This is a genomic window from Porphyromonas uenonis 60-3 (genome assembly GCF_000174775.1).
Classification (GTDB): Bacteria; Bacteroidota; Bacteroidia; order Bacteroidales; family Porphyromonadaceae; genus Porphyromonas; species Porphyromonas uenonis_A.
Map to the genome: position 1 here is coordinate 1 of NZ_ACLR01000176.1, position 54,816 is coordinate 54,816.

General features: G+C 52.4%; 61 protein-coding genes and 1 tRNA gene. 54 read left to right on the forward strand and 8 right to left on the reverse strand.

All coding sequences use genetic code 11. The features are described from left to right. On the forward strand, positions 1 to 454 hold a 454-nt coding region (locus PORUE0001_RS05985; RefSeq protein ID WP_007365573.1), incomplete at its 5' end, for a glycogen/starch synthase. Positions 455 to 522: 68 nt separating this feature from the next. Here the strand turns inward: PORUE0001_RS05985 and PORUE0001_RS05990 are convergent. Then, positions 523 to 1,866, reverse strand: a complete 1,344-nt coding sequence (locus PORUE0001_RS05990) for a DUF2851 family protein (RefSeq protein ID WP_007365574.1) — start codon at positions 1,864 to 1,866, stop codon at positions 523 to 525. A 16-nt stretch (positions 1,867 to 1,882) separates the two neighbouring features. Then, a complete protein-coding gene (locus PORUE0001_RS05995; RefSeq protein WP_007365591.1) occupies positions 1,883 to 2,971 on the reverse strand; it encodes a mannose-1-phosphate guanylyltransferase in 1,089 nt (362 codons plus the stop codon). A gap of 740 nt (positions 2,972 to 3,711) precedes the next feature. On the opposite strand from PORUE0001_RS05995, the gene PORUE0001_RS06000 reads away from it, so the two are divergent. The 11 genes from PORUE0001_RS06000 to PORUE0001_RS06050 all read left to right on the forward strand — a co-directional run bounded on the left by PORUE0001_RS06000 (position 3,712) and on the right by PORUE0001_RS06050 (position 18,778). Further along, the gene (locus PORUE0001_RS06000) at positions 3,712 to 4,938 is read left to right on the forward strand and encodes a DUF2027 domain-containing protein (protein WP_007365592.1); all 1,227 of its coding nucleotides are present in this window, start codon (positions 3,712 to 3,714) and stop codon (positions 4,936 to 4,938) included. Positions 4,939 to 4,949: 11 nt separating this feature from the next. Next, on the forward strand, positions 4,950 to 5,423 hold the full coding sequence (locus PORUE0001_RS06005) for a CYTH domain-containing protein (protein WP_007365582.1): 474 nt from the start codon (positions 4,950 to 4,952) through the stop codon (positions 5,421 to 5,423). Positions 5,424 to 5,639: 216 nt separating this feature from the next. Further along, on the forward strand, positions 5,640 to 7,802 hold the full coding sequence (locus PORUE0001_RS06010) for a S46 family peptidase (protein ID WP_007365560.1): 2,163 nt from the start codon (positions 5,640 to 5,642) through the stop codon (positions 7,800 to 7,802). 7 nt (positions 7,803 to 7,809) lie between these two features. Further along, complete coding sequence (locus tag PORUE0001_RS06015) at positions 7,810 to 8,124, forward strand: iron-sulfur cluster assembly protein (protein ID WP_007365604.1); 315 nt, start codon at positions 7,810 to 7,812, stop codon at positions 8,122 to 8,124. A 27-nt stretch (positions 8,125 to 8,151) separates the two neighbouring features. Then, the gene (locus PORUE0001_RS06020) at positions 8,152 to 8,931 is read left to right on the forward strand and encodes a UDP-2,3-diacylglucosamine diphosphatase (protein ID WP_007365554.1); all 780 of its coding nucleotides are present in this window, start codon (positions 8,152 to 8,154) and stop codon (positions 8,929 to 8,931) included. Between the two features lie 352 nt (positions 8,932 to 9,283). Continuing rightward, the gene (locus PORUE0001_RS06025; protein WP_007365552.1) at positions 9,284 to 10,639 is read left to right on the forward strand and encodes a hypothetical protein; all 1,356 of its coding nucleotides are present in this window, start codon (positions 9,284 to 9,286) and stop codon (positions 10,637 to 10,639) included. A gap of 255 nt (positions 10,640 to 10,894) precedes the next feature. Then, the gene (locus PORUE0001_RS06030; protein WP_039865726.1) at positions 10,895 to 12,016 is read left to right on the forward strand and encodes a hypothetical protein; all 1,122 of its coding nucleotides are present in this window, start codon (positions 10,895 to 10,897) and stop codon (positions 12,014 to 12,016) included. Positions 12,017 to 12,282: 266 nt separating this feature from the next. After that, a complete protein-coding gene (locus tag PORUE0001_RS06035; protein WP_007365600.1) occupies positions 12,283 to 13,188 on the forward strand; it encodes a FimB/Mfa2 family fimbrial subunit in 906 nt (301 codons plus the stop codon). A 202-nt stretch (positions 13,189 to 13,390) separates the two neighbouring features. Next, positions 13,391 to 17,035 (forward strand): hypothetical protein, encoded by a 3,645-nt coding sequence (locus PORUE0001_RS06040; RefSeq protein WP_007365598.1) that lies wholly within the window; start codon positions 13,391 to 13,393, stop codon positions 17,033 to 17,035. Positions 17,036 to 17,476: 441 nt separating this feature from the next. Continuing rightward, positions 17,477 to 18,064: a four helix bundle protein gene (locus PORUE0001_RS10605; RefSeq protein ID WP_007365595.1), complete on the forward strand. Its 588-nt coding sequence runs from the start codon at positions 17,477 to 17,479 to the stop codon at positions 18,062 to 18,064. A gap of 216 nt (positions 18,065 to 18,280) precedes the next feature. After that, positions 18,281 to 18,778 (forward strand): transposase, encoded by a 498-nt coding sequence (locus PORUE0001_RS06050; protein ID WP_007365601.1) that lies wholly within the window; start codon positions 18,281 to 18,283, stop codon positions 18,776 to 18,778. A gap of 289 nt (positions 18,779 to 19,067) precedes the next feature. Here the strand turns inward: PORUE0001_RS06050 and PORUE0001_RS06055 are convergent, their stop codons facing one another. Next, positions 19,068 to 19,334: a DUF4248 domain-containing protein gene (locus PORUE0001_RS06055; protein WP_039865727.1), complete on the reverse strand. Its 267-nt coding sequence runs from the start codon at positions 19,332 to 19,334 to the stop codon at positions 19,068 to 19,070. Positions 19,335 to 19,801: 467 nt separating this feature from the next. Between PORUE0001_RS06055 and rpsL the strand changes: the two genes are divergently transcribed. The 33 genes from rpsL (at position 19,802) to rplQ (ending at position 38,945) form a co-directional block, all read left to right on the forward strand. Continuing rightward, positions 19,802 to 20,179, forward strand: a complete 378-nt coding sequence (gene rpsL / locus PORUE0001_RS06060) for a 30S ribosomal protein S12 (protein WP_004331537.1) — start codon at positions 19,802 to 19,804, stop codon at positions 20,177 to 20,179. 372 nt (positions 20,180 to 20,551) lie between these two features. Next, the gene (gene rpsG, locus PORUE0001_RS06065; RefSeq protein WP_004331548.1) at positions 20,552 to 21,028 is read left to right on the forward strand and encodes a 30S ribosomal protein S7; all 477 of its coding nucleotides are present in this window, start codon (positions 20,552 to 20,554) and stop codon (positions 21,026 to 21,028) included. Positions 21,029 to 21,049: 21 nt separating this feature from the next. Continuing rightward, the gene (gene fusA / locus PORUE0001_RS06070; RefSeq protein ID WP_007365589.1) at positions 21,050 to 23,173 is read left to right on the forward strand and encodes an elongation factor G; all 2,124 of its coding nucleotides are present in this window, start codon (positions 21,050 to 21,052) and stop codon (positions 23,171 to 23,173) included. Positions 23,174 to 23,191: 18 nt separating this feature from the next. Beyond that, positions 23,192 to 23,497 (forward strand): 30S ribosomal protein S10, encoded by a 306-nt coding sequence (gene rpsJ / locus PORUE0001_RS06075; RefSeq protein WP_007365558.1) that lies wholly within the window; start codon positions 23,192 to 23,194, stop codon positions 23,495 to 23,497. A 21-nt stretch (positions 23,498 to 23,518) separates the two neighbouring features. Continuing rightward, positions 23,519 to 24,136 carry a 50S ribosomal protein L3 gene (rplC, locus tag PORUE0001_RS06080; RefSeq protein ID WP_007365559.1) on the forward strand — a complete coding sequence of 206 codons (618 nt, stop codon included), beginning with the start codon at positions 23,519 to 23,521 and terminating at the stop codon, positions 24,134 to 24,136. Beyond that, positions 24,136 to 24,759 (forward strand): 50S ribosomal protein L4, encoded by a 624-nt coding sequence (gene rplD, locus PORUE0001_RS06085; protein ID WP_007365605.1) that lies wholly within the window; start codon positions 24,136 to 24,138, stop codon positions 24,757 to 24,759. The genes rplC and rplD overlap by 1 nt, the downstream gene beginning before the upstream one ends. A 27-nt stretch (positions 24,760 to 24,786) precedes the next feature. Then, positions 24,787 to 25,080 (forward strand): 50S ribosomal protein L23, encoded by a 294-nt coding sequence (rplW, locus tag PORUE0001_RS06090; RefSeq protein WP_007365572.1) that lies wholly within the window; start codon positions 24,787 to 24,789, stop codon positions 25,078 to 25,080. Between the two features lie 3 nt (positions 25,081 to 25,083). Beyond that, the gene (gene rplB / locus PORUE0001_RS06095) at positions 25,084 to 25,914 is read left to right on the forward strand and encodes a 50S ribosomal protein L2 (RefSeq protein ID WP_007365597.1); all 831 of its coding nucleotides are present in this window, start codon (positions 25,084 to 25,086) and stop codon (positions 25,912 to 25,914) included. Positions 25,915 to 25,945: 31 nt separating this feature from the next. Further along, complete coding sequence (gene rpsS, locus PORUE0001_RS06100) at positions 25,946 to 26,209, forward strand: 30S ribosomal protein S19 (protein ID WP_004331550.1); 264 nt, start codon at positions 25,946 to 25,948, stop codon at positions 26,207 to 26,209. Positions 26,210 to 26,251: 42 nt separating this feature from the next. After that, a complete protein-coding gene (gene rplV, locus PORUE0001_RS06105) occupies positions 26,252 to 26,665 on the forward strand; it encodes a 50S ribosomal protein L22 (RefSeq protein ID WP_007365590.1) in 414 nt (137 codons plus the stop codon). Positions 26,666 to 26,670: 5 nt separating this feature from the next. After that, entirely contained in the window at positions 26,671 to 27,420 is a 750-nt protein-coding gene (gene rpsC, locus PORUE0001_RS06110) for a 30S ribosomal protein S3 (protein WP_007365584.1), read from the forward strand. A 15-nt stretch (positions 27,421 to 27,435) separates the two neighbouring features. Further along, on the forward strand, positions 27,436 to 27,870 hold the full coding sequence (rplP, locus tag PORUE0001_RS06115) for a 50S ribosomal protein L16 (protein ID WP_007365583.1): 435 nt from the start codon (positions 27,436 to 27,438) through the stop codon (positions 27,868 to 27,870). 21 nt (positions 27,871 to 27,891) lie between these two features. Beyond that, complete coding sequence (rpmC, locus tag PORUE0001_RS06120; RefSeq protein ID WP_007365594.1) at positions 27,892 to 28,086, forward strand: 50S ribosomal protein L29; 195 nt, start codon at positions 27,892 to 27,894, stop codon at positions 28,084 to 28,086. Positions 28,087 to 28,111: 25 nt separating this feature from the next. Next, the gene (rpsQ, locus tag PORUE0001_RS06125; protein ID WP_007365593.1) at positions 28,112 to 28,366 is read left to right on the forward strand and encodes a 30S ribosomal protein S17; all 255 of its coding nucleotides are present in this window, start codon (positions 28,112 to 28,114) and stop codon (positions 28,364 to 28,366) included. A 3-nt stretch (positions 28,367 to 28,369) separates the two neighbouring features. Beyond that, entirely contained in the window at positions 28,370 to 28,735 is a 366-nt protein-coding gene (gene rplN, locus PORUE0001_RS06130; protein WP_007365575.1) for a 50S ribosomal protein L14, read from the forward strand. A gap of 18 nt (positions 28,736 to 28,753) precedes the next feature. Continuing rightward, positions 28,754 to 29,074, forward strand: coding sequence for a 50S ribosomal protein L24 (gene rplX / locus PORUE0001_RS06135; protein ID WP_004331525.1), 321 nt, complete (start codon positions 28,754 to 28,756; stop codon positions 29,072 to 29,074). Between the two features lie 2 nt (positions 29,075 to 29,076). Further along, entirely contained in the window at positions 29,077 to 29,631 is a 555-nt protein-coding gene (rplE, locus tag PORUE0001_RS06140) for a 50S ribosomal protein L5 (protein WP_007365581.1), read from the forward strand. 15 nt (positions 29,632 to 29,646) lie between these two features. Continuing rightward, on the forward strand, positions 29,647 to 29,925 hold the full coding sequence (gene rpsN / locus PORUE0001_RS06145; protein ID WP_007365563.1) for a 30S ribosomal protein S14: 279 nt from the start codon (positions 29,647 to 29,649) through the stop codon (positions 29,923 to 29,925). A 479-nt stretch (positions 29,926 to 30,404) separates the two neighbouring features. Next, positions 30,405 to 30,800: a 30S ribosomal protein S8 gene (rpsH, locus tag PORUE0001_RS06150; protein ID WP_004331545.1), complete on the forward strand. Its 396-nt coding sequence runs from the start codon at positions 30,405 to 30,407 to the stop codon at positions 30,798 to 30,800. A gap of 21 nt (positions 30,801 to 30,821) precedes the next feature. Further along, positions 30,822 to 31,373 carry a 50S ribosomal protein L6 gene (gene rplF / locus PORUE0001_RS06155; RefSeq protein ID WP_007365567.1) on the forward strand — a complete coding sequence of 184 codons (552 nt, stop codon included), beginning with the start codon at positions 30,822 to 30,824 and terminating at the stop codon, positions 31,371 to 31,373. 30 nt (positions 31,374 to 31,403) lie between these two features. Then, positions 31,404 to 31,748 (forward strand): 50S ribosomal protein L18, encoded by a 345-nt coding sequence (gene rplR, locus PORUE0001_RS06160; protein ID WP_004331528.1) that lies wholly within the window; start codon positions 31,404 to 31,406, stop codon positions 31,746 to 31,748. A gap of 15 nt (positions 31,749 to 31,763) precedes the next feature. Continuing rightward, positions 31,764 to 32,282, forward strand: a complete 519-nt coding sequence (rpsE, locus tag PORUE0001_RS06165) for a 30S ribosomal protein S5 (protein WP_004331511.1) — start codon at positions 31,764 to 31,766, stop codon at positions 32,280 to 32,282. Between the two features lie 24 nt (positions 32,283 to 32,306). After that, positions 32,307 to 32,483 (forward strand): 50S ribosomal protein L30, encoded by a 177-nt coding sequence (gene rpmD, locus PORUE0001_RS06170; RefSeq protein WP_007365557.1) that lies wholly within the window; start codon positions 32,307 to 32,309, stop codon positions 32,481 to 32,483. 23 nt (positions 32,484 to 32,506) lie between these two features. Next, on the forward strand, positions 32,507 to 32,971 hold the full coding sequence (gene rplO / locus PORUE0001_RS06175; protein WP_007365568.1) for a 50S ribosomal protein L15: 465 nt from the start codon (positions 32,507 to 32,509) through the stop codon (positions 32,969 to 32,971). Positions 32,972 to 32,982: 11 nt separating this feature from the next. Beyond that, entirely contained in the window at positions 32,983 to 34,329 is a 1,347-nt protein-coding gene (secY, locus tag PORUE0001_RS06180) for a preprotein translocase subunit SecY (protein WP_007365553.1), read from the forward strand. A 44-nt stretch (positions 34,330 to 34,373) separates the two neighbouring features. Next, positions 34,374 to 35,165 (forward strand): type I methionyl aminopeptidase, encoded by a 792-nt coding sequence (map, locus tag PORUE0001_RS06185; protein WP_007365606.1) that lies wholly within the window; start codon positions 34,374 to 34,376, stop codon positions 35,163 to 35,165. A 1-nt stretch (position 35,166) separates the two neighbouring features. Then, positions 35,167 to 35,385, forward strand: coding sequence for a translation initiation factor IF-1 (gene infA / locus PORUE0001_RS06190; protein WP_004331513.1), 219 nt, complete (start codon positions 35,167 to 35,169; stop codon positions 35,383 to 35,385). Between the two features lie 35 nt (positions 35,386 to 35,420). Beyond that, a complete protein-coding gene (ykgO, locus tag PORUE0001_RS06195) occupies positions 35,421 to 35,537 on the forward strand; it encodes a type B 50S ribosomal protein L36 (RefSeq protein WP_004331524.1) in 117 nt (38 codons plus the stop codon). Positions 35,538 to 35,620: 83 nt separating this feature from the next. Continuing rightward, positions 35,621 to 36,001 carry a 30S ribosomal protein S13 gene (gene rpsM, locus PORUE0001_RS06200; protein ID WP_007365562.1) on the forward strand — a complete coding sequence of 127 codons (381 nt, stop codon included), beginning with the start codon at positions 35,621 to 35,623 and terminating at the stop codon, positions 35,999 to 36,001. A gap of 12 nt (positions 36,002 to 36,013) precedes the next feature. Continuing rightward, positions 36,014 to 36,400, forward strand: coding sequence for a 30S ribosomal protein S11 (rpsK, locus tag PORUE0001_RS06205; RefSeq protein WP_007365587.1), 387 nt, complete (start codon positions 36,014 to 36,016; stop codon positions 36,398 to 36,400). Positions 36,401 to 36,816: 416 nt separating this feature from the next. Beyond that, positions 36,817 to 37,422 (forward strand): 30S ribosomal protein S4, encoded by a 606-nt coding sequence (rpsD, locus tag PORUE0001_RS06210; protein WP_007365555.1) that lies wholly within the window; start codon positions 36,817 to 36,819, stop codon positions 37,420 to 37,422. A gap of 12 nt (positions 37,423 to 37,434) precedes the next feature. Then, positions 37,435 to 38,427 carry a DNA-directed RNA polymerase subunit alpha gene (locus tag PORUE0001_RS06215; protein WP_039865728.1) on the forward strand — a complete coding sequence of 331 codons (993 nt, stop codon included), beginning with the start codon at positions 37,435 to 37,437 and terminating at the stop codon, positions 38,425 to 38,427. A gap of 8 nt (positions 38,428 to 38,435) precedes the next feature. Beyond that, entirely contained in the window at positions 38,436 to 38,945 is a 510-nt protein-coding gene (rplQ, locus tag PORUE0001_RS06220; RefSeq protein WP_007365570.1) for a 50S ribosomal protein L17, read from the forward strand. 903 nt (positions 38,946 to 39,848) lie between these two features. Here rplQ and dnaX read toward each other — a convergent pair. From dnaX to PORUE0001_RS06235, 3 genes are all read right to left on the reverse strand, one after another. After that, positions 39,849 to 41,138: a DNA polymerase III subunit gamma/tau gene (dnaX, locus tag PORUE0001_RS06225; protein ID WP_007365585.1), complete on the reverse strand. Its 1,290-nt coding sequence runs from the start codon at positions 41,136 to 41,138 to the stop codon at positions 39,849 to 39,851. Then, positions 41,131 to 42,417 carry an AI-2E family transporter gene (locus tag PORUE0001_RS06230; RefSeq protein ID WP_100067379.1) on the reverse strand — a complete coding sequence of 429 codons (1,287 nt, stop codon included), beginning with the start codon at positions 42,415 to 42,417 and terminating at the stop codon, positions 41,131 to 41,133. The genes dnaX and PORUE0001_RS06230 overlap by 8 nt, the downstream gene beginning before the upstream one ends. A gap of 351 nt (positions 42,418 to 42,768) precedes the next feature. Next, a tRNA-Pro gene (locus PORUE0001_RS06235) sits at positions 42,769 to 42,843 on the reverse strand. A gap of 714 nt (positions 42,844 to 43,557) precedes the next feature. Here PORUE0001_RS06235 and recA point away from each other — a divergent pair. The 5 genes from recA to PORUE0001_RS06260 all read left to right on the forward strand — a co-directional run bounded on the left by recA (position 43,558) and on the right by PORUE0001_RS06260 (position 48,996). Further along, entirely contained in the window at positions 43,558 to 44,694 is a 1,137-nt protein-coding gene (gene recA, locus PORUE0001_RS06240) for a recombinase RecA (protein ID WP_039865729.1), read from the forward strand. Positions 44,695 to 44,828: 134 nt separating this feature from the next. After that, on the forward strand, positions 44,829 to 45,302 hold the full coding sequence (locus tag PORUE0001_RS06245; RefSeq protein ID WP_007365556.1) for a hypothetical protein: 474 nt from the start codon (positions 44,829 to 44,831) through the stop codon (positions 45,300 to 45,302). Between the two features lie 6 nt (positions 45,303 to 45,308). After that, positions 45,309 to 46,316, forward strand: coding sequence for a GNAT family N-acetyltransferase (locus PORUE0001_RS06250; protein ID WP_232501427.1), 1,008 nt, complete (start codon positions 45,309 to 45,311; stop codon positions 46,314 to 46,316). Positions 46,317 to 46,325: 9 nt separating this feature from the next. Further along, a complete protein-coding gene (locus PORUE0001_RS06255) occupies positions 46,326 to 47,717 on the forward strand; it encodes a polysaccharide deacetylase family protein (protein ID WP_007365577.1) in 1,392 nt (463 codons plus the stop codon). Positions 47,718 to 47,730: 13 nt separating this feature from the next. Continuing rightward, the gene (locus PORUE0001_RS06260; RefSeq protein WP_007365579.1) at positions 47,731 to 48,996 is read left to right on the forward strand and encodes a glycosyltransferase; all 1,266 of its coding nucleotides are present in this window, start codon (positions 47,731 to 47,733) and stop codon (positions 48,994 to 48,996) included. A 100-nt stretch (positions 48,997 to 49,096) separates the two neighbouring features. Here PORUE0001_RS06260 and rbr read toward each other — a convergent pair whose 3' ends face one another. Beyond that, positions 49,097 to 49,678: a rubrerythrin gene (gene rbr / locus PORUE0001_RS06265; protein WP_039865730.1), complete on the reverse strand. Its 582-nt coding sequence runs from the start codon at positions 49,676 to 49,678 to the stop codon at positions 49,097 to 49,099. Between the two features lie 162 nt (positions 49,679 to 49,840). Here rbr and PORUE0001_RS06270 point away from each other — a divergent pair, with 162 nt between their 5' ends. Next, positions 49,841 to 51,154, forward strand: coding sequence for a DUF2130 domain-containing protein (locus tag PORUE0001_RS06270; protein ID WP_007365580.1), 1,314 nt, complete (start codon positions 49,841 to 49,843; stop codon positions 51,152 to 51,154). 5 nt (positions 51,155 to 51,159) lie between these two features. Here PORUE0001_RS06270 and PORUE0001_RS06275 read toward each other — a convergent pair whose 3' ends face one another. Beyond that, positions 51,160 to 51,747 carry a phosphoribosylglycinamide formyltransferase gene (locus tag PORUE0001_RS06275; RefSeq protein ID WP_007365551.1) on the reverse strand — a complete coding sequence of 196 codons (588 nt, stop codon included), beginning with the start codon at positions 51,745 to 51,747 and terminating at the stop codon, positions 51,160 to 51,162. Positions 51,748 to 51,945: 198 nt separating this feature from the next. Between PORUE0001_RS06275 and PORUE0001_RS06280 the strand changes: the two genes are divergently transcribed. From PORUE0001_RS06280 to rnc, 3 genes are all read left to right on the forward strand, one after another. Next, positions 51,946 to 52,185, forward strand: a complete 240-nt coding sequence (locus tag PORUE0001_RS06280) for an acyl carrier protein (protein ID WP_004331282.1) — start codon at positions 51,946 to 51,948, stop codon at positions 52,183 to 52,185. A 239-nt stretch (positions 52,186 to 52,424) separates the two neighbouring features. Continuing rightward, positions 52,425 to 53,678, forward strand: a complete 1,254-nt coding sequence (gene fabF / locus PORUE0001_RS06285; RefSeq protein ID WP_007365550.1) for a beta-ketoacyl-ACP synthase II — start codon at positions 52,425 to 52,427, stop codon at positions 53,676 to 53,678. Positions 53,679 to 53,799: 121 nt separating this feature from the next. After that, the gene (rnc, locus tag PORUE0001_RS06290; RefSeq protein WP_050771564.1) at positions 53,800 to 54,609 is read left to right on the forward strand and encodes a ribonuclease III; all 810 of its coding nucleotides are present in this window, start codon (positions 53,800 to 53,802) and stop codon (positions 54,607 to 54,609) included. Positions 54,610 to 54,816 lie beyond the last annotated feature (207 nt).

Genomic DNA, 54,816 nt, shown 5'->3' on the forward strand with positions numbered 1-54,816 from the left:
CATCTTCTTCATCCGAGGCGTCCTGGAGGCGATCAAAAGCTTGCACTGGATCCCCGATGTGATTCATTGTCTGGGGTGGTTCTCCGCACTGGCACCCGTCTACCTGAAGACGGCTTACAAGAATGACCCTTACTTCGAGCGTGCTAAGGTGCTCTTTTCGGTCGATGGCAACGAGGAGGAGGGCGAGATTGGCGAAGACTTGATCAAGAAGCTTGAGTTTGACAAGATTACGGGAGACTTGCTCGACCCGCTACAAGGGGAGGTGACGCCAGACGCGCTACGTCGTATGGCGATCCACTACTCAGATGGTGTGATCCTGGGGCAGGAGTCGGTCTCTCCTGAGCTCATCGAGTACCTTCGCTCGGAGCCTGACCACAAAGTGCTAGAGTACCCTGGCCCAGCGGTAGATCATGCTGAGGCTTACGTAGACTTTTACCGCAGCTTTACGGAGTAAGAGCTCCCCTTTTCCGACATATACAGCGAAGCCCCTAGCGATCAATGTACGGTCACTAGGGGTTTTTCTTATAAGTCTTGCTGTTCGCCAATGGAGGGGGGCAGGCTCATCGCACCGTAGCTCTGCAGTAGCGTACGCCCTACGGGACATAGCCAGCAGCGACGAGGCTCGCAGTAGTTCCCGTAGAGTTGCAGGAGAGCTTGCGAGTCGTAGGCACTGTGGGGACGTAGCCCCTCGTTGACAAAGCGCTTCACGACACTGTTGCGCTCAGCGGGTAAGTCGTGCGCACTCATCAGCGAGTCATTCGCTAGGGATAGCCCGAGCAGGTCGCGTTCCTGTGTGAGGTAGTACTGAAGCGGTATGACCACATTGATCGCAATGCTCTCGACAGTCGCCCGTCCTATGGTGCCGAGCTGAGCATCCGTCTCGCTGCCCCAGTGGTAGTGTCGCTGCCAGTAGTCGGTCGGGGTGACGGTGAGCAGCTGCTCCAGATGAGCCAGAGACGATGTGCGGAGGAGCTCTCCTGGCAGATTGTCACTACGATAGTAGAGCGCTGCGAGATAGGCGAGCCGACGATGCGGGAAGGCGCTCGGACGGAGCCGCAGCATGCGTATTGTGCCAGGCGATAGGGGAGAGAGGTGGTACTTGTGCGATAGGAAGGTAAATTCCTCCTTTAGTCGCTCTCGGTACTGGTCTATCTCGGGAGATATTGGCGCACTCTCCAGTAGTCCGCCCACGCCGAGGAGCAACGCTTCGAGGGCTAGTGGCGAAGTCTTGTGCTTCAGTAGGATCGAAGGCGGGAGTTGGCGAGCTATCTGCTCGAAAGCATCATTATTCACTTTGCCCCCTAGGTAACGCATCAGGAAAAGGTGCGTCACCGCAGCCAGGTCGCCTTTGAAAAAGCTCATCGCCGTCTCAATCTGCTGACACTTCCTCTCCAGTCGCTCACGAGTCAGCTGTGCAAACCAATCGGCCTGCAGACGCTCTGGTAGCTGGCTACAAGCCTCCCCACAGCGAGGGATCTGCGGAGCCTCCGTGAGTTGCTGCGCTATGGCTAGCAGATCAGGATTGATCTGCATACGGCAGGTAATAGGTGGCGTGCCAGCTTGTAGAGAGATGGGGCCATCGTCCTGCAGCACGATATGTAGGAGCACATTATTGTAGGCAGGGTCCAGCTGGTGCCCATGGCGCAACCAGTCCGTCGCCTGGCAATGAATCTCTCCATTGCCCGCCCAGGTCAGAGGCCCTATGCGTAGCTTGAGATTGCTAAAGTCGGGTCCGCCATTCGTGTTGTACCGCCCTGGGTCAATGACGATCGGCGTGACCCCCTCAGGGATACAGGGGTGTGGCTCGAAGGTGAGCGACTCGTAGAGTCTATTGCCCCAGACCTGGTGTAGCCACATCTCCTGCATAGTTCGTGCGAATAGGTCAGATGTAGTCCTCTCCAGACTCTATCTCCACGTCGGTCACATAGTTCTTGATACTCTGCTCCGCCTCCCGCTTGCAGATAAGTAGCACGTTACCATGCTTAGCGATGATACAGTCATCAACCCCCTGCACGACTGCCAGCAAGTCGGGATCGTCGATGTAGAGGATATTATTCATCGACTCGTAGAATCGGGTCTTCTGGTGGTTCGTCACATTGCCCGTCTGATCTTTTGAGCTCTGGTCGTAGAGCGCCCCCCAGGTACCTAGGTCAGCCCAGCCGAAAGTGGCGGGCGTGACAAGCACGTTGTCCGCTTTTTCCAAAACCCCGTAGTCGATTGATATACTAGGGCAGTAAGGATAGATCTCCTCGATCGCCGCCCGCTCACGGTCGGTGCCGAAGTCACTGGCGCGCTCGGTAAAGAGTCTGCTCACCTCAGGCATATACTTGGCAAAAGCATCTAGGATCGTCTTGACACTCCAGACGAACATACCGCTATTCCAGAGAAACTCTCCACAAGAGACAAATATCTCGGCCATCTCACGGTTAGGCTTTTCGGTAAAGACCTTCACCTTGTGGTACTGTCCGTCGAGAGGGCTTTCGCTAGAGTCCACCTGTATGTAGCCATAGCCCGTCTCAGGAGCTGTAGGCTTGATGCCCAGCGTCAGGAGGTAGGGGTGGAGGGCTGCAAAGTGGAGCGACTGGCTGACCGTCTGGACGAAGTTGTCCTCGTTCATAATAATATGATCCGACGCCGCCACGACGATCGATGCCTTCGGATCTCGCTGCTGGATATGGTAGCAAGCGTAGGCGATACATGGAGCCGTGTTACGTCGCAGAGGCTCCGTGAGGATCTGGTCACGCGTGAGTCCTGGGAGCTGCTCGAGGGTCAGGTCAACATAGTCCGCATGTGTGACGATGTATATATGGTCCTCCGGGACGATACGCAGGAACCTCCTGTAGGTGTCCTGTAGCAGCGATCTGCCAGTCCCGAAGAAGTCTAGGAATTGCTTGGGTCGTGACTGCCGTGAGATAGGCCAGAAGCGACTTCCCACCCCGCCACTCATGATGACACAATAGTAATGCTCCATGTAAATCTGCGATGAGTTAGTTTGTTGCTACAAAGCTACTAATAAAATAGCTGTGGAGCAAAGGAGCAGCTCAAGTTTCACCAGAAGAATCTCTAGCTCTAGAAGTGAAAACAGGAGCTACGCCTACTGAGACGTAACTCCTGTTTTGGGGTAGATCGCCTCACCGCATAGATGAGCTTTGCTTCATTAGCATTGGGGATTGGCTGTAGCGAGGTTACATTGTACCACCGATAGTGTCGTCTAGATCTCGTTTTGCTGGGGGTGATTGCTACAACTTTAAGTTTTGTAGTATTGAGTACCACAAATGTAACTGTTCTTGTTGAAAAAAACAAGCCGAACCAGTTGACCCGTCCGTCCTAATATGAGTATCTCCGTGGAGAATCCTAGATTCCCAGGGAGCTATTTTTTATTCTTCACGGAGGGCCGAAATAAAAGTTCGGAAGAATGAAATGAAACTTCGGAAGAAGCAAATCAAAGTTCGGAAGAATTTTTTTATGCCTCCGTGGAGGATTCCCATTTTCTACCGAGGAAATTTCGATTTCCTCGGAGGTGTGGATATTAGAGGTTAGACTTTAGAGGTTAGAGGTTAGAGGTTGAAAGTCCGATCATTCCGATGGCTCTGATAGCTCCGATGCACTCCGATAGCTCTAACCTCTAAAGTCTAACCTCTAATTTCTAAAGTCTAATCTCTGGGCGATTGCACTATTTTTGGTATCTTCGCATAGAAATAGAAATCAGCAATGGCACAGAATATAAAAGTAGGAGACACCATCCGCTACCTCAACGCATCAGGCGGTGGTGTCGTCAAGCGCATAGAGCGTGGCGTGGCGTGGGTCGAGGGCCCCGACGGCTTTGAGCTACCCACACCGATACATGAGTGCGTGGTGGTGGACAGCCGAGACACTTTCGTACCAGCATACAAACCTCCCGTAGTGAAGCGACAAGAGCCAGCAACGCAACCGACGAAGAGCAATGCGCCCGCTACCCCTGAGGTAGTCGAGGATGCCGAGCAGGACTTGAGCTTCGTGGCACCTCTCTCCAAGGGTCCCTGGTTTGACCGCTCGGGAGGCGAGCAACTGCAGGTGCATGTCGCCTATTTGCCCGTATCGTACGAACACTTCGGACAGTCGCCCTACGAGACCTATCTAATCAACGAGAGCAACTATCATCTCCTCTTCACCTACAGCACGACAACCTCAGCGGGTGGCTACAAGCTCCGCTCGGCGGGTGTCCTAGAGCCGGATATGCGGGTGCTGGTCGAGGAGTTTGATGCGTCGGAGATCAACGATCACGCCGTCTCACACTTCCAGTTTATCGCCTACAAGCCTGAGCGTACCTATCGCTCCATGCCCCCCGTAGAGCGTCAGGTGCGGATGGATGTGGTCAAGCTGGCGAAGCGTCACGCATTTCGTGAGAACCCTTTCTTTGATGAGGATGCGCTGGTCATTCCTGTCTTGGAGGCATACGATGGCTCTCAGCAAGCTCCCGCAGAGGAGCCACAGCCAGCGCCCAGTCGTTCGGGAGCTTTGCCACAGCGTGCGATCGAGCAGAAGAAGGCTACAACGGCACCGCAAAAGGGGCCTCAGAAGGGGGCTCAGAAATCTTCCCAAAAGCAGCCTAAGCAGAGCGCTCCTCAGCCTCAGCCTGAGCGTAAGCAGCCCGAACCCCCCGCAGCTCCCGAGCAAACCATCGAAAAGGTGGGACTGGAGGCGGAGCGTATACTCCCAAATGCTACGGGGATGACACCGCACGAGGTGCTGCTCTATCAGCTGAAGAACTTTCGCCGTGAACTGGACAAGCGTCTGGAGCGTCGTGGCAGCAAGGTGATCTTCATCCATGGCGCTGGGCAGGGAGTCCTGCATCAGCTCATCATCAACCGTATCGAGCAGGACTACCCGATGGTACAGTATCGAGATGTCACGTTTGATGGCTTCCCGATGGGCGCTATTGAGGTGACGATATCGTAGCTTTTGCCCCAATGCTAGAGATCGAGCGTAAGTACCTTGTCTGTCGTGACGACTACCTCCGAGAGGCGTCTCACCACCGCCATATCCGCCAGGGTTATCTGGCGGTAGATGAGCGGGTGACCGTGCGGGTGCGCATCATCGACGAGGAGGCACGACTCACTATCAAGGGGAGCTCCACCGCCGACGGGCTGGTTCGCTCCGAGTGGGAGTACCCGATCCCTGTCGCAGATGCGGAGGAGATGCTGAGCCAGTGCGCTAGCCATTGCCTAGAGAAGGTGCGCTACTACGTACCTTACGAGGGCTTCGTATGGGAGGTGGATCGCTTCGGTGGAAGGTTAGAAGGCTTAGTCATGGCAGAGGTGGAGCTGACGAGCCCGACAGATTGCCCAGCATTGCCCTCTTGGCTGGGGCGTGAGGTGACGGGCGACATCCGCTACTACAACGCTATGCTAGCGCAAGAGCCAGCGCCACCACCCACTACTTGAGACTGTTGCAAAAGTCAACAGTCTCACAATCTTGCAAGCAAGATTGTCCAGACTTTGCAGAAAGGATGAAGCGCAAGGCGCTGAGGGTGAGGTCTGAAGGGAGCATACCTCCGTATGTGACCGAAGCCGAATCCCGAAAGCAACACAGCGATTCGCCTTTATGCAACAGTCTCTACCTAAGAGAATCAATAATACACTATATAAAGAGAACTACCTATGACAACTCACCTAAGAAGAGTACTCCTGCTCCTGTTGACCAGTCTCACCCTCTCGGCTGTCGCACTAGCCGATGGCGGTATGTGGCTCCTGGAGCAGATGGCAGACCACGCTGACGAGCTCCGAGCTAAGGGGCTACAGATCCCCGTGGAGGAGATATACAATCCTGATGGACCCTGCTTACAGCGGGCAGTCGTGATGTTTGACGGAGGCTGCTCAGGCGTCTTCGTCTCGAACCAAGGGTTGGTTCTAACCAACCACCACTGCGGCTACGACCAGATACAGAGCCACTCGGCCGTAGAGCATAACTATCTACGCGACGGCATCTGGACACAGTCTATGCGTGAGGAGCTGCCCTGTCCTGGACTAGAGGTGATCTCCATTGACAAGATCACCAACGTGACCGACCAAGTGAACAAATTGCTGAAGCAGTCTCCCTATAAGAAGGATCCGATGGCGGCTTTCTCCATTGCGACGCTCACCAAGATGATCCCCGCCATCGTAGGCGAGGCAGCGATGCGGCAACCTGGCATTCGTTACGAGCTAAAGCCTTTCTACGGGGGCAACCGCTACTACCTTTTTACCAAGAAGGTCTTCACCGACGTGCGTCTCGTAGCAGCTCCGCCCAGTGCTATCGGTAAGTATGGCTCCGACACGGACAACTGGATGTGGCCTCGCCACACGGGAGACTTCTCTATCTTCCGTGTCTATGTGGACAAGAACAATAACCCCGCCGACTACAGCGCCGACAACGTGCCTTACAAGCCAGAGCGCTTCGCAGCGGTCTCTACTTCAGGCGTACAGCGTGATGACTTTGCGCTGATCATGGGCTTCCCTGGTACGACCAATCACTTCTTCACCGAGGCGCAGGTGGACGAGTGGTCTGAGATAGACAACAACATACGTATCGAGATGCGTGGTCTGCGTCAGGAGGTGATGCTCCGTCGTATGCTCGCTGACGAGAAGGTCAATATCCAGTACGCGGCTAAGTACGCTTACTCGCAAAATGGCTACAAGCGCGCTCAAGGCGCTAACTGGGCGATCCGCACTCGCAACCTACAGGCGACCAAGCGTGCGCAGCAAGATGAACTGGCGCAATGGGCTAAGGCAAACAAACGCCCCGAGGTGACGAAGGCTATCCAAACGATTGCCGACTGTGTCGCTGCGCGTCGTGAGGCTCGTCGTGTGCAGTGGTACCTGATGGAGGGTGTCTTGACGCCGATCGAGTTTCTCCAGATACCGCTAGCCGACGGCAAGAAACTCCAGCAGTGGAGCGATCCGAAGGTGCGCGAGGAGATCATCAGCGACTTGCGTAGAGGCTACGCTGCCTTCTATAATAAGGACTACGATCCAGCGGTCGACAAGGAGGTAGCGACGGTACTCCTGCAGCGCTACACCGAGCGCATCGATGAGGCGCACTGGCCAGTAGCTCTTCGTGAGGGCGTGGCTCAGTATGGTTCCGTGCAGGCTTACGTGACTCATCTCTTTGACAGCTCAATCTTTGCCGATCCAGCACGCTTTGACGCTTTCCTCAAGACTCCGTCACGTGAGCAACTCATGAACGATCCGATGACGCAGTTTGCCGTCTCGACCATCAATCTCTTCGTCCAGATGCGTGAGCAACAGGCTGCCTACGACGATCCGATCAAGCTGGCTCACAGAGACTACGTACGTGGTATGATGGATATGCAGGGCGCCCGCAAGGTGTGGCCCGATGCCAACCTGACGCTCCGCTTTACCTACGGCAATGTGCGTGGCTACGCTCCTCGCGACAACGTCTACTACGGTCATCAGACGACCCTCACGGGTGTGATGGAAAAGGAAGACCCCAAGAGCTGGGAGTTTGCCCTGCCTGATCGAATCAAAGAGATCTACAAGCAAAAGGACTACGGCGTCTATGCACTACCGAATGGCGAGATGCCGGTCAACTTCTGCGCTACGACCCACACAACGGGAGGTAACTCAGGTAGCCCTGTCTTCGATGGCAAGGGACGCCTTATCGGGCTCAACTTCGACCGCAACTGGGAGGGTGTCGGTGGCGACATCGAGTACCTGCCCAACTACCAGCGAAGCATTATCCTAGACATCCGTTATCTCCTTATGCTCGTCGACAAGTACGGTCACTGCCAGCGTCTGCTCGACGAGATGAACCTTGTTAAGTAATCTGCCTATGGAGACACTACAACTAGAGGAGCAGATCGTCAAGATGCTCCGCACCGTCTACGACCCTGAGATCCCTGTCAATATCTACGACCTAGGACTCATCTACAACGTGGATATACAGGACGAAGGGGCTAAGGTGGTGATCACGATGACGCTCACGGCGCCCAATTGCCCGGCCGCAGACTTCATCCTGCAGGATGTACAGATCAAGGTCGAGAGCATCAAGGGCGTCAAGCGCTGTGACATCGAGCTCACCTTCGACCCACCCTGGGATAGCTCGATGATGTCCGAGGAGGCACAGCTGGAGCTGGGATTCCTCTAGGGCAGAGCCTAGCGCATACCCTAAACTATGGGAGCTATATACTTCCTATCCGATGCACACCTAGGGTCGCCCTACCACGACGACCCTAGGCGTGCTGAACTACGACTCGTCGCCTGGCTCCGCTCCATAGCGGACGATGCCGAGGCAGTCTACCTGCTAGGCGATATGCTCGACTACTGGTTTGACTACAAGTATGTCGTGCCGAGGGGGTCGGTGCGCTTCCTCGCCACTCTGGCAGACCTCGTGGAGCAAGGGGTCGAGGTGCACTACATCATGGGCAATCATGACCTCTGGCTCACCGATTACTTTACCCAAGAGCTCGGCGTCATCGTGCATCGCGACACCATCGTCTGCCAGCTCAAAGGACGCACCTTCCGCCTGTCACACGGACATCGGGAGTACGCTCTGCGCTATAAGAAAGAGCGCTGGCTCTTTGGCACTTTCGAGAGCCGACTCGCACGATGTCTCTACGCCGCCATCCATCCACGCTGGACCGTCGGCTTCGCTCAGCGGTGGGCTTACCGCAATCGCCTGCGACAAATGCGTGCTGCCAACGATCCCTCACGACCAGGCTACAACCCGCAGATGAATGTGGAGCGGGACGAATGGCTCGTGCAGTACACCAAAGAGCTAATCCCGCAGCACCCCGAGATAGACTATTATATATATGGTCACCGTCATCTGCTGCTCAACCTCTCGCTCCCCAACGACCGTCGCTGCATCATCCTCGGCGACTGGATCCACTACAACTCCTACGCCCGCTGGGACGGCGAGTCACTCACCATCGGGCTCTACGAAGAACCGTAAAAGGCGTCGCCCGTCGCAGGGCAATGCCCGCCCCTCCCCACGCCCGTGCGTCCGTTGTGTCAAAGGTTACAGCGTCGTGATTTTAACGGGGACGGACGCACGACCGTGCGTCCCTACAGCCGTTACTCGTCTCGTGCTTCACGACAACGATTCCCGGTCCGATGGCTCTGATAGCTCCGATCGCTCCGATTCCCTTCTAATCTCTAACCTCTAATCTCTAACCTCTACTCTCTCCCCTCTCTCCAATCAAAATACCGAAAATGCAAAAAGAAATACCGATTTGGACAAACACGCTATCACAAATACGTCGTACCTTTGCACCAAGAGATACTAAAAAGTAACACCAACTCCTATGCGATCACGCATTCAGAACATACTACTACTGCTCGCTAGCATGCTACTCACCGTAGTAGCGACCACTAGCTGTAACAACTCTCCCAAGGAGAGCGACCAGGAGCGCACCCTAATTATCAAGCTTTCCTCTTCGGGCTCTTTCCGTGCCGTCGAGGAGGGTGCTAAGGAGAACTCCTACACGGTAGACACCTACACCCCCATCACACTCTTCTTCTACGATGCTCAGGGCGAGCCCACCGAGCCGTACCGTGTCGAACTCAAGAGCAATGAGGATATACGGAAAGCGAGGAGTGCCGACGGCTACGAGATGGAGGTCCGTGAAGCTGTCAGCAAAGTCTCCGCCGTCGCTGGTGTCCCTGGCATCATCAAGCCCTCAGAGCTTGACGATCGAAAGATTTACAGCCTGCAAGGCCTCAGTGGTGCCGAAGCTCAGAAGGACGGCTTCCTATATAAGGTACCCTACGTAGCTCCCAAGACACCAGTTCAGCAAGACCCAGCCGACCAAAACAAGCTCACCGTCACCCTCCAGCCCGTCCCCAACGTGGCACGTCTAGAGATCTCGGGCAATATAGAGGTACCCTTCGAGTCGACGCAGCCAGCCGTTGATTACATCATCGAAAAGTTCATGAAGCGCTACTCTGATGATCAGACTAACTACTCTTGGCTCCCAACCCCGCAAGATGTCACGCTGCGCACCATCGGGGAGGTCACCATACGAGGTATATACGTCAATAATTATAAGGAGACACCCAACGTCGACAACGCTCATCGCACACGTCTGACTGATGAGGACTGGAAAAACGGTCAGTGGACTGGACACAATGCTGCAATGCACACCCTCTTTGAGGGAGCAAGTTATGCCACCGCTATGAACAAGAAACAGGTAGACGCTTATCAGATCTACCCGGGCGGTACTACAGCTGACAAGGCCGAGGCGCTAGACCACATCATCGTAAAGGTCGAGTACAAAGTGCACACCCAGGTAGGACACTTTAATTATAAGGTATACAACAAGGGCCAGCAGAAAGATGTCTACGCCTGCACCGGTGTAGAGGATCGAGGCGAGCAGACGCTGACGCGCTTCATCACCATACGTAAGTTCCTCGTCACCGAGGGCGGTACCGACAATTCGCTCGTCTCCTTTGACCCGGGCAAGATATACCGCATTGACCTGAGCTATCTCAGTTCGCTCTTCTCGACCAATGCCAAGCCTGGTATCAAGAATACGAACGAGATCACCGAGGTGACGCCACGTCCCGAGGGCACCGACGAGCGTCCCGAGGAGACGACCAATACGATCCCCGTATCCGTCGTCGACTGGATACACATCAACATCAACACCGAACTAGACTAAACGAAGAACGAAACTAAACGAAGAACGAAACGACTAACCCGCTGTAGGGACGCACGATCCCACGTGTAACCCTTTGTAGGGACGCTCGATCTGAGCGTCCGTTGTAGAACAGCAAAACAAATAGCCCTCGTAACTTTAACGGGGACGGACGCCCTCCGACTCGACACTATCGAGCGTCCCTACAGCGGGTTACTCGCTCTCCCAATCAGATAATAACCAAACAGAATAATCACTTTAATCAACTAATCAAACTTTATGAAGTACATGAAGATGGCCGCCATCGCCATGATGGCACTAGCTCTGTTCTCCTGCAACAAGAAGGACGAGCCAAAGAAAGCTGAGAACGCTGTTCTCCGCATCTGTATCAACGACTCTGAGCTACGCGCTCTAGGCGCTGGCTATGCAAACGGCGACAAGACTGAGTGCATGACAGACGTCGTCCTAACACTAGATAATGGTGTGACGATTAAGCTCGAGAATCAAGATCTAGCTGACGCAAAGAATCTACAAAAGGGCTATGAGAAGGAAGTTAACTTCGCTGTCAACACGGTCGCTCTGACTGCTAATGGCACCGTAGGTGATGGCACGAAGATCACTTCCCTCCAGGGCAAGAACCTCAAGACTGAGATCCCTCTAGAGGCTAAGGCTACTGCTGTAACGACTACTACAGCCAATGGTCAGACCGTATACTCTGTAACTCTAAAGCCAGTTCCTCACGTAGCTCGTGTAGAGGTCTTCGGTAAGATCGAGCCTAAGGAGAATGAAACTACCCATAAGAACGCCTTCAAGTCTATCACTGTAGAGCATGTCTATGTCAACAACTACCTCTCTACACGTACTGGAGCTCGTCACCTCTGCGTTACCAACGGTAAGGATGGCTTTAAAGATGATCCTGCTGTTGAGGCTGCAATGAACGATGAGATTAAGGCTGCCGATCTAGACGAGTTCGTAGCTGGTACGAAGGTTGCTGGCTATCAGCTCTTCCCCATCAAGGAGAATGAGGCAGCTGGCACTGAGTTCTACGATCACGTCATCCTCAAGATCAAGATCGAGTACAGCGACGAGGCTATCGCAGCTAAGCCTGAGCTTAAGAAGATGACTGAGCGCTACGTCACGATGGTTAAGTTCGTTGACGCAACAACAGCATCTAATCCTGCTATTGCTTCCTTCGAGGCTGGTAAGATCTACAAGCTCAACCTCAAGGATCTTAGTGATGACTTCAAGACTGGTAATGATGGTACGCCCGATCCTAACAACCCTGACACTCCAGATCCAGAGCCAAACGCTAAGCGACTCCTCAATGTCAAGGTTGAGCCTTTCACTTGGACGGCTGTCAACATCAAGCCTGACGTAAACAACAACGGTTACAAGAAGTAATCACGCCTGACGTACACACGTACGTCTACAATCTAGTTTCGCGGCGTGGCTCTCGCTCCACGGCGAGCGGAGCCACGCTAGCGACACTACCTTCACCACACAGTCACTGACTATCCCACACACTAGCAGCACTAGTCCCATTAGATTCACTAGTCCCACTAGATTCACTAGAAGCACTAGAGATCCCAAAAGACGAGGCCCACTAGAGAGCTCTAATCTCTAACCTCTAATCTCTAACTTCTAATTACTTAACTCCGCTACCTCCAATGGCAAAGAAAGTACTACTATTACCCCTCACAGTGCTACTCATGGCGCTACTCTCCTCATGCGTATATGAGGACCTGAGTAAGTGTCCCGAGCCACGACTACGCTTCGTCTACAACGCAGACGGTAGCGACAACGTCCTGCCCAAATACATCAAGGATGCACACCTATATATATACGACGAGTCGGGAGCGGTATGCTATACGAAGCAACTCACACGTCAAGACCTCGCCGAGGGGATTCAGCTGCCCGTCTTGACCTTCGCCCAGTACCGTGTCATCGCCTGGGCCAACGTGACCAAGCAGTCACAGATAGCTAACCCGGACACACTTGCCAAGGCTGACATCACAGCACAGCCCGACGACAAAGGCTTTTACCGAGGCACCGACTCGCTATACCGTGCTGAGCTATCACTAGACCTGCGCCACGCGTCGCAGGGCGAGTACACCGTACCCTTCTCATCAGCTCACATCGGGCTCGATGTAGTCATCAAGGGTTATGACGCATTCCACCCCGGTGCGGGTGAGCCACAGATAGAGATCCTATCGGGCGGTACGCACTACACCTTCGTCGAGCATCCCGCCGGCATACCTTTGCCCGATGCTGACAAGACCTTCGTCCCTATCCTAGGGCACTCCCAGCGTGACGACATGTATCGCGCACGCTTCGACCTCTTCCGCTTCACCGATGCCCAGGCGCCCGTGCTGCGACTCATCGACAGCAAGTCTGGCAAGGAGATAGCCAAGATCAACATCACCGACTACCTCAAGGAGCACAACATATCCTTCGACAAGCTCCACGAGGCCAACCTCCCGCTGCTCATCTCCTTCACGGCTCCCTTGAAGATCACCATCAAACCCTTCGTATGGGGCAGCATCAACATCAAGCCTGACCAATATAAGCAATAGAGATTAGAGATTAGAAGTTAGAGATTAGAGAGACGAGTAACCCGCTGTAGGGACGCACGATCTGTGCGTCCGTCCCCGAACCAGCGAAACGATGCTGTAACTTTCCTTCTACAACGGACGCTCAGGTCGAGCGTCCCTACAAAGGGTTACACGACCACTTCACTCTGATCTCCTCCAAAAAGCAAGAAAACACAATAACTATATGACACGTCTGACTAAATACACCATTCAGCTCATCAGCGGCTTGCTGCTCGCTCTGCTCACCGCAGGGTGCGTCGCCGACCGCAACGTGAGCGACTGCATCACCGAGGGCGAAGACGTCGAGCTCGAGTTCGCCGTCCAGGTGCCCGCACTAGAGACTTCCCTGCGCGGGCTCGACGCTACCCAGGAGCAGGCGGTAAAAGATATCCAGCTCCTCGTCTTCAACACGCAAAACGCTCAAGGTGACAACCTCGGCGAGCCCGACGAGACCTTCGCCTACGAGGCTGAGGTCAAGAGCAAGACTCAGGAGGGCAATACCATACGCATTCGCTGTGGGCTCAAGGCTTCCCCTGATAAGCCTATGCGCGTCGTCTGCATCGCCAATGCCCCCACGAAGATCAATACGACGGACTTCACAAACAAGACCAAGAAAACTATCCTCGAGGATGACCAGATGAAGAAAAACTTCACAGCTGCTTGGCCTACCGAGGGTAACAGCTACTACATCCCTATGTGGGGAGAGAGCGACAAGCAGACCGTCACCCGCAACACTAAGTTCAACAGCTGCGACGTCACTGGCCTGGGAGGCACTGGCGTCAATCAGGACAACGCTGGCGTCATCCACCTCGTCCGTGCCCTAGCACGTATCGACGTAGGTATCAACTTTGACGAGGACATCAAAGGCGAAAAAGGCAAGGGCAGCACAGACTTCAAGATCAAGTCCGTACGCGTCTACCGCTACGCCACCTCTATGTACATGACTGGTACGCAGAGTACCACATTCAACTTCAACGGTACTGCCCGTGAGGCCAAGCCTCACACCCCAGAGGGCGTGAACCCTGCGGTTGACACCAAGCCTCTCAAGTTTGAGGCAACCGAAGGTGTCAACGACTACGTACGCAATATCTACATCCCCGAGATCAGCAACCAGGGCGACAAAAACCAGCGCACCTGCCTCGTCATCGGTGGATACTATAACAATAGCGACAAGGAGACCTACTACCGTGTCGACTTCATCAAACGTGAGGACGGTAAGCCGGCGGATAAGATTACCAAGAAGCTAGACGTACTGCGTAATCACCGCTACCGCTTCAACATTACTAAGATAAAAGGCCCTGGTACTAGCACTCCTGGAGAGGCACTCACGACCGAGCCGGTCAACATCTCCTGCGACGTCGTCGTATGGGACGAGGCCGACATTGACAAGATCATGTACGACGGACAGTACTACCTCTCCGTCTCCAAGGATAAGTTCCACTTCGGCAAGGATGCCACCAGTGAGAGCTATAAGATCCGCACCAACTGGCCTAAGGGCTACAAGATCGTCGACAAGGACGGCAACGAGTGGGCAAAGACCGGTACGCAAGGCGCCTGGGCATACTTCACCGAGCCCGCTGGTCAGACCTTTAAGGAAAACAAAGACATGACCAGCACGGTCAACGTCCTCGAAAACACCACCGGCAAAGTCCGCACCATCACCGCGAAGGAACTCTTCGTCAAGGCAGGTCGTATCAAGTGGCCTCTCCAGATCACCCAGTCCGACAAGATCGAACTAGATGTCAAGGTCTACGAATACAAAGATGGAAAGTGGGATCCTTCTAAGCCTATTAACTCATGGGACTTCCAGACAGATGTTAACTACGACTTCCGAGTAGTCTTCACGCCAGGAGCAGATTTGGAGCGTATATCGCTACAATTTGCAGAGCATTTTGATTGGCATCGGACTGACATCAATAAAGAGGCCGGATATGCACTATATACTGTTAAGTTGAAGAAGAATAGCGTGCCAGAAGATAGATTCTCACTAGTTGAGACGTCACGTTTTAGAGTCACAAAGGGGGGCGTAGAGGCACATACAGACTTTGTCACACGCTACCTGAAGTATGACGCTATACCTTATGGTGACGTTGCTCTGACTAAGAATATGTTGAAGTACGACGAGGTCTATCCACTGAGTGATATATCACAAAAATTCTACATCAAGGCTACAGCTCCGTATAAGCTATCGGTAAAGAAAATTACCATCCCACAAGGAGACGACGACGGAAAAACGGAATTGATTGTTAAGGGTTGGAAGGATGGTACTGAGGTACAGAAAGAAGAGCTAGGGACGATCTTAACAGGTCGAAAAGTACAGTTCGAGCCATACGACTATATCTCCGGAGGGTGTAGGTATCAGGGACAAGAGGTGATACAAGCTTCTGTGACCTTCGAACTTAGCTCGACTGATCCTAGCAAGCCTTTTGAAACAAAGACCTTTACCATTAGTCTGCTCTCTGCTCTTCTACAGCCTGAGGCAAACAGCTATATTATGAAGCTCGGGCAGATGCCTATACTCATCCCATGCTCACAGATTAATCGTGCAGCAGACTTTTATGATCAGTTCGCGGACAACTTCGATCTCAACTGTGAGTATATGCTTGAGAAAAACTATGTCAAGCAAAAACAGGTTGAAGAGATTAAAAGAGGTGGCGGTTGGCATCTCAACCGACTAGAGTCGACGGATACTAATTGGGACGGACAGATTGTTTGGTCTACGCTGACTAAAGCTGGCAATAACCCAGGTCTCACTGTAGAGAAGAAGAGACTTACCATAAGAGGAAGAAACTATATACTCGTTCGCTTAAATGAGCCAAAATACAGTACTCCCAATGATAATCCTAACCCTGGGACAGCTCTTGTCGCTGCGGTTAAGGGTGGCAAGGTGCTATGGAGCTGGATGATTTGGGTCGTTGGCATTCGAACTGATGACGAGCCTGACTATCCTTGGCTAACGAGAGTGGGAACTACGAAATCTCCAAAACCCTATATGAATCGAAACTTGGGTGCTACTCGTTGGGCTGGATCGCATTTAGATCCGAGTTTTGATATACGTAAGGTAGGGCTTTACTATCAGTTTGGTAGACCCACACCATTTCATGGCGAGGGTAAAGCTTCAGGCATAGGCATTTCTACTTACGAAAGTAAGAGCGTAGACAAGGTGTATTACAATACAAGCTTAGTCCCAGAGAAGGAGTTGACAAAGATGCCTATAATAACTGGCGGTGGTAATGGCAATGCGTTTTGGCCGATGCGTATGCTAATCGAGCGTCCTACTCAGATGTGCCATAGAGAGTCAAATGAGGGGTATATCTATGAGATGGGAGTCCTTGTCGGAGGAACCACCACTGTGCGTGCTGCTGCCTTGTGGCAAGGAACGGATCAAATGGTTCTTAAGAATGACGCAAGGACGAAGGCGCTATATAGGACGAAGAAAACTCCTCTCGATCCATGTCCCTATGGCTGGAAGGTACCCGCTGCTGGTGCGATTGAGTCAATGCCAATAACAGCAAGAGAAGATTTGTACTTGCCTCTATCAGGATTCTTCGCTGCTGGAAATATTAACGATTTGCGTATAGGACCAGCAGATTCAGGAATTGGACGTTTCTCAGCTTTCCACTCAGCAACTCCTTATTCCAATGTAGACTACTCTCCACTCTATTTCCGCTTGCACTGGGGAAATGCTTGGGCTTACATATATACTAATGGAGATCTCAGAAGATGTATGGCAGGAGCAGTGCCTATCTTGCCGATTGAGTGTGAGGACGAGACGGACTACCTCAACTACACTGAGGAGGGCTTTAAGTCTCTGCACAATATCTTTTAACGAGTAAGCTGTACACAAACGACCCGAGGGGGCGCCGCCTGCACATTCGCAGGTAGCGCCCCCTCGCTCGTTGTACCCCCCCCGCCCTCCACACAATCGGAGCGATCGGAGTGGATCAGAGCGATCGGAGTGGATCGGAGCTATCAGAGTGGTCGGAGCTATCAGAGTGGTCGGAGCTATCGGAGTGGTCGGAGCCATCGGAGTAGATCTGAGTGATCAGAACCATCGGAGTAGATCAGAGTGATCAGAGCCATCGGAGTAGATCAGAGCGATCAGAAAGGTTTGTCTTTGACTGAGAAAGTGTATATTTGCAGGCAAGGAGGGAGGAGCTGATGGCTCAGATGGCTCAGATGACTCAGATGATTCAGATAGCTCAGATGACTCTGATGGCTCCGATCCCTCCGATCTCTAATCTCTAATCTCTAAAATCTCCCCCCCCCCATGTCCGAGTCGTTCTTGACACAATCTGGTAATCCTCGCAACCTACGTGTCTATAAGGTTACAGAGGTGATCTACGACCTGACCTATTACTTTACACAGCACTACTTACAGCGAGGGGATCGGACCATTGACCAAATGGTGCAGGCAGCACGCTCTGGTAAGCAAAACATCATCGAGGGCAACGAGGCTGCAACGACCTCTCTAGAGAGCAACATCAAACTAACGAATGTGGCGCGCGCTAGTCTGGCTGAGCTATTGACCGACTACGAAGACTACCTGCGGGTACGTAACCTGCCACTCTGGGGTGCCACGCACCCTCGCTACGAACGTATACGTAGCTACGCCCGTAGTGAGGAGTTGCAACAAGAGTACCAGGCACTGATGTCCCGCCTAAGAGCGTGGCTTGGTCGTGATCGACAAACGACTCGGAGGGGCCCCGTGATGTGTGTCACCCGTGATGTGTGCCAATTCTGCCGTGTAACGGTTTTGATGTGTAACGGCTGTAGGGACGCACGGAAGTGTCTAGCGGGAGGGCGTCCGTTGAATCAAAGGTTACGGTGTCCCATTGTATCAAAGCGTGACGAGTAACCCTTTGTAGGGACGCACGATCTGTGCGTCCGTTGAATCAAAGGTTACGGCATCCGTTGTGTCAAAGATTCCAGCGCCCGTGATTTTAACGGGAACGGACGCACAGATCGTGCATCCCTACAGCGGGCTACACGTCAGCGAGATATACGTTCGTCTGATTTGTAGACTATCTCAATTATTGTTACTTTTGCGCTGTATCTCAAGCACGCATCTTATATGTACCCCCCTTGCTACAATGATCGTAAATCTCCCCGTGCGTCCTTTCACGATTACAAAGCTGGTGTCTACTTCATAACTATCTGCACTAAAGATAAGCAACATTACTTCGGTAAAATCCAAGATGGCATCATGCATCTTAGTCCCATAGGGGAGTTTTGTCAGGAACAATGGGAGAAGGTCTCCGACCATAACCCCTATGCGACCGTTCCGCTATTCGTCGTCATGCCGAACCATGTTCATGCTATCGTGTCGATCAATCAAGAGACGGAACGTGCTATCCAGAAGACGGATCGAGAAACTTTAGCGATTGTTGTAGGAGGCATAAAGCGTGAGGTTACCATGTTTGCACGCCAGCATAAGATGGTGTTCGACTGGCAGTCAAGGTTTTATGACCGTATCATCAGGAACCGTAAAGAGGGAAACAGTATAGCGAACTACATTGAAAACAATGTGGCACGCTGGGACAGCGACGACTATTACAGTCGGGAGCCATAATGACGTGCAGCCCCGTCGTAATGGAAACGGACGCACGAGACGTGTAGCAAAATGTAGGGACGCACGGGGCGTGTCCAGTCGGAGGGCATCCGTTGTGTCAATGCGGGACGAGTAACCCTTTGTAGGGACGCACGATCTGTGCGTCCGTTGTATTAAAGGTTACGGCATCCGTTGTGTCAAAGATTCCAGTGTCCGTGGTTTTAACGACAACGGACGCACAGATCGTGCGTCCCTACAATGGGTTACTCGTCAGATGGTTCGTCCCTACACTTTGCTACTCGTCTTCGGCTTAGTCGTCGGCGTAGATGTAGTGCTGCGGATGCCCTAGGTAGCGGACGATCAGGTGCACCATGGCGGGGGTGTAGCTACGACAGCCAGATCGGTAGCCGATCTTCGAGAGCTTCTCGAGGAGTTCGCTATCACCTCGTATGAGGTGCCTTAGGTGGCGTGTCGCACTAGAGGGTAAAACATCGGGGAAGTAACGCATGGCGAGCTCCTGCACGCCATAGCTTCGTACCAAGAATAGGCACGACTCATCTTGCATAGTCTGAGACATAGTCAGTAAATGAAAAGGTTAAGTATAAGTGTTTTGCCGAGAGAAGCTGTGTCGTCTTAAGGAGTGCTTCTGTCGTCACTGCAAAGATAGTGAATTTAGAAGTTAGGGGTTAGATCGAGACAAGTAGCGAAATGTAGGTACGCACGGTCGTGCGTCCGTCCCCGTTAAAGCCCTGACACTGTAACTTTTGACACAACGGACGCTCGACCGAGCGTCCCTACAGCCGTTACTCGTCCAGTGCTTCACGACAACGGTTACCCATCCGATAGCTCCGATAGCTCTAACCTCTAACCTCTAATCTCTAATCTCTACTCCCGCTTGTTGGGTCAAAAAGTTTTTGTACCTTTGTCCTCGCTATGCCTACTATAGGTAGTTGTGATGTGTGCGTTGATGCGCTTTCGCAAGCTCATAGCAGGGTAGCACGAGAATCATAATTGTATATCAAGAATTAAGTAAACGAGAAGTTAATGCCTACTATCCAACAGCTAGTAAGAAAGGGACGAGAGACCTTTGAGGAAAAAGGTAAGTCTCCAGCCTTAGGTTCATGCCCACAGCGTCGTGGCGTCTGTGTCCGCGTTTACACAACCACCCCTAAGAAGCCTAACTCGGCTATGCGTAAGGTGGCTCGTGTACGTCTGACCAACGGCAAGGAGGTGAATGCCTACATCCCTGGTGAGGGTCATAACCTTCAGGAGCATAGTATCGTATTGGTGCGTGGCGGTCGTGTCAAGGATCTGCCTGGTGTACGCTACCATATAGTGCGTGGCGCACTCGATACAGCTGGTGTCGACGGTCGTCGCCAGCGTCGCTCTAAGTATGGAGCTAAGCGTCCTAAGGCGAAGTAAACTAGTCGCCTAGATTGAGATGCCGTGGCGAGGTGCTGGATGGCCTACTGTCCCCCTCAGCCGACTACTACCCCTAGCGGGTGAGTACACTATATATAGGTACATCAGCGAGTACCTCTCCCCACAGAAATATCTATAGACACTCCTAGTCGCAGTGCACGCGAGCTCACTAGAGTCCTGCATGTCTCGCATGGGGAGTGCAATCTAAATCTAGTAACCACACTTGTTCTCGTGGTGCTATTTGGATAAGCTAATCCTTGAGAGATCAAGGGTAGGTTGAGTAAATGCTCCAGAGGGGGCGTTGAAGACAACAGATCATTATGATGGCAACCCAAATAAGACGACGAGACAATAGTATAATATCACGAAATAATGAGAAAGGCTAAGCCTAAGAAGAGGCAGGTACTGCCCGATCCCGTGTTTGGAGATCGTCAGGTCACAAAGTTTGTGAACCACCTCATGTATGATGGCAAGAAGAGTCTTGCATATAGCATCTTCTACAGAGCCCTTGACATCGTCAAGGATAAGATGTCGCAAGAGGAGAAGAGCGCCCTGGAGATCTGGAAGGCAGCTCTCGATAATGTAACCCCTCACGTGGAGGTCAAGTCTCGTCGTATCGGAGGAGCAACCTTCCAAGTGCCGACAGAGATACGTCCAGAGCGTCGGGAGTCTATCTCCATGAAGAATCTGATCATCTTCGCTCGCAAGCGTGGTGGTAAGACGATGGCTGACAAACTGGCAGCAGAGATTATGGATGCCTACAATAGTCAGGGTGGTGCCTTCAAGCGTAAGGAGGATGTACACCGTATGGCTGAGGCTAACCGTGCTTTCGCACACTTCCGCTTCTAATCCATCACTAACCAAGAATCTATGTCTGCAATTCATTCTAAGCTCGAGCAAACTCGTAATATCGGTATCATGGCGCACATTGATGCTGGTAAGACGACGACCTCTGAGCGCATACTCTTTTACACTGGACTAACACACAAGATCGGAGAGGTACACGATGGTGCCGCTACGATGGACTGGATGGAGCAGGAGCAGGAGCGTGGTATCACGATCACATCTGCTGCAACTACGACCTTCTGGACCTATGGTGATAAGAAGTATAAGATCAATCTGATCGACACTCCGGGACACGTTGACTTCACCGTTGAGGTGGAGCGTTCACTCCGCGTCCTAGATGGTGCCGTGGCTACTTTTTGCGCTGTGGGCGGTGTACAGCCTCAGAGCGAGACAGTATGGCGTCAGGCTGATAAGTATAAGGTACCACGTATCGCATATATCAATAAGATGGACCGCTCGGGCGCAAACTTCTACGAGGTACAGCGCCAGATGGTCGAGATGCTCGGAGCTAAGGCTTGTCCTATCCAGATCCCAGTAGGGGAGGAGGACTCCTTCAAGGGTGTCATAGATCTGATCACTATGAAGGCTATCATATGGCATGATGAGACCATGGGTGCCGAGTATGAGATCGACGAGATCCCCGACAATCTCCGTGCTGATGCTGAGGAGTGGAGAGATAAGCTCCTAGAGACGCTCGCAGAGACTGACGAGACGCTCATGGAGAAGTACTTTGAGGATCCCTCTACGATCACTGAGGATGAGATCCGTGTAGCTATCCGCAAGGCTACGCTAGCTATGGAGATCTTCCCGATGCTATGTGGTTCTTCATTTAAGAATAAGGGTGTACAGACGCTCCTAGATGCTGTCTGTGCTTATCTTCCTAGCCCTGTAGACACGCCAGAGGTGGTAGGTCATGCAATAGACTCTGACAAGGAGGAGGTACGTGAGGTCGATCCCGAAGCTCCTATGAGTGCGCTCGCCTTCAAGATCGCTACCGACCCCTTCGTAGGTCGTCTCTGCTTCTTCCGCGTGTATAGTGGTCACATTGACGCTGGTAGTTACGTCTTCAACTCTCGCTCTGGCAAGAAGGAGCGTATCTCACGTCTCTTCCAGATGCACTCAAATCATCAGAACCCGATGGAGACTATCGGTACGGGTGATATCGGTGCTGGCGTGGGCTTTAAGGATATTCGTACGGGTGATACGCTCTGTGATGAGAATGCACCGCTCGTACTGGAGTCTATCGACTTCCCCGATCCAGTGATCGGTATCGCTGTAGAGCCTAAGACGCAGAAGGATATGGATCGTCTCGGTGTCGGTCTGTCTAAGCTTGCTGAGGAGGACCCAACGTTTGTCGTCAAGACGAACGAGGAGACGGGTCAGACCGTCATCAGCGGTATGGGTGAGCTACACCTTGATATCATTATAGACCGTCTGAAGCGTGAGTTCAAGGTCGAGTGTAACCAGGGTAAGCCTCAGGTGGCTTACAAGGAGGCTGTCACTCAGACAGTAGACCTGCGCGAGGTATACAAGAAGCAGTCAGGTGGTCGTGGTAAGTTTGCTGATATCATCATCAAGTTTGGTCCAGCAGACGAGGACTTCGACGGAACGCTACAGTTTGTCGACGAGGTGAAGGGTGGTAACATCCCGAAGGAGTTTATCCCCTCAGTCCAGAAGGGCTTTGAGAAGGCTATGAAGAGTGGTGTCCTCGCAGGTTATCCTCTAGATAGTCTTAAGGTGACACTGGTAGATGGATCTTTCCACCCGGTAGACTCTGATCAGCTATCCTTTGAGGTGGCAGCTATGATGGCCTTCAAGGAGGCTTCTGAAAAGGCTAGCCCCGTCCTCATGGAGCCTATCATGCAGCTTGAGGTGGTAACACCTGAGGAGAACATGGGTGACGTGATCGGCGACCTCAACAAGCGTCGTGGTCAGGTCGAGGGTTCAGAGGTCAACCGCTCTGGCGCTCAGGTTATCAAGGCTAAGGTGCCTCTGAGCGAGATGTTTGGCTATGTGACCGCCCTGCGTACGATCACGAGTGGTCGTGCCTCCAGTACGATGAGCTTCTCGCACTACGCAGAGGTCTCTTCGTCAATAGCAAAGAAGATCCTTGAGGAACTCAATGGTCGCGTTGATTTGATAAAGTAATAATCTCACAATATAGTAATGAGCCAAAAGATCAGAATCAAGCTGAGGTCATACGACCACATGCTCGTAGACAAGTCTGCCGAGAAGATCGTCACGGCCGTACAGAATACTAATGCGCTGGTCAGTGGTCCTGTACCACTGCCCACGCATAAGCGTATCTTTACGGTGAACCGCTCCACCTTCGTCAATAAGAAGAGCCGTGAGCAGTTTGAGCTAAATGCTCACAAGCGTCTGATCGACATCTACAACGCCTCAGCACCTACGATTGATGCGCTGATGAAGCTGGAGATGCCCAGTGGCGTAGACATCGAAATTAAGTATTAACCAGAGTAATCAACTACAGAAATGCCAGGATTATTAGGAAAGAAAATCGGAATGACATCCGTATTCAGTGCCGAGGGCGTCAATGTGCCATGCACTGTCATCGAAGTAGGTCCTTGTGTAGTGACTCAAGTAAAGACTGCTGACCGTGATGGTTATGAAGCGATCCAGCTGGGCTTTCAGGATGCTAAGGATAAGCATACGACACGCCCACTACAGGGACACTTCAAGGCAGCCGGAGTGACAAACAAGCGCCACTTGGCCGAGTTCATGGGCTTTGGATCAGATTACAAGCTCGGTGATGAGATCACCGTGGAGCTCTTCAACGATACGCACTATGTGGACGTACACGGGACGAGCAAGGGTAAGGGATTCCAAGGTGTAGTCAAGCGTCACGGATTCGGTGGTGTCGGTCAGTCGACACACGGTCAGGATGACCGTCTGCGTGCTCCCGGTGCTGTCGGTGCATGCTCTTACCCTGCGAAGGTCTTCAAGGGTACACGCATGGCTGGACAGATGGGCAATAAGCGCGTCACAGTTCAAAACCTCGAGGTGATCAAAGTAATGCCCGAGCACAATATACTTGTACTCAAGGGTAGCGTGCCAGGGGCTAAGGGTTCAATCATAGCAATAGAGAAGTAATGGAACTATCAATCTACAATATACAAGGTGAAGATACGGGACGTAAGATAGCCTTGGAGAGCTCCGTCTTTGGTATAGAGCCCAATGATCACGCTATCTATCTAACCGTCAAGCAATACCGAGCTAACCAGCGCCAGGGTACGCACAAGACCAAGGAGCGCAGTGAGATGAGCGGCTCCACACGCAAGCTATTCCGCCAGAAGGGTACGGGTGGCGCTCGTCGTGGTGATATCAACTCTAACATCCTACGTGGTGGTGCGCGCGTCTTCGGACCTCGCCCACGTAGCTACAGCTTCAAGCTCAACAAGAAGCTCCGCCAGCTAGCACGTCGCAGTGCCCTCACCTACAAGGCTCAGGACAATCAGATCATGGTACTGGATCAGCTCTCTTTTGAGGCTCCCAAGACCAAGTCTTTTGTGAGCATGGCAAAGGCACTCAACGTAGATGGTCAGAAGACTCTCTACGTGGTCTCACAGATAGAGGATACGGTAGCACTCAGTGCTCGCAACATCCCTGGTGTCAGCATCATACGTGCTCAAGATCTCAATACTTATTGTGTGCTGGATTGTCGCAAGATAGTCTTCACAGAGGATGCTCTAGCACAGGTCAATGAGATGTTTTAAGTCGAAACACAGTAGTAGAGCATTGATATGGGAATCATAATCAAACCAATAATCTCAGAGAAGATGACAGCAATCACTGAGAGCAATCAGCAGAGGTACGCCTTTCTAGTAGCGCCTACTGCCAACAAGATTGAGATACGTAATGCTGTCGAGAAGATGTACAACGTCAAGGTCGATAGTGTCAACACCTGTCGCTACGACGGTAAGCGCTCAAGCCGCTATACCAAGTCTGGTGTCATCACGGGTCGTAAGCCAGCCTTCAAGAAGGCTTTCATCACGCTCCAGGGTGAGGATACAATCGATTTCTTTAGCAATATATAAGCAATGGGAATCCGTAAACTAAAGCCCGCAACGCCGGGGCAAAGACACAAAACTATTGGTGCATTTGACGCCATCACTGCCAGTGCACCAGAGAAGTCTCTTGTAGTTGGAGCTCGTAAATCGGGTGGTCGTAACAATACTGGCAAGATGACCATACGCAACGTAGGCGGTGGTCACAAGCGTAAGTATCGTCTCATCGACTTCAAGAGAACGAAGGATGGCATCCCCGCTACAGTCAAGAGTATCGAGTATGATCCAAACAGATCATCTCGCATCGCACTCCTATACTATGCCGACGGAGCTAAGAGCTATATCATCGCTCCTAACGGACTGACTGTAGGCCAGCAAGTGATGTCAGGTGACAACGCAACACCTGAGGTAGGTAACGCACTACCACTAGCTAAGGTACCTGTCGGTATGATCGTGCACAACGTAGAGCTACGCCCTGGTCAGGGTGGTAAGCTGGTACGTAGTGCTGGTGCCTTCGCACAGCTGGTAGCTCGTGAAGATAATTATGTCGTACTACGTATGCCTAGTGGAGAGACTCGCCGTATCCTCGCAGCATGCAAAGCTACGATAGGTAGTGTCGGTAACTCCGATCACGCACTCGAGAGATCAGGCAAGGCTGGCCGTACACGCTGGCTAGGTCGCAGACCACGAGTACGCGGTGTCGCTATGAACCCTGTCGATCACCCAATGGGTGGTGGTGAGGGTCGTGCCTCTGGAGGACACCCACGCTCACGTACGGGTCTATACTCTAAGGGTCTTAAGACGAGAGCTCCTAAGAAGCACTCCTCTAAGTACATCATCGAGAGAGCCAAGCGTAAGAAGTAATCATTGTATCATTTAAGCAAGAACTAAACACATGAGTCGTTCACTTAAGAAAGGGCCATTTATCAGCGTTAAGCTCGAAAAGAAAGTTTTGGCTATGAATGAAAGTGGCAAGAAGTCAGTCATCAAGACTTGGTCTCGCGCCTCAATGATTTCTCCAGACTTCGTGGGACATACGATCGCCGTACACAATGGCAAGAGTTTTATACCTGTATTTATTACAGAGAATATGGTGGGTCACAAGCTCGGAGAGTTCGCTCCTACGCGTACCTTCCGTGGTCACTCTGGCAATCGCTAGTTAGCACCCCTGTAATAAATCGAATCAAAGTAATTATCACACATGAGTGCCAATAATCAAGATACAATAGAGACGACCGCTCAGGAGACGGTGACACAGCCAGCTGTAGCTAGGCTACGCAACGTGCCCACATCTCCTCGTAAGATGCGTCTAGTCGTCGACAATATAAGAGGCATGGAGGTAGAGCGCGCGATGGCTACACTAAGATTTAGCTCTCGTCGTGTAGCTGCTCAGCGTGTAGAGCAGCTCATACGTAGCGCTGTCTCTAACTGGGAGCAGCTCAACGGTCGCAAGGCTGATGAGGGAGAGCTCTACGTCTCCAAGGTTTATGTAGACGAGGGTGTCACACTCAAGCGTCTACGCCCAGCCCCACAAGGCCGTGGCTACAGAATCCGTAAACGTTCGAATCACATAACCGTGTGGGTCGACCAAATAGTTAATAACGTAGCTAAGTAACTGACATGGGACAGAAGATTAATCCAATAGCAAACAGACTCGGCTACATACGTGGTTGGGACTCTAACTGGTTTGGTGGTCGTAACTATGGCGATACCCTAGTAGAGGATGACCGTATCAGAAAGTACCTACACACTAGACTGTCAGGTGCTCTCGTGAGCCGAATCATCATAGAGCGTGCCCTCAAGGTAGTCACCATAACCATCTGCACCGCTCGCCCTGGCATGATCGTCGGAAAGGGTGGTCAAAATGTGGAGAACCTCAAGGCTGAGCTCAAGAAGGTCACAAAGGCTGACAACATACAGATCAACATCTACGAGGTGCGCAAGCCTGAGGTGGATGCTGTCATCGTGGCTAACGATATAGCGCGCAAGCTAGAGGGACGTATGTCATACAGACGTACAGTCAAGATGGCTATCGCAAACGCTATGCGTGCTGGCGCTGAGGGTATCAAGATACAACTCTCTGGTCGTCTCAACAATGCTGAGATGGCTCGCGCAGAGCTATACAAGGAGGGACGTACCCCACTACACACACTACGTGCAGACATTGACTATGCTCAGACTGGAGCTCTCACCAAGGTGGGTATGATAGGTGTCAAGGTTTGGATCATGAACGGCGAGGTATACGAGCGTCGCGATCTAGCTCCTGACCTCTCACAGCCACGCCGTCAGGCAGGACGCCGAGGTGGTGACTCTCGTGGTGATCGTCGTGGTGGCTTCCGTCGTGGAGGACGCAATAGATCTAATCGCTAATCAAAGACCACAGCTATGTTACAACCTAAGAAGACTAAATTTAGAAGGCAACAAAAGGGCCGCATGAAGGGCAATGCACAGCGTGGCAATCAGCTCGCATTTGGTTCTTTTGGTATCAAGAGCCTAGAGAGTAAGTGGATCACTGGCCGTCAGATAGAGGCTGCTCGTATTGCGGTAACGCGTTACATGCAGAGACAAGGACAGGTCTGGTGTCGCATCTTCCCCGACAAGCCAATCACAGCAAAGCCTGCTGAGGTGCGAATGGGTAAAGGTAAAGGTAATCCCGAGGGTTTTGTCGCTCCTGTGACTCCTGGTCGTATGCTCTTTGAAGTAGAGGGCGTACCCTACGAAGTTGCCAAGGAGGCGCTACGTCTGGCTGCTCAGAAGCTACCAGTCACGACAAAGTTTGTCGTACGTCGAGACTACGACGCTGCTAATCCTAATGTTTAATCCGCTAGACCTTATACAGCTATGCAGATAAGCGAAATCAAAGAGCTCACAACGGAGGAGATCCGTGAGCGCATAGAGGCTGAGCAGGCCACCTATCAGCAGAAGAGGATAGACCACTATGTCTCTCCAGCTGAGAATCCTGCAGCTTTTAGAGAGCAGCGTCGCACGATCGCTCGTCTCAAGACTGTCCTCGCTGAGCGAGAGACAAATAACTAACCCTGCAGAATAGACTATTATTCACATGGAAAGAAATCATAGAAAAGAGCGCATCGGGATCGTCACCAGCAACAAGATGGAAAAGACCATCACCGTAGCCTCCCGCTTCAAAGAGAAGCACCCTATATATGGTAAGTTCGTCAGCAAGACTAAGAAGTACTATGCACATGACGAGAAAAATGAAACGAACGTCGGTGACCGTGTCCGCATCATGGAGACGCGTCCTCTGAGTCGCACCAAGCGTTGGAGACTCACCGAGATTATAGAAAGAGCGAAGTAAACTATGATACAGCAAGAATCAAGACTCAATGTAGCAGACAATAGTGGTGCTCGCGAGGTACTCTGTATCCGTGTACTCGGTGGCACTCGTCGCCGTTATGCTTCGGTCGGAGATATCATCGTGGTGACCGTCAAGAGCGTCATCCCCTCCAGCGATATGAAGAAGGGTACCGTCGCTAAGGCTCTCATCGTAAGAACCAAGAAGGAGATACGTCGCACTGATGGTTCCTACATCCGCTTTGATGACAATGCCTGCGTACTACTCACCCCCAATGGAGAGCTACGTGGTACACGTATCTTCGGTCCAGTAGCTCGTGAGCTACGTGCCGTCAATATGAAGGTCGTGTCTCTGGCTCCTGAGGTCCTTTAACTTATAAAGAGAATAGAGATGAGCAAGTTTCATATTAAGAAAGGCGACATCGTCATGGTAAATGCTGGAGACGACAAGGGCAAGACAGGACGTGTCCTCAAGGTTCTCGTCAAGAAGCAGCGTGCGATCGTCGAGGGACTCAACATGGTATCTAAGCATACCAAGCCCAATGCACAGAACCCCCAGGGAGCTATTCTCAGCATGGAGGCTCCAATACATATATCTAACCTGAACGTGCTAGATCCTCAGTCTGGCAAGGGAACGCGTATCGGACGTCGCCGTGATGACAACGGTAAGCTCGTACGCTTCGCTAAGAAGTCAGGAGAAGTAATCAAGTAACTATGGCACTGACAGTAAATCTTAAGAAGCTATACACAGAGCAGATCGCTCCCGATCTGATGAAGCACTTTGCCTACAAGAGTAGCATGCAGGTGCCCCGCCTAGAGAAGATCGTCATCAATCAAGGCTTGGGCATGGCTACAGGTGACAAGAAGATCATCGATGTAGCTATCGATGAGCTCACACAGATCACCGGACAGAAGGCAGTAGCGACACACTCACGCAAGGATATATCCAACTTCAAGCTACGTAAGCAGATGCCTATCGGTGTCATGGTTACACTGCGTGGAGACCGTATGTACGAGTTCCTAGAGCGTCTCGTACGTGTAGCTCTCCCACGTATCCGTGACTTCAAGGGTATCAACTCTAAGCTGGATGGACGTGGTAACTATACGCTGGGTATCTCAGAGCAGATCATCTTCCCTGAGATCAACCTCGATAGTATCACGAAGATACTAGGGATGAACATCACGTTTGTAACCTCTGCTCCTACCGATGAGGAGGGCTTCGAGCTACTCAAGCGCTTTGGTCTCCCCTTCCGTACTACTAATAAGTAAGATACACATAGGTTTATGGCAAAAGAATCAATGAAGGCCCGTGAGGTCAAGCGCCAGAAGCTAGTTCAGAAGTATGCGAAGCGTCGTGCCGAGCTCAAGGCTGCTGGAGACTATGAGTCTCTGCAGAAGCTACAGACACTCCCTCGCAACTCCTCTCCAGTGCGTCTGCACAATCGCTGCAAGATCACGGGACGTCCCAAGGGTTATATGAGACAGTTTGGCATCAGCCGTATCCAGTTCCGCGAGATGGCTTCTGCTGGTCTTATCCCTGGGGTGAAGAAAGCCAGCTGGTAAAAAATCTCTCGTCGACACCCACATACTAGGACAGAGACCTCTCGTAGACAAATCGTCTATAGAGAGTCGCAAGGCTCAGATATACTATGCTGAGAGCGAGTTGGAGCGTCATGCACAGCCTACACGGCGAGCATGATATGCTCCTGATAAGCTCCGAAAGTTTTCATAGTATCTAGACTATTTGTATCTTTGCCTAGAATTGTCCTCTCATATATCCCCTCCACACTGGAGGGTGTGTATGAGATGCTCGCACTCTCTAGAGTGAGAGCGTGGGGCGATGACTGACAGCGAATCAATTAAATATTGTCTGGGGTAGCCTATCACTCATAGCTCCCAGCCTTGGTATACGTGACTCCTATTATATAGGTGATCATCCCTTTCGCAAGAAGGGTAGTGACCCTAGAGGAGTAGATGATACGTTAGGCAAAGAGCTTAGAGCAAGCTAGGAACCCTCCAGATCAATTTAATCTTAATACACAATGACAGATCCAATAGCAGATTATCTCACCCGATTGCGCAATGCAATCAAAGCGGGGCACCGTGTGGTAGAAATCCCAGCTAGCAACATCAAGAAGGATATCACCAAGATCCTCTTTGACAAGGGCTACATCCTCAACTACATGTTTGAGGAGGAGGGATGCAAAGGAACCATCAAAGTCGCCCTCAAGTATGACCTCTCTAACAAGGTCAACGCAATCAAGTGCCTCAAGCGTGTCTCACGCCCAGGCTTACGTAAGTATGTAGGCTACAAAGATATGCCTCGCGTACTCAATGGACTAGGTATCGCCATCCTATCTACATCTCACGGTGTCATGACTGACAAAGAGGCTCGTGAGCTCAAGATCGGTGGTGAGGTACTATGTTATGTATATTAATCCTCCTTATAGCAAAGCAATATGTCTAGAATAGGTAAACTACCCATAGCTATACCACAGGGCGTGACCGTCTCTCAGGAGGATCACTACGTAACAGTAAAGGGCCCCAAGGGTGAGCTCAAGCAATACATAGATCCTCGCATCGAGGTCTCTATACAGGACGGTGAGATCACACTCGCACGCCACTCTGACGAGCGCCAGGAGCGCTCTCTGCACGGTCTCTACCGTCAGCTAATTCACAACATGGTGACAGGTGTACACGAAGAGTTCACCCAGACACTCGAGCTGATTGGTGTCGGTTACCGTGCTACCAATCAGGGGCAGATCCTAGAGCTCTCGCTAGGCTTCACGCACGCCATCTATCTAGTACTTCCCAATGAGATCAAGATAGAGACACAGATGGTGCGCAATCAGACCCCAAAGATCATCCTAAAGTCTTGCGACAAGCAGCTACTAGGACAGGTCTGTGCTAAGATTCGTTCATTCCGCAAGCCAGAGCCATACAAGGGCAAGGGTGTTCGCTTCCTCGGTGAGGAGGTACGCCGCAAGTCTGGTAAGACGGCTGGTAAGTAAGTCGTATCCACTATCTAAGTAAAGAGTCATATGAACAAGAAAGCACAAAGAAGAAAGCACATCAAGACACGTGTGCGTGGCAAGATAAGTGGTACACCCCAAAGACCACGTCTATCTGTATTCAGAAGCAATAAGCAGATCTACGCACAGGTCATTGACGATATAGAAGGACGCACCCTAGCAAGCGCCTCCTCACTCAAGATGGAGACCTCTGGAACTAAGAAAGAGGTAGCTGCTCAGGTAGGACAGGAGATAGCTCGTGTAGCTCTTGCTGCTGGTATTGATACCGTGGTTTTCGATCGTAATGGATATCTCTATCACGGTCGTGTCAAGGAGCTAGCAGATGCAGCTCGTACAGGAGGTCTCAAATTCTAAATCATAGAGCACATCATGGCAATAGCAACAAATAGAGTCACAGCTACCAATGATCTAGATCTTAAGGATCGCCTAGTAGCTATCAATCGAGTAACTAAGGTCACAAAGGGTGGTCGCACCTTTACCTTTGCAGCGATTGTTGTCGTCGGTAACGAGGATGGCGTCGTAGGCTATGGTATGGGTCGTGCCAGCGAAGTGCCCGCAGCCATCGCCAAGGGCGTAGAGGCTGCTAAGAAGAATCTCATACGTGTTCCCATCCACAACGGGACCATACCTCACGAGCAGATCGGTCGCTTCGGAGGTGCTCGCATCTTGCTGCGCCCAGCCTCTGCAGGTTCGGGAGTCATCGCAGGAGGTGCTATGCGTGCGGTACTAGACAGTGTAGGCGTTACCGATGTCTTGGCAAAGAGCCAGGGCTCAACGAACCCTCACAACCTCGTCAAGGCTACCATCGCAGCACTCGCTGAGCTACGCAGCCCCTTGATGGTTGCGCAGAGCAGAGGTATCTCTGTAGAGCGTGTGTTTAAAGGATAATCACCTAGACAAGTAAAGAGTATTATGGCAAAAATCAAAATCGAGCAAGTCCGTAGTCGCATACGGTGCAACAAGTCTCAGAAGCGCACCCTCGATGGTCTAGGTCTTCGCAAGATGCACCAGATTGTAGAGCATGAGGATACCCCTCAGATCAGGGGTATGGTGGCCAAAGTACACCACTTGGTTCAGGTCGTAGAGTAATAAAATATAGACAGATAATAGCAATGGACTTATCTACACTCAAGCCAGCCGAGGGCTCTGTTCACTCTCGTCGTCGTATCGGTCGTGGTCAGGGATCTGGCCGTGGTGGCACGTCTACACGTGGACATAAGGGAGCCAAGTCTCGCTCTGGATACAAGCATAAAGTCGGATTTGAGGGCGGTCAGATGCCTATACAGCGTCGTCTACCTAAGTTTGGCTTCAACAATATCAATAGGGTAGAGTATCGTCCTGTGAACCTAGCTGCTCTTGAGCAGTTGGCACAGAATACGGAGTTCTTCCCTAATCAAGCAGAGACAGCTGTCATTACTAAGGACAAGCTCGTCGAAGCAGGGCTAGCCTCACGTAATGAATCCGTAAAGATCCTAGCACAGGGCGAGCTGACACGACCCATACAGGTCGAGGCAGACGCATACTCAGCTCGTGCCAAGGAGCTCATCGAGGCTCAGGGAGGATCTATACTACAATAAGATAAGCTGATATGCGGTTAGTAGATACAATTAAGAATATATGGAAGATTGAGGATCTGCGTAAGCGGATTCTCATCACTATCCTGTATGTGGTTATATACCGACTAGGTAGCTTCGTCGTACTGCCAGGGGTCAATCCTGATACACTGACCAGTCTAGCTAGCCAGACCAGTGAAGGTCTGATGGCTCTGCTCAACATGTTTTCGGGAGGTGCCTTCTCCAATGCTTCGATATTTGCTCTAGGTATCATGCCTTACATCTCGGCAAGTATCGTCATGCAGCTGGCAGCGATTATCATTCCCTCCATGCAGAAGATGCAGCGTGAGGGTGAGAGTGGACGACGCAAGATCAATCAGTGGACACGCTACCTGACGGTGCTGATTCTGTTGATTCAGGCTCCAGCCTATCTATTGAATCTAGACATGCAGCTACGCGCTGCTGGAGCGTCGCTACCTTCGGGCTTCATGTATCGTGTATTTGCTACCGTCATACTAGCAGCGGGCAGTATGTTTGTCCTTTGGCTAGGTGAGCGCATTACAGACAAGGGTGTCGGCAATGGTATCTCATTCATCATCCTTATCGGTATTATCGCTCGTCTGCCTCATGCGCTGATAGCGGAGTTTAACTACCGTCTCATCAGTGCTTCGGGAGGACTTGTAGCATTCCTTGCTGAGATCGTATTCCTACTGTTCGTTACGGCAGGAGCTATCCTACTGGTACAGGGTACACGCAAAGTGCCCGTGCAGTACGCCAAGCGTGTCGTGGGGAATAAGCAGTATGGAGGTGCACGTCAGTATATACCTCTCAAGGTAAATGCTGCCAACGTGATGCCTATCATCTTCGCTCAGGCGATCATGTTTATCCCCATCTCACTAGCTAGCTACTTCACAGGAGGCGATGGTACACCCTCGCGCTTTATCCAGGTATTGTCTGACAATACGAGCTTCTGGTACAACTTCATCTTTGCTACGTTGATCATCCTTTTCACCTACTTCTATACGGCGATTACGATCAACCCCACACAGATGGCCGATGACCTCAAGCGCAACAATGGATTCATCCCAGGTGTCAAGCCTGGACGTAGCACGCGAGACTACCTCGACGGTATCATGGATCGTATCACACTACCAGGAGCATTCTTCCTCGCACTGGTTGCTATCATGCCAGCCTTTGCTCAGATCTTGGGTATAAGTTCGGCATTTGCACAGTTCTTCGGAGGTACATCACTGCTGATCCTCGTAGGTGTGGTCCTAGATACACTACAGCAAGTCGAGAGTCACCTACTGATGCGTCACTACGATGGTCTACTGAAGAGTGGACGTATCAAGGGACGTACGGGATCCGTATCAGCATATTGATACTCCTTACAGTAGTGTTGTTTCATTTGAATATATTCAAGTAGATGATTTACCTAAAGACATCAGAGGAGATAGAGCTGATGCGCGTGGCCAACAGACTCGTTGGAGAGACCTTGGGTGAGGTGGCAAAGCACATTGCTCCTGGGGTTACGACCAAGCATCTAGACACGATCGCCTATACCTTTATATGTGATCACGGAGCTACTCCTGCGTTCTTAGGTTATGGAGGCTTCCCCGCTAGTATCTGTACCTCGATCAATGATCACGTGGTACATGGTATCCCTTCGGATCGAGAGATACTTCGCGAGGGAGACATCATCTCCGTAGATTGTGGTACGCATATCAACGGCTTTACAGGCGACAGTGCTTATACCTTTGCTGTAGGAGAGATCGATCCCGAGGTGGAGCGTCTACTGACGGTCACTCGAGACTCCCTCTACCTAGGCATCAAGCAAGCTGTCGAGGGGCACAACGTGGGGCATATCGGAGCCGCCGTCCAGCGCCACTGTGAAGCTCATGGGTATGGTGTCGTCCGTGAGTTGGTCGGACATGGTATCGGGCATGCGATGCACGAAGATCCCAACGTCCCCAACTACGGTTATCCTGGAGTTGGACCCAAGCTACGAGCAGGTATGTGTATCTGTATTGAGCCTATGGTGACGATGGGACGTCGCAAGGTCGTCTTTGAGTCTGATGGATGGACTGTCCGCACGCATGACGGCAAGCCTGCAGCGCACTTTGAGCACTGCCTCGCCATTATGCCAGATGGTCAAGCGCCCCAGATCCTCTCTACATACGAGTATATCAAAGAAGTATTAGGCACACGAGAGTTTTAATATGGCCAAGCAAACAGCTATTGAGCAGGATGGAGTCGTCCTAGAGGCACTGAGCAATGCAATGTTCAAGGTACAGCTCCAGAACGGACATATCATCACGGCACACATATCGGGCAAGATGCGTATGCACTTCATCCGTATCCTGCCAGGAGACAAAGTCAAGGTAGAGATGTCTCCGTACGACCTCACACGTGGTCGCATCTCCTATAGATACAAGTAATCAAGTCATAGCGACAATCAGAATAAGAGCATACTATGAAAGTCAGAGCATCAATCAAAAAGCGATCAGAAGACTGTAAGATCGTCAGACGCAAAGGTCGTCTGTACATCATCAATAAGAAGAATCCTAAGTTCAAGCAGCGTCAAGGATGAGCTTAGGGATGAAGCTCCGCACATCACTTAGGATGACGGAGAGTCAGCTTATCACGCAACAAACATCACACAGTATATAGAGTATGGCAATAAGAATCGTCGGCGTCGATCTGCCGCAAAACAAGAGAGGTGAGATAGCCTTGACCTATATATATGGTATAGGTCGTAGCAGCGCTGCTCGCATCTTGGATGCTGCAGGGGTCGATCGCAACATCAAGGTCCAGGATTGGACAGATGATCAAGCTGCAGCTATCCGTGAGCAGATCTCCAATGGCTACAAGGTCGAGGGTGATCTACGCAGCGAGAAACAGCTCAACATCAAGCGTCTCATGGACATCGGTTGCTACCGAGGCATCAGGCATCGTATCGGTCTCCCACTACGTGGTCAGAGCACCAAGAACAATGCCCGTACACGTAAGGGTAAGCGCAAGACAGTCGCTGGTAAGAAGAAGGCAACTAAGTAATAGAACCACCTTATGGCAAAGAAAACCGTAACAAAAAAGAGAGCAGTCAAGGTCGATGCCCAGGGGCAGGCGCACATACACTCTTCTTTCAATAACATCATCATCACCCTTACCAATAGTGAGGGACAGGTCATCAGCTGGTCATCAGCTGGTAAGATGGGATTCCGTAGCTCTAAGAAAAACACCCCCTATGCTGCTCAGCTCGCAGCTCAAGACTGCGCTAAGACAGCATTTGATCTAGGGCTACGTAAGGTCAAGGCTTATGTCAAGGGCCCCGGCAACGGTCGTGAGTCCGCTATCCGCACCATCCACGGTGCTGGTATCGAGGTGACAGAGATCATCGACGTCACACCACTACCACACAACGGCTGCCGTCCTCCTAAGAGACGTAAGGTCTAGTTGCTACAAGTATAGAGATCACAGCTACCTAGAGAGCAGGCACACCGACCTGGTAGAGATAGAGAGGAGAGACCATATCTGGACTCGATCCCACTTAATCTACAGATAGACTGCACAGTCAGTCCGTGGTGTAGCTTGCGACATGGCAAGCTCTACAGATAGGTCTCAGCTTAGACATAGCCTCAAGATAGTGACTCTGTAAGTCGACAGGCGTAGTGTGAGATTGATGCGGTTGCTCATGTACTTTCCCTCTTATTCTAATCGCATCGCGGCTGCTCTATATGCGCCGTTACTTCTAGACTTACTACTTGAGATATGATTTCAGCCTTGACCACCACACAGCAGAGAGTGGCACATATGTCCTCGAGCATCCTGTAGAGCAGATGTATGGTGTAGCATTAAAATGAAATAGAACAATGGCAAGATATATTGGTCCTAAGTCCAAGATCGCACGAAAGTTTGGTGAGCCCATCTTTGGTGCAGACAAAGTCCTGAGCAAGAAAAACTATCCTCCAGGTCAGCACGGCAACAACCGTCGTCGCAAGCAGAGCGAGTATGCGCTCCAGCTCCGCGAGAAGCAGATGGCTAAGTACACCTACGGGGTCCTAGAGCGTCAGTTCCGCAATCTCTTTGAGAAGGCACAGCGCACCTCAGGCATCACGGGTGAGATACTTCTACAACTCCTCGAGTCTCGTCTAGACAACGTAGTCTTCCGTCTAGGCATTGCTCCCACACGTGCAGCTGCACGTCAGCTCGTCTCTCACCGTCACATCGTTGTCGATGGTGAGGTGGTCAACATCCCCTCCTACACGCTCAAGCCTGGACAGATCGTCGGTGTACGTGAGCGTGACAAGTCTATGGAGGTCATTGCGGACTCTCTCGCTGGATACAATCATAGCAAGTATCCATGGCTAGAGTGGGATGCACGCACCTACAGCGGTAAGTACCTCAACGTACCTACACGTGAGGAGATACCCGAGCCCATCAAGGAGCAGCTCATCGTCGAATTGTATTCTAAGTAACCCTCTCACTCTATGGCAATATTAGCATTTCAACAACCTGACAGTGTCCTCATGCTGGACGCTTCGGATCACTACGCCAAGTTTGAATTTAAGCCTCTAGAGCCAGGCTATGCTATGACTATTGGCAACGCCTTGCGGCGCATCCTCCTCTCATCACTAGAGGGGTATGCAATAGCTTCTATCCGTATCGAAGGTGTAGAGCATGAATTTGCTACTATTCCAGGGGTATTGGAAGATGTAACCCATATCATACTCAACCTCAAGCAGATCAGATTTAGAGCTACTGTAGAGGATCCTCAGGAGGAGACCATTACGCTTCATGTCACGGGTCGTAACTCCTTTAAGGCTGGTGACCTCAATAAGGTCTTGACTAGCTACAAGGTGCAGAACCCTGACCTAGTCATCTGCAATCTTGCTGAGGACGCAGACTTCACGATAGAGATACGCATCAACAAGGGGCGTGGCTACGTCGTCTCCGAGGAGAACCGCCGCGAGGACGATCCCGTCAATACACTCCCTATCGATGGTATCTACACCCCGATTCGCAAGGTCAATCAGACTACCGAGGCATATCGTGTAGATCAGCGCACTGACTACGAGAAGCTCGTCTTAGAGATCGAGACCGATGGCACCATCCACCCACGGGAGGCGCTACGGGAGGCTGCTAAGATCTTGATTTCGCACTTCGCTCTCTTTACGGATAAGGAGTTTGAGGTCGAGCTCCCCGAGGAGGAGCCCGAGCAGCTCTTGGACAATCAGATGATGAAGGTTCGCTCCCAGTTGATGACAGACCTAGCTACGACAGATCTCTCTGTCCGTGCGCTCAACTGTCTCAAGGCTGCGGGCATCTCCACGATTGCCGACCTGCTGAGTAGAGATCGTGAGGAGCTCTTGAAGATCAAGAACTTCGGCAAGAAGTCGCTCGTAGAGCTCGAGCAGTTCTTGACAGATCAGAAGCTAGACTTTGATATGGATCTCTCACCCTATAGATTAGATAACGATTAATCCCTCTTATGAGACACAATAAGAAATTCAACCATCTAGGCCGCACCAAGGCGCATCGTGAGGCTATGCTTGCCAACATGGCTAGCTCGCTCATCATGCACAAGCGGATCAATACGACAGTGGCCAAGGCTAAGGAACTGCGTAAGTTCGTCGAGCCTATTATTACCACGGCAAAAAACGACACCACTCCATCTCGTCGTCTAGCTTTCAGCTACCTGCGTGACAAGGAGGCAGTCAAGGAGCTCTTCGGCACCGTCGCTGACAAGGTCGGCGATCGTCCTGGAGGTTACACACGTATCCTACGTACAGGGCTACGTCTTGGCGACAACGCCTCTATGTGCTTTATCGAGCTTGTAGACTTCAACGACAACATCACCAAGAGCGCCTCTGCACCTAAGAGTGAGGGCAAGAAGCGCACACGTCGTTCACGTCGTGCTAGCGGTGCTACTAAGGCTGCTGCCCAGGAGGCTCCAGCTACAGAGGCACCCGCACAGGCTGAGGAGCCAGCACAGGAGTAGTTCACTAGGAGCATCGACGAGATACAGTCACATAGTTCGCTCCTACGAGGAGAGACTCTGTGTCGCCTGTGAGGGCTGACAAAGCCCCCAGTCACTCGTCCTTGCTTTACAAAACAAATAGGAGAGGGAGTGTCGAGCAATTAGCTCGGCGCTCCCTCTAGTCATGTATGACGGGCATGTCAGACATCTGTGGAGACTGTAGCAAAAGTCAACAGTCTCACAGTCTTGCTTGCAAGATTGTCCTGACTCGGTGTGGGACTCATGCTCCCCAGTCGTTCAGAAAGTATCGACCTCGCCGATAACTAACTAATAGTCCCGTTCTCCTCCGTTACTTGATGCGGAGGCTGATTGCTCCGAAGAAGATGAGCGCAGAGAGTCCCGTCTTCCTCCGTTACTTGACGCGGAGATTGAGCGTTTCCGTTAGGTAGGCGACCTCTTTGTAGTGCTCCTTGTAGTAAGCCGCACGCTCCTGAGCTGTCGAGGCATGTTGCGTCTGCTCCACAGCTGCGACCTCAGTCGTCAGGGTCAGGTGATCGTTGTGTAGCTTCTCCTTGAGATAACGAAGTAGAGAGCGCTGGATCCGCTCGAACGACTCTAGCTGTATGTTGCTTACGAGTGAGAGCTTTAGCTCATGAGGCGGTTGTAGCTCTGGAGTGACCGTGTGAAGTAGTTGGGAGAGATAAGCCTCCTCCGCGAGCTCCTCGTCAGCGTAGGTGAGCCACCACTTGAGTAGTGCCTCGGGCGTGACAGGCTCGTCACGTTGCTCTGAGGCCGTGGTAGCGCTCTCGTCCTCAGCCTTACTAGAAGCTGCTTGTGCGGAGAGCGACTCCTCCGCCTGACGCTTGAGTGCCGATATGCGTAGTGAAGAGGCCTTGGGCGTGTACTGCTTAGGTTGGCTAGTGGCTACCTGAGGACTCTTTTTTTTTCGTCCTGTGTAGGCGTAGCAGCAGAAGGCGTAGGCATAGCTGTCGAAGGCTTAGGCGTAGCCGCAGGAGGTGCCTGATAAGTAGCCTGCGGCGCTTGGACGCTACTCTCTTGTGGCGTTGGAGTTGCTGGCGCTGCCGTTGGGGGAGCGACCGTAGCATTCTTAAAGGCGCCACACATCTCAGAGATCCCCATGAAGGTCAGCTCCACCAGTAGGCGCTTAGCCTGTGACGAACGGTAGTTGCGCTCGCAGGAGACCAACTTAGAGATAGACTTGTAGAGAAAGAGCGGATGGATCTGCTGCGCTAGCGTGGCAAAGCGCTCCGCATGTACGCCCGTATAGGGGAAGAGTTGCATCGTCTCAGGGGTGCGAGCCACCAGCAGATTGCGCATGAAGTCCGCCAAGCCGATGATCAGCTGTCGCATAGCTACTCCCTTACCGAGGAGCTCGTCGAGGAGTAGGAGCGTGCGCTTGTAGTCACCACTGTATAGGTAGGTGGTGAAGTAAAAGTAGTACTCGTCATCTAGTATGTTGAGCGTCTGTAGCGTCTGCTCGTAAGAGATGACCCCGTCCTGCGCTGTGCTAGCCAAGCGGTCAAAGAGTGAGAGCGCATCGCGCATACCGCCATCGGCAATGCGTGCGATCGTGTCAAAAGAGCGAGGATCATACTGCAATCCCTCCGCATCAGCCACACGGCGTAGTTGCTCCGCAATCTGCTCCGGCGGTATCGGCTTGAAGTCGTACACCTGACAGCGTGAGAGGATCGTGGGGAGTACCTTGTCCTTTTCGGTTGTGGCTAGGATAAAGACCACATAGCCAGGGGGCTCCTCAAGGGTTTTGAGAAAAGCGTTGAAAGCGCCCGACGAGAGCATATGCACCTCATCGATGATGTAGACCTTGTACTTGCCCTGCTGTGGACGTATGTAGACATCCTCGTTGAGACGACGTATATCGTCGACCGAGTTGTTGGAGGCGGCATCCAGCTCGTATATGTTGAACGCCCGCTGATGCAGCGCTGCCTGACAGTTAGCGCATACGCCACACGCCTCTCCCTGCGGGGTGAGTTGCTCACAATTGATCGTACGGGCTAGAATACGTGCTGCAGACGTTTTGCCCACACCGCGAGGCCCGCAGAAGAGGTATGCGTGAGCTATCTTGCCCTGCTGGATAGCACTCTTGAGCGTGAGGCAGATAGCCTCCTGCCCGAGCATCTCGTCGAATGTCTGCGGGCGGTACTTACGTGCTGATACTATAAAGTTGTCACTCATCTCCTTCTGGTTTATTTTCGTCCGTATGCGTCTTCTCGTAGCGCTCCTGCTCTGACTTATTTAGGGCTGAGAGTCCGCTGTTCTGTACGATTTGAGAGAGCCGCTCGAGCGACTTCGTCTCTTGATGATCCGTAGAGGCGGACGGCTTAGCCTTTGACCCCGGCACGTAGTCATGACGGTATAGGTTGATAAAAAGCACAATCAGAGAGAGGATCAGTGGCCCGAAGATGACTCCCCAGAAGCCAAAGAGCGATAGTCCGATGAAGACCCCGAAGATGGTGATCAGCGGGTGAATGTTTGCCATCTGCTTCTGTAGTAGTAGTCGAGCCACATTGTCCACACCGCCGATGACGATGAAGCCGTAGGCCCCTAGGAGGATAGCGTTGAGCCAGTCCCCATTGATCCCCATGATGATAGCCATCGGCACCCACACGATCATCGTGCCGAGCACAGGGATGATCGTCGTAAAGGTGGTCAGCACGGCAAAGAGTAGCGCATCCTCCACCCCAAAGATAAGGTAGCCTATATAGGCAAAAACGCCTTGTACGAGCGCTAGGACTGGGATGCCGATAGCGTTGCTCTTGACGATGCTGATCGTCTCGCTGGAGACCGTCCTCTTATTCTTCCCCGTGAAGGGGAGTAGCTCCTCTACAGCAGACTCAAAATGGTCATACCCTCGTAGCATGAAGTAGAGGAGAAAGAGGATGACAAAGGCGTTTAGAAAGAACGAAGACATCCCCTGTAGCAAGCCTTTTACCAAAGAGGTCGAGACGCTCGTCAGCTTCTGCAAGTTTTCTTCGCTCCATAGCTCTATACCAAAGCGATCCTCTACCTGCTGGATCATCTCCTGAGCTTGCGTCGTCAGCACATTGAGCGACTCTGGGTCAAAGGTGGAGAAGAGGTCAATGAGCATCAAGACGATCCCCAGTATAGGTATCAGAAAGAAGAAGATAGCCTCCACAGTCAGTAGCGAAGCAGCCCAGCTGCGCCCCCAGTGCTTGCGCTCCACGAGCCACTTCATCTGGCCTCTCAGCAGAACGTAGATGGTTAGAGCACCCAGCACGCCACTCATATAGGGTAGGGCATGCTTGCCGATGATCAGGAGCAGTACGAGGATGAGCGTGATGAGGGAGGTGCGAGGCGTCCAGAAGGAGACCTTGTATACAGGCTCTCCGAGCTTCGTACGGCTATGGGGCAACTCGTCAGGTGAGACCTGTCTGGAGCTCTTCGTTTCGGACGGTTGGGTGGCTGAGTCGCTAGAGGCTTTGTTACTTGTCATAGAGCAGGGATGCGTTTCTTATGAGAACTATCTTGAGGAATGATGCTGAGACGAATTAGAGACTGTTGCATAAAGGCGAATCGCTGTGTTGCTTTCGGGGTCCGGCTTCGGTCACATACGGAGGTATGCTCCCTTCAGACCTCACCCTCAGCGCCTTGCGCTTCATCCTTTCTGCAAAGTCTGGACAATCTTGCTTGCAAGATTGTGAGACTGTTGACTTTTGCATCAGTCTCGAATTAAGTCTCACCCAAAGGTACGAAAAAAGAAGTTAGAGCTCCTCGCTCTAGGCGCAAAAAAGAGTGACTTACACGACCGTGTAAGTCACTCTTGCAGTAGGTCTAACGACCCTAGTCGGGATGACTGGATTCGAACCAGCGACCTCACGCCCCCCAGACGCGCACTCTAACCGGACTGAGCTACATCCCGTATTTCGTGAGGCAAAGGTACAACTTATTTTTGGACTAGACAAACTGATATAGAGATTAGAGATTAGAGGTTAGAAATTAGAGGTGAGAGTGAGACGTGTAACGGCTGTAGGGACGCACGGTCGTGCGTCCGTTGTCGTTAAAGCCACGTCTCGTGTATTCGTACATCTGGCTACACGTCACGTTTTGACACAACGGACGCACGACCGTGCGTCCCTACAGCCGTTACACGTCTCCGATAGCTCCGATCTCTATTTGTTCTAACTCCTAATCTCTAACCTCTAATTTCTAATCTCTAATCTCTCCCCTCGGTAGGAAATCCGAAATCTCTAGCGAGCAAACGAAAAATCTCCACGGAACCGGGAAATAAAAGTTCGGAAGAATGAAATGAAACTTCGGAAGAAGCAAATCAAAGTTCGGAAGAATTTTTTTATTCCTCCGTGGCGGATTCCCATTTTCTACCGAGGCAATTTCGATTTCCTCGGAGGTGTGCTGTCGGGGTCATCGAAGTGCGTCGGAGTGCCTCGGGGAGTTAGAGGTTAGAAATTAGAGGTTAGACGAGTAGCGTCGTGAGATTTGACAAGGCGCTACTTGTGAGCTGTGGGGTGCGGAGGGGTGAGATGTCCCTTTTTTCACTACCTTTGTATGGGAGGTTATATATGGTTAAGAGCATTGGCTCCCGGACCTCCGATATTCAACTAAGGACTAGGTAAATATGGCAAAGAAAAATGAGAGGACTGTCGTCACTCCTCCTATTACAGATGTCGCAGCGAAAATGAAGGCGCTGGAGACTACCATGGGACGTATACAGAAGCAGTTTGGCAAGGGCGCTATCATGAATATGGCGGATGATGCCGTGGAGGATGTGAGTGTGATCCCCTCAGGGAGCTTGACGCTTGACATAGCTCTCGGTGTCGGGGGCTACCCTCGTGGACGTATCATTGAGATCTTTGGCCCAGAGTCTTCGGGTAAGACGACGCTGGCTATCCACGCTATCGCCGAGGCGCAGAAGCTGGGCGGTATCGCTGCGATCATTGATGCGGAGCACGCTTTTGATCCGACCTATGCACAGGCTCTAGGAGTGGACATTAGCCGCCTGTGGATCTCTCAGCCTGATGATGGTGAGCAGGCGCTAGACATTGCGGAGCAACTGATTCGTTCGTCAGCGGTGGATATTCTTGTAGTGGACTCGGTAGCTGCTCTGACTCCGAAGGCGGAGATAGAGGGCGAGATGGGGGACACGCAGGTGGGTCTACACGCTCGTCTCATGTCTCGTGCTATGCGCAAGATCACGGCTGCTGTGAGTCGCTCTAAGACTTGCTGTATCTTTATCAATCAGCTACGTATGAAGATCGGTAATGGCTACAGCCCTACGGGTCCTAGCGAAGTGACGACGGGTGGTAATGCGCTTAAGTTTTACTCCTCTGTGCGCCTAGACATACGTGCCTACAAGCAGATTAAGAAGGGCGACGATGTGGTCGGCAAGGTGACGAGTGTGCGTGTGGTCAAGAACAAGGTGGCTCCGCCTTTCCGTCGTGCTCAGTTTGACATACTCTTCGGTCAGGGCATCAACCGTGTAGGCGAGATCATCGATGCGGCTACCGACATGGGCATCCTCAAGAAGAGTGGCTCGTGGTTCTCCTATCAAGGCAATAACATAGGTCAAGGCCGTGATGCGGTCAAGGAGCTCTTGGATGACAATCCTGAGCTGGCCGACGAAGTGGCTCAGCAGGTGATGGATCAGCTGGCTCATGAGGGTAAGCTGCATCTCTCGCAAGATGCTGACGAAGGTGAGGAGGGCGAAGCCCCAGATACGACGGATCAGCTGGTCGATGAAGACTTTGATATATAATAGATAGTCTGAGGGCGTAGGGTGCGTAACTCGCTAGTGATCACACCCTAAGCGTCTCTCTAGACTTGTGCTCGCTGGCAAAGGCTGGCGCTAGGCTCTCACAAGTAAACATCAAACTCTAAAGCATAGTTATCATGACAGCTCTACAGATACCCAAAGGATGGCAACGACTTACAGATCGTACAGACGAGGCATATACACCAGAACGCATCTCAGTGCTCCGTGAGGACGAGATCTTTGTCTTCGGGAGCAATCTGCTGGGACACCATATGGGAGGTGCAGCACGTACTGCTCGGCGCGTTTTTAACGCAGAGATGGGTGTCGCCGAGGGCTTGACTGGACAGGCTTACGCTCTGTCGACGCTGGGTGAGGATATGCGACAGGTGGCTCCAGAGGCGCTACGTGCTAGCTTGGGACGCTTGCTACGCTTTGCTCTAGAGCATCCGAAGCTTACCTTCTACCTTACGGAGGTAGGGTGTGGTATCGCTGGGTGGCCTATGGAAACTGTGAGAGACTTACTATGGGAGGCTGTGCGTGAGCTCTCGGAGGAGGCTTATGAGCAACGAGCTGTGCCAGCTAATCTCTTGATCCCAAAACGGTTTAGTTAGTCCGCCGTGACGCTTTCCGTCTCTAGTGAGCAGTACACGCGATGGTGTGCTGAGACACCTTCGCTACCACTCTATGCGCAGCCCTGGTGGCTATGCGCAGCTGCGGGGAGGAAGGATCTGTCGGTGCTCTCTACAGCAGGGACTAAGGAAGGCGCTCCGACACTGGTGTGGCCTCTCTTTATGCCTACGCAACGGCACCTGATCGTGCCTCCTTACTGTCAGTTTGCGGGGCCACTGAGTGATCGTTCGGGAGCAGTGGGGGAGGACCCTTTTGATCGAGATCGATACATTGCTCACCTCGCCGCTATGAAAGCGCTTAGCGAGGCGCTCCCCTCATCACTACATTATATAGAGGCGCACTTACCGCTCGACTATTGGGACTGGCTCCCGTGTGAGACGCCTGCGGGAGCCTGGCGTAGCTCGGTCGCCTATACGCATCTTCTAGACTTGGCGCAAAGGTCACCCCAAGAGCTGTACAATAGTTTGATCCAGCGAAAGGTGCGTCGCGCCACTGCCTTAGGTCTACGAGAACTTTGGGCTGAGGAGACGAATGTGGCAACTTGTGCGGAAATGCTGGTGGAGCTCTGTCGCAAGAGCTTGCAGCGTAGCGGTGGAGACCGTCTCTGCGCCTCCTCGCTGAGGCGCCTGGTGACGGCTGCTGTGGCACATCGGCAGGGTGCCGTCCTGCTTCTGCTCTCACCACAGACGGAGGAGCCTGTGGCTGGAGCTTTTGTGGCATATCATGCTGGCACTGCCTATTACATTGCGGGGGGACAGGATAGGACGCCTGAGGGCGAGGATGCGATGGCTCTGCTACTGGATAGGCTCATCGTATGGAGCCGAGAGGCGGGGTGTCACACCTTTGACTTTGAGGGATCAATGCAGGCAGGCATCGCCTTCTTCTTTCGCAGTTTCGGAGCTGTGCCACACCCTTACCTGCGTCTACAGGCGGGGCGTCAGACGCTGCCCATGCGTCTGCAATTGCGTCGGTACTATCTACGGTATCTCTATTGACTTATCTATATGCGACACTACGAGGCGACAGAATATATCCTCTCCTTCCTACTCGGAGATGCGATCCCGCTCGACATCTCGGGCAAGATCCGCATCTCGCGTCACGCTCAGATGCAGCGCTCTCCCGACTACGTCGCCTACTGCCGGCCTGAGGAGGCGAAGCCGTATCATCGTGTGGTGATCGTGCCGTCGGGCTTCTTTGACTATGAGCAGTACGGGCGTGCCGAGTCAATGCCTACACTACCTCTCGCCGAGTGGCATGGGATGCCGCTACTCTTTGGGGAGCCTCGCGAGGAGAGCTTAGAGACGCCTTATGGCACACGTCTTATTATCTACGCAGACCTCGTGGCGAGTAGCTACTTCCTACTGTCTCGCTACGAAGAAATGTACTATCGCAAGCGGAGGGATCAGCATGGTCGCTTCCCAGGACGGGAGTCGCTGGGCTATCGTGCGGGCTTTCTGGAGCGTCCACTGGTGGATGAGTATGCTGCGGAGCTACGACGACTGATGAGTGAGATAGGTCTGGCGGTACAGCCGATGGAGCCCGGCTTTAGCTCGGTGTCGCTCACACATGATCTAGACCAACCCTACTACAGCTCGGGTGTGCGGGGCTTCCTGCGCCTCCTCCTCAAGGAGCGTCTCTCGCTACGGGCCGCTTATCGCAATACGTTCTCGCGGGCTAGTGAGGATCTCTTCTTTAGCTATGGTCGCTTCCTAGATTGGAATGTGGAGACACAGCGTAAGTGTGCTAGCCCTGTGCGAACGATCTTTTTCATCAAAACTCCTAGTCCGCATCCACTGGACAAACCAAACTACACGCTACGCAATCATAAGATAGCAGCCATCATGCGGTTGGCACGGAGACGCAAGGTAGAGTTTGGTCTCCATCTAAACCTCTACTGCTCGGAGCATCCAGATGCGGTGGAAGCGGCTAAGGAAGAGCTGGAGAAAGAGCTGGGCGAGCCCGTAACCTGCTCTCGTCATCACTACCTAGCAGTGCGTGAGCCTGAGGACTACAATGCACTCCTCGGGGCTGGCATCTATCATGACTACTCCATGAGCTACGCTGATGTGGCGGGCTTTAGGCTGGGGACGTCGCGTCCTGTGCGCTTTATCAATCCTCAGAGCATGGTGGTCACGGACTTGATCCTGCACCCGCTCACGGTGATGGACTACACGCTACATGATGAGAAGTATATGCACCTCGACTATGCAGAGGCTGAGCGGGTGGCTCTGGCAATGATCGATCAGACGTATCGGTATCATGGCGAGGTGACGCTACTCTTTCACAATGAGAACCTGCTGCTAGACGATCCGCACATTTACCACACACGTCTCTACAGAGCTTTGTTGCGACAGATCATCAAGCTCTCGCCTGCGACGGACATCGTTGGGCTATAGTCCTTGCGCTCCTATGCTTCCTCACCGTATCCTGCTACTGACCGACCTGCTCCCCCCACAGTTTGCGCCTCGCATCACGGCACTCCTGCAGCGCCTCCCCCAGCAAGAGTGGCAGGTGGACGTGGTGAGCGAAGAGATCAGAGGGGATCACCAAGGCTCTCACGGCTCTGTGGAGCGCACGAGTAGTTTGCCTGCACACCGTCTAGAGCGTGTGCCATTAGCCCCCAAGAGGGGAAGGTCGCTCTATGCGCTCGCTGATGCGCTCTGGCAGGTGAAGAGCAGGCGCTTCGTACGGCACTTGCGTCAGCATTACGACTTGACACAATACGAACTAATCGTGGGAATGAGCTATCGCACCTTCCCGCTCCCAGCTGTCGCTCGCTTGGCACGGCAAACGGGGTTACCCGCTGTGATGGACTGCCGAGACATCGTCGAGGAGTACACGCCCGAGGGCTTTCTCCCAGCACCGCTACCACGCTGGCTACCTTTACGCCGAAAGCTCTACAGCTGGCTTCGAGCACGCTTCATCAAAGCTCGGACAGAAGCGCTGCGCCAAGCCTCCGCCATCGTGACTGTCTCCGAGTGGCACCGCAATCTGTTGCAAGAGCTCCATCCAGAGCAGCGAGTCCTCTGCATACCGAATGGATATGACGAGGGGCTCTTCGTAGCACAGCCCGAGCGGTCCCCACAGTTACCGCTACGCATCGTCTATACGGGACGTCTCCTATCGCTAGAGATGCGGGACCCGACGTTGCTTCTAGAGGCGCTACAAGAGGAGGCGCTAGACAAGTGGGTCCAGCGTGGAGCTGTTGAGGTGCATTGGTATTGTGACAACGCTTCGCAGCAGCTCCTTGAGCAACTCCTAGAGGCGTACTCTCCTAGTGTACGAGCTGCGCAGCACTTTCACGCGATGGTGCCTTACGCTGAGGTGCCAAAGCTACTGGCTCAGGCCGATATGCTCCTCCTCTTAGGCCGTCGTGAGCAACCTGAGGGACCACACGGGATGGTGACGACCAAGCTCTTTGAGGCGATGGCAATGCGTCGGCCTATCCTGATGGTGGAGAGCGACGAAAGCGTTGTGGCGCAGATCCTCCGAGCGCATGGTGGAGCGCTCGCTGCTACCGATGTAGCGCAGGTCGTAGCGTTTGTCGCTCGTCACTTGGAGCGTCTAGAGCGTGGCGAGGCGCTACCGAGAGAGACCTTTACCGACCACTATCAGCAGTATACACGAGGGGCGATGGCGGAGGCTTTCGTGCAGCTCTTCCGTACGCTCGTCTGAGTGCTTTCTTTTTCTCTAGAGGTACTAAACGAATCAAGCCCAGCAAACGAAGAGTCTGCTGGGCTTGATCTGTATAGGCGGACAGCCTATGCGATACGTATTAGAAGTTTTCTGCCATTGGTTCAAAGAACTCCTGTGGGTGAGCACAAGCGGGACACTTAGCGGGAGCCTTCTTTGCCTTGACCACGAAGCCGCAGTTACGGCACTGCCAGTAGATCTCCTCGTCACGCTCGAAGTACTTGCCAGACTCGACACGCTCTAGGAGCTTGAGGTAGCGCATCTCGTGCTGATGCTCAGCCTTGGCTACGTTGCGATAGACGGCAGCAATTTCTTTAAATCCCTCCTCGTCTGCGATGTCAGCGAACTCAGGATACATCTCCTCAGCCTCGCAGTGCTCACCAGCAGCTGCAGCCTTGAGGTTCTCAGCAGTGGTGCCGATGACACCAGCAGGGAAGGCTGCGGTGATCTCTAGCTCACCACCCTCGAGGAACTTGAAGAAGCGCTTAGCGTGCTCCTTCTCCTGATCAGCAGTCTCTAGGAAGACAGCCTCGATCTGACGATATCCCTCCTTGCGAGCTACTCCGGCGAAGTATGTATAGCGATTTCTAGCTTGAGACTCTCCAGCAAATGACTTGAGGAGGTTCTGTTCGGTACGTGTACCTTTGATTGATTTTGTACTCATATATAGGTATTCTAAAAGGTTAAGCGGTTTTATTACCACCACAAAGATACCTATTTATTGTGAGCTATGCAAATCTTGTGCGCCTCTATCAGAGAGATTTGCGGAAAAGAGTATCTTTGTCTTCACCTGAATCAACCTTTTTAGAGAGACCTGAGATAAGATATGCACGAATTGATTTGTCCGAATTGCAATAAGCCGTTTAGTATTGACGAGCGTGGCTATGCGCAGCTCCTAGAGCAGGTGCGTGGCGAGGCTTTTGACAAGGCGCTCGCTGAGCGGATCGCACTCGTAGAGGAGCGGAGCCGACAGGGGCAGCAGCTCGCCGTGGCGCAGGCTGAGGCGACACTCAAGGAGCGACTGGCACAGCGAGACACCGAGCTGGCGCAGCTCCAGAGCAGACTAGACGCTATGGGAGAGAAGAGCCAAGCGGAGCTACGACTAGCGCTGGCAGACAAGGAGAAAACGATCACGGAGCTCCACGCAGAGCTGGCGCAGCAAGAGAGCTTGCGGGATAACGAACGCCTAAAAGCCCAGGCTGAGAGCCAGAAAGCGCTACAAGCTAAGGAGCAGGAGATCGTCGTGCTACGATCTCAGGCGGAGCTGCAGAGTAAGGAAGCTCAGCTAGAGCTTAGCCGGCTGCAGGAGCAGCACAAGGAGCAGGAGGAGAGACTGAAGGAGCAGGTGAGCTTTACAGAGATCTCAAGGCGCGTCTCGTCCACCAAGATGATAGGCGAGACACTGGAGCAGCACTGCGCTCTAGAGTTTGAGCAGAAGCTGAGGACCTTTTACCCCTACGCTTACTTTGAGAAGGACAATGAGGTGGTCGGTGGCACCAAGGGGGACTTTATCTTTCGTGACTATGCGGGAGAGGGCGAGCCTGAGTACATCTCCATCATGTTTGAGATGAAAAACGAGGCTGACGAGACAGCCTCGAAGCATCGCAACGAGGACTTTCTCAAGAAGCTCGACGAGGATCGTCGCAAGAAAGGGTGCGAGTATGCCGTCCTCGTGTCGCTCCTAGAGCCCGACAGCGAGCTCTACAACGGGGGCATCGTGGACAAGTCGCACCGCTACGAGAAGATGTATGTGATCCGCCCCCAATTCTTCGTACCACTGATCACGCTCCTGGTCTCTGCCTCACGTAAGAGCCTCGATATACGGAAGCAACTCTTCGAGGCGCAGCAACAATCCATCGATATCACACACTTTGAGGAGGATATAGAGGAGTTCAAGGACAAGTTTGGGCGTAACTATCGCCTAGCGAGCGATAAGTTTAAGAAAGCAATCGAAGAGATCGACAACTCGATCAAGCATTTGCAAAAGATCAAGGACAATCTCATCGGCAGCGAAAACAACCTGCGCCTAGCCAACGACAAGGCGGAGGGGCTAACCATTCGCAAGCTCACCTACAAGAATCCGACGATGCAGGCTAAGTTCAAGGCACTCAAAGCACTTGATCAGTCGTCGGAGGAGTAACCCAACTAAGCTAGTGGCGTAAGGTCGGGACGTGTGAGGTAGTCGGCGACGACGATAGGGTAGTAGGTGTGCTCGAGGCGATGGATGCGCTCAGCGAGCGTGTCAACCGTGTCATCGGGGTGGACCGCTAGGCGCACCTCGCAGAGCGTCGAGCCACGATCGTACTCGCCATCGATGAGGTGGATCGTGATGCCACTCACTTTGCAGTGTTCCTCGAGGACACGCTCGTGGACACGGTCGCCATACATTCCCTTGCCCCCATAGTCTGGTAGGAGCCCTGGGTGGATATTGAGGATGCGCCGAGGGAAAGCTCGTAGCAAGCTCTCTGGCACCAAGCCGAGGAAGCCTGCTAGGACGATAGCTGTCACCTGATATTGCTCTCGGAGTTGCTCGGCAAAGGCAACGTTCGCCATCTCTTTGCGCTGGAAGACGAGAGAGCGTACACCCAGTCTCTCAGCACGCTGGAGGACTCCGGCGTGAGGATTGTCAGTTGCTATGAGCGCGACGGAAATGTCATCTATATTTGTGAGGTAGTGGACGAGAGCTTCAGCATTTGTTCCATTGCCCGAGGCGAATATTGCTATGGTTTCCATTTTTCTTCGTACATTTGTTGCACATAAGGGGTGCATGTGTGCAAAATGCGACGGCATTCACACGCTCTGACACCTCTTCTGCACAAAGGTACAGCTAAATCTGCGGATACGATACGCTCCTCGCGTGGGGCGACCAGCAGAGCTACGCTACCGACCCAATATGACTAATCAATTATTCATCAAATAACCTATTAAGCAATGAACGCAGAAGTAGAAAGCAAGGTCAAAGACCTAATAGCAGACAAGCTCAACGTTGAGCTCTCAGAGGTAACTCGTGAGGCAAACTTCACCACCGATCTCGGTGCTGACTCTCTTGACACGGTCGAGTTGATGATGGCCTTCGAGAAGGAGTTTGATATGACCATCCCCGATGAGGAGGCTGAGGGTATCAAGACCGTTGGCGACGCTATCGACTACATCGAGAAGCAGCTAGCTTAATCCATCTAGAGGAGTATACGCAGTAGAGCTCTTCTCATCATACGATACGGAGGTGTCGCCGCATAGTTGCGTGACGCTCTCCTAACTAAAGTACAAAGCCCGAGGGCAAGTCTCAGATCTCCCAGCATGGGTGCTGGGCTTGTCCTCGTGTACTTCTCATCATTCAGTTTACACCGCTAGGATCTGTTGCACACAGCAACAGACACCTCATATACTGACGCTTGACTTTGATATAGCCTATGCAATTTAACAGAGTAGTCGTGACTGGCCTAGGTGCCATCACCCCCATTGGCAATGATGCTCCTACCACTTGGCAAAACCTGCTAGCGGGCAAGAGTGGAGCAGCTCCCATCACACAGTTTGATGCCTCCAAGTTCAAGACCCAGTTTGCCTGTGAGGTCAAGGGCTTCAATCCCGAAGACCACTTTGACCGCAAAGAGGTACGTCGCTATGATCGATACACTCAGCTCGCTCTGGTAGCAACAAAAGAGGCGATCGCAGACTCCGCTGTAGACCTAGAGCATGTTGACAAAAACGAGGTCGGTGTCATCATCAGCGCAGGTATCGGAGGCCTAGAAACCTTCCAAGAGGAGATCCTGCAGTATGATCCTGAGCGAGGACCTCGCTTCAATCCCTTCTTCATCCCGAAGATGATCTCCGACATCGCTGCTGGACTCGTATCTATTGAGTACGGCTTCCACGGTCCCAACTACAGCGTCGCCTCAGCTTGTGCCTCCTCGACGAATGCTATCATCGACGCAGCTATCATGATACGCCTAGGCAAGGCTAAGATGATGGTCGCAGGCGGTAGCGAGGCCGCTGTGACAGTCGCTGGTATCGGTGGCTTTAATGCGATGCACGCCCTCTCTACCCGCAACGACTCTCCCGAGACAGCCTCTCGGCCCTTCAGTGCTAGCCGCGATGGCTTCGTACTAGGCGAGGGTGCCGCTATCCTTATACTAGAGGAGTATGAGCATGCAGTCGCTCGTGGAGCTAAGATCTATGCCGAGTTTGCCGGCTTCGGACTATCAGCCGATGCGTATCACCTGACTGCCAGCCACCCCGAGGGACTAGGCGCCAAGCTCGTGATGACCCGCGCACTAGAGGATGCCGGCATGAAGCCCGAAGATGTAGACTATATCAACGTCCACGGTACCTCAACACCTGTTGGTGACGCTTCAGAGGTCAAAGCTATCCAAAGCGTCTGGGGCGACAAAGCTTACGATCTCAATATCAGCTCCTCCAAGTCTATGACCGGACACCTCCTCGGTGCTACAGGAGCGCTAGAGGCGATGGCTATCGTCAAGTCTATTCAGGAGGATGTCGTCACACCAACCATCAATCATGAGCCTGGTGACGAAGACGATCAGATAGACTACAAGCTCAACTTTACCTTTGACAAGGCGCAAAAGCGTACTGTCAACGTAGCCATGAGCAATACCTTTGGCTTCGGCGGTCACAACGCTTGCGTCATCTTCAAGAAGATCCAGTAAGCGCACCCGCACCGTATCAACTCATGACACTGTATCAGCGATACCCCCTCACGCACGTTGCTTTAGAGCCGACGAGTATGGAGGGGTATCGCTTTTTGGGGTCTTCTAGAGAGCGACGGCTATGAGATTCTTTCGTACCTCTAGGACTAGATCCCTGCTCCGAGAGCTGGGCGAGCGCTGGCAGCACTGGTGGCGTAAGATGCGTGGGGGCACCTCGCAGCGCACACCAGATCTGACCTCGCTCTTTGACCGGATAGGCATCGTGCCCGTCCGCACAGACCTCTACCTCCTAGCGATGCGCCACCGCTCCTGCACCATCATCGGGGAGGGTGGGGAGAAGCTCAATAATGAGCGACTTGAGTTCCTCGGCGATGCCGTCCTCGAAGCCTCCATCTGCACCTACCTTTACCACCTCCACCCCACATGGGACGAAGGTGATCTGAGCAAGTGCAAGAGCTCGCTCGTGAGCCGCCCCGTCAATAACGAGGTAGGCCGTCGCCTGCATCTAGAGCGCTATATCATCATGGTGCCGAGCGCCTTGGACAACTCGGTAGACATCTACGGCAACACCGTCGAGGCGCTCATCGGAGCCATCTACCTCGATCAGGGCTATGCCCGTACGCAAGATTTCGTCCGAGACTACATCCTCCCCACCTACCGAGACATGCGGGAGCATACGGTGGCGAGCATTCAGAACTATAAGAGCGAACTCATCGAGTGGGTTCAGAAGCATCACCTGTCCCACGAGTTTCGTCTTGAAGAGCATCAGACGATGCCTCACGATCACTTCATCTACAGCGTTTGGATCGATGGCAAGCCCGTAGGCCGAGGCGCCGGTAGTAGCAAGAAGCGCGCCCAGCAAGAGGCCGCACGTGACACCCTCGAGCTACTCAAGCAAGCCTACTCAGCCATACAGAGTCGCACTAGCTAGCCCCGCTCCTTACGAGGGTGGGAAAAAAAACAAGCTCCGGCAAATCTTACGAATAGCCCTTTGTAAACGCGCTCAAGACGAGTAACGGTTGTAGGGACGCTCGGTCGAGCGTCCGTCCCCGTTAAAGTGAGACGAGTAACGGTTGTAGGGACGCTCGGTCGAGCGTCCGTTCTCGTTAAAGCGAGACGAGTAACGGTTGTAGGGCCG

Excerpts from the sequence above, each read along its gene's own strand:
- PORUE0001_RS05990 (WP_007365574.1), bottom strand. The coding sequence starts at position 1,866 with ATGCAGGAGATGTGGCTACACCAGGTCTGGGGCAATAGACTCTACGAG.
- PORUE0001_RS05995 (WP_007365591.1), bottom strand. The coding sequence starts at position 2,971 with ATGGAGCATTACTATTGTGTCATCATGAGTGGCGGGGTGGGAAGTCGC.
- PORUE0001_RS06000 (WP_007365592.1), top strand. The coding sequence starts at position 3,712 with ATGGCACAGAATATAAAAGTAGGAGACACCATCCGCTACCTCAACGCA.
- PORUE0001_RS06005 (WP_007365582.1), top strand. The coding sequence starts at position 4,950 with ATGCTAGAGATCGAGCGTAAGTACCTTGTCTGTCGTGACGACTACCTC.
- PORUE0001_RS06010 (WP_007365560.1), top strand. The coding sequence starts at position 5,640 with ATGACAACTCACCTAAGAAGAGTACTCCTGCTCCTGTTGACCAGTCTC.
- PORUE0001_RS06015 (WP_007365604.1), top strand. The coding sequence starts at position 7,810 with ATGGAGACACTACAACTAGAGGAGCAGATCGTCAAGATGCTCCGCACC.
- PORUE0001_RS06020 (WP_007365554.1), top strand. The coding sequence starts at position 8,152 with ATGGGAGCTATATACTTCCTATCCGATGCACACCTAGGGTCGCCCTAC.
- PORUE0001_RS06025 (WP_007365552.1), top strand. The coding sequence starts at position 9,284 with ATGCGATCACGCATTCAGAACATACTACTACTGCTCGCTAGCATGCTA.
- PORUE0001_RS06030 (WP_039865726.1), top strand. The coding sequence starts at position 10,895 with ATGAAGTACATGAAGATGGCCGCCATCGCCATGATGGCACTAGCTCTG.
- PORUE0001_RS06035 (WP_007365600.1), top strand. The coding sequence starts at position 12,283 with ATGGCAAAGAAAGTACTACTATTACCCCTCACAGTGCTACTCATGGCG.
- PORUE0001_RS06040 (WP_007365598.1), top strand. The coding sequence starts at position 13,391 with ATGACACGTCTGACTAAATACACCATTCAGCTCATCAGCGGCTTGCTG.
- PORUE0001_RS10605 (WP_007365595.1), top strand. The coding sequence starts at position 17,477 with ATGTCCGAGTCGTTCTTGACACAATCTGGTAATCCTCGCAACCTACGT.
- PORUE0001_RS06050 (WP_007365601.1), top strand. The coding sequence starts at position 18,281 with ATGTACCCCCCTTGCTACAATGATCGTAAATCTCCCCGTGCGTCCTTT.
- PORUE0001_RS06055 (WP_039865727.1), bottom strand. The coding sequence starts at position 19,334 with ATGTCTCAGACTATGCAAGATGAGTCGTGCCTATTCTTGGTACGAAGC.
- rpsL (WP_004331537.1), top strand. The coding sequence starts at position 19,802 with ATGCCTACTATCCAACAGCTAGTAAGAAAGGGACGAGAGACCTTTGAG.
- rpsG (WP_004331548.1), top strand. The coding sequence starts at position 20,552 with ATGAGAAAGGCTAAGCCTAAGAAGAGGCAGGTACTGCCCGATCCCGTG.
- fusA (WP_007365589.1), top strand. The coding sequence starts at position 21,050 with ATGTCTGCAATTCATTCTAAGCTCGAGCAAACTCGTAATATCGGTATC.
- rpsJ (WP_007365558.1), top strand. The coding sequence starts at position 23,192 with ATGAGCCAAAAGATCAGAATCAAGCTGAGGTCATACGACCACATGCTC.
- rplC (WP_007365559.1), top strand. The coding sequence starts at position 23,519 with ATGCCAGGATTATTAGGAAAGAAAATCGGAATGACATCCGTATTCAGT.
- rplD (WP_007365605.1), top strand. The coding sequence starts at position 24,136 with ATGGAACTATCAATCTACAATATACAAGGTGAAGATACGGGACGTAAG.
- rplW (WP_007365572.1), top strand. The coding sequence starts at position 24,787 with ATGGGAATCATAATCAAACCAATAATCTCAGAGAAGATGACAGCAATC.
- rplB (WP_007365597.1), top strand. The coding sequence starts at position 25,084 with ATGGGAATCCGTAAACTAAAGCCCGCAACGCCGGGGCAAAGACACAAA.
- rpsS (WP_004331550.1), top strand. The coding sequence starts at position 25,946 with ATGAGTCGTTCACTTAAGAAAGGGCCATTTATCAGCGTTAAGCTCGAA.
- rplV (WP_007365590.1), top strand. The coding sequence starts at position 26,252 with ATGAGTGCCAATAATCAAGATACAATAGAGACGACCGCTCAGGAGACG.
- rpsC (WP_007365584.1), top strand. The coding sequence starts at position 26,671 with ATGGGACAGAAGATTAATCCAATAGCAAACAGACTCGGCTACATACGT.
- rplP (WP_007365583.1), top strand. The coding sequence starts at position 27,436 with ATGTTACAACCTAAGAAGACTAAATTTAGAAGGCAACAAAAGGGCCGC.
- rpmC (WP_007365594.1), top strand. The coding sequence starts at position 27,892 with ATGCAGATAAGCGAAATCAAAGAGCTCACAACGGAGGAGATCCGTGAG.
- rpsQ (WP_007365593.1), top strand. The coding sequence starts at position 28,112 with ATGGAAAGAAATCATAGAAAAGAGCGCATCGGGATCGTCACCAGCAAC.
- rplN (WP_007365575.1), top strand. The coding sequence starts at position 28,370 with ATGATACAGCAAGAATCAAGACTCAATGTAGCAGACAATAGTGGTGCT.
- rplX (WP_004331525.1), top strand. The coding sequence starts at position 28,754 with ATGAGCAAGTTTCATATTAAGAAAGGCGACATCGTCATGGTAAATGCT.
- rplE (WP_007365581.1), top strand. The coding sequence starts at position 29,077 with ATGGCACTGACAGTAAATCTTAAGAAGCTATACACAGAGCAGATCGCT.
- rpsN (WP_007365563.1), top strand. The coding sequence starts at position 29,647 with ATGGCAAAAGAATCAATGAAGGCCCGTGAGGTCAAGCGCCAGAAGCTA.
- rpsH (WP_004331545.1), top strand. The coding sequence starts at position 30,405 with ATGACAGATCCAATAGCAGATTATCTCACCCGATTGCGCAATGCAATC.
- rplF (WP_007365567.1), top strand. The coding sequence starts at position 30,822 with ATGTCTAGAATAGGTAAACTACCCATAGCTATACCACAGGGCGTGACC.
- rplR (WP_004331528.1), top strand. The coding sequence starts at position 31,404 with ATGAACAAGAAAGCACAAAGAAGAAAGCACATCAAGACACGTGTGCGT.
- rpsE (WP_004331511.1), top strand. The coding sequence starts at position 31,764 with ATGGCAATAGCAACAAATAGAGTCACAGCTACCAATGATCTAGATCTT.
- rpmD (WP_007365557.1), top strand. The coding sequence starts at position 32,307 with ATGGCAAAAATCAAAATCGAGCAAGTCCGTAGTCGCATACGGTGCAAC.
- rplO (WP_007365568.1), top strand. The coding sequence starts at position 32,507 with ATGGACTTATCTACACTCAAGCCAGCCGAGGGCTCTGTTCACTCTCGT.
- secY (WP_007365553.1), top strand. The coding sequence starts at position 32,983 with ATGCGGTTAGTAGATACAATTAAGAATATATGGAAGATTGAGGATCTG.
- map (WP_007365606.1), top strand. The coding sequence starts at position 34,374 with ATGATTTACCTAAAGACATCAGAGGAGATAGAGCTGATGCGCGTGGCC.
- infA (WP_004331513.1), top strand. The coding sequence starts at position 35,167 with ATGGCCAAGCAAACAGCTATTGAGCAGGATGGAGTCGTCCTAGAGGCA.
- ykgO (WP_004331524.1), top strand. The coding sequence starts at position 35,421 with ATGAAAGTCAGAGCATCAATCAAAAAGCGATCAGAAGACTGTAAGATC.
- rpsM (WP_007365562.1), top strand. The coding sequence starts at position 35,621 with ATGGCAATAAGAATCGTCGGCGTCGATCTGCCGCAAAACAAGAGAGGT.
- rpsK (WP_007365587.1), top strand. The coding sequence starts at position 36,014 with ATGGCAAAGAAAACCGTAACAAAAAAGAGAGCAGTCAAGGTCGATGCC.
- rpsD (WP_007365555.1), top strand. The coding sequence starts at position 36,817 with ATGGCAAGATATATTGGTCCTAAGTCCAAGATCGCACGAAAGTTTGGT.
- PORUE0001_RS06215 (WP_039865728.1), top strand. The coding sequence starts at position 37,435 with ATGGCAATATTAGCATTTCAACAACCTGACAGTGTCCTCATGCTGGAC.
- rplQ (WP_007365570.1), top strand. The coding sequence starts at position 38,436 with ATGAGACACAATAAGAAATTCAACCATCTAGGCCGCACCAAGGCGCAT.
- dnaX (WP_007365585.1), bottom strand. The coding sequence starts at position 41,138 with ATGAGTGACAACTTTATAGTATCAGCACGTAAGTACCGCCCGCAGACA.
- PORUE0001_RS06230 (WP_100067379.1), bottom strand. The coding sequence starts at position 42,417 with ATGACAAGTAACAAAGCCTCTAGCGACTCAGCCACCCAACCGTCCGAA.
- recA (WP_039865729.1), top strand. The coding sequence starts at position 43,558 with ATGGCAAAGAAAAATGAGAGGACTGTCGTCACTCCTCCTATTACAGAT.
- PORUE0001_RS06245 (WP_007365556.1), top strand. The coding sequence starts at position 44,829 with ATGACAGCTCTACAGATACCCAAAGGATGGCAACGACTTACAGATCGT.
- PORUE0001_RS06255 (WP_007365577.1), top strand. The coding sequence starts at position 46,326 with ATGCGACACTACGAGGCGACAGAATATATCCTCTCCTTCCTACTCGGA.
- PORUE0001_RS06260 (WP_007365579.1), top strand. The coding sequence starts at position 47,731 with ATGCTTCCTCACCGTATCCTGCTACTGACCGACCTGCTCCCCCCACAG.
- rbr (WP_039865730.1), bottom strand. The coding sequence starts at position 49,678 with ATGAGTACAAAATCAATCAAAGGTACACGTACCGAACAGAACCTCCTC.
- PORUE0001_RS06270 (WP_007365580.1), top strand. The coding sequence starts at position 49,841 with ATGCACGAATTGATTTGTCCGAATTGCAATAAGCCGTTTAGTATTGAC.
- PORUE0001_RS06275 (WP_007365551.1), bottom strand. The coding sequence starts at position 51,747 with ATGGAAACCATAGCAATATTCGCCTCGGGCAATGGAACAAATGCTGAA.
- PORUE0001_RS06280 (WP_004331282.1), top strand. The coding sequence starts at position 51,946 with ATGAACGCAGAAGTAGAAAGCAAGGTCAAAGACCTAATAGCAGACAAG.
- fabF (WP_007365550.1), top strand. The coding sequence starts at position 52,425 with ATGCAATTTAACAGAGTAGTCGTGACTGGCCTAGGTGCCATCACCCCC.
- rnc (WP_050771564.1), top strand. The coding sequence starts at position 53,800 with ATGAGATTCTTTCGTACCTCTAGGACTAGATCCCTGCTCCGAGAGCTG.